General features: G+C 49.0%; 36 protein-coding genes, 3 pseudogenes, 2 CRISPR repeat arrays and 2 riboswitches (1 of these 43 running past the window's edge). Of the genes and pseudogenes, 23 read left to right on the plus strand and 16 right to left on the minus strand.

Features of this window, described 5'->3' with window-relative positions; genetic code table 11:
* Together BZG23_RS12220 and BZG23_RS12225 are read right to left on the minus strand one after the other, a co-directional pair.
* Positions 1–1,923: the 5' portion of a methyl-accepting chemotaxis protein gene (locus tag BZG23_RS12220; RefSeq protein WP_046073150.1), read on the minus strand. 393 nt of this gene lie to the left of the window's left edge; only the first 1,923 of its 2,316 coding nucleotides appear in the window; its start codon is at positions 1,921–1,923; its stop codon lies off the left edge, out of view.
* A 100-nt stretch (positions 1,924–2,023) separates the two neighbouring features.
* On the minus strand, positions 2,024–2,521 hold the full coding sequence (locus tag BZG23_RS12225; RefSeq protein WP_077607108.1) for a GNAT family N-acetyltransferase: 498 nt from the start codon (positions 2,519–2,521) through the stop codon (positions 2,024–2,026).
* A gap of 289 nt (positions 2,522–2,810) precedes the next feature.
* Between BZG23_RS12225 and BZG23_RS12230 the strand changes: the two genes are divergently transcribed.
* Entirely contained in the window at positions 2,811–3,671 is an 861-nt protein-coding gene (locus BZG23_RS12230; RefSeq protein ID WP_046073798.1) for an aldo/keto reductase, read from the plus strand.
* Positions 3,672–3,956: 285 nt separating this feature from the next.
* Here the strand turns inward: BZG23_RS12230 and BZG23_RS12235 are convergent, their stop codons facing one another.
* Entirely contained in the window at positions 3,957–4,454 is a 498-nt protein-coding gene (locus BZG23_RS12235; protein ID WP_046073151.1) for a MarR family winged helix-turn-helix transcriptional regulator, read from the minus strand.
* Positions 4,455–4,867: 413 nt separating this feature from the next.
* Between BZG23_RS12235 and BZG23_RS12240 the strand changes: the two genes are divergently transcribed.
* From BZG23_RS12240 to BZG23_RS12260, 5 genes are all read left to right on the plus strand, one after another.
* Positions 4,868–6,124, plus strand: coding sequence for an imelysin family protein (locus BZG23_RS12240; protein WP_046073152.1), 1,257 nt, complete (start codon positions 4,868–4,870; stop codon positions 6,122–6,124).
* Between the two features lie 60 nt (positions 6,125–6,184).
* Entirely contained in the window at positions 6,185–7,582 is a 1,398-nt protein-coding gene (locus BZG23_RS12245) for a di-heme oxidoreductase family protein (RefSeq protein WP_077607087.1), read from the plus strand.
* Between the two features lie 25 nt (positions 7,583–7,607).
* The gene (locus BZG23_RS12250) at positions 7,608–8,621 is read left to right on the plus strand and encodes an imelysin family protein (RefSeq protein WP_158011382.1); all 1,014 of its coding nucleotides are present in this window, start codon (positions 7,608–7,610) and stop codon (positions 8,619–8,621) included.
* On the plus strand, positions 8,611–9,708 hold the full coding sequence (locus tag BZG23_RS12255; RefSeq protein ID WP_077577753.1) for a DUF1513 domain-containing protein: 1,098 nt from the start codon (positions 8,611–8,613) through the stop codon (positions 9,706–9,708). Before BZG23_RS12250 ends, BZG23_RS12255 begins: the two co-directional genes overlap by 11 nt.
* 150 nt (positions 9,709–9,858) lie before the next feature.
* Positions 9,859–11,631: a L,D-transpeptidase family protein gene (locus tag BZG23_RS12260; RefSeq protein WP_198532161.1), complete on the plus strand. Its 1,773-nt coding sequence runs from the start codon at positions 9,859–9,861 to the stop codon at positions 11,629–11,631.
* Between the two features lie 73 nt (positions 11,632–11,704).
* Here BZG23_RS12260 and BZG23_RS12265 read toward each other — a convergent pair whose 3' ends face one another.
* Positions 11,705–13,453, minus strand: coding sequence for a GNAT family N-acyltransferase (locus tag BZG23_RS12265; protein ID WP_077607089.1), 1,749 nt, complete (start codon positions 13,451–13,453; stop codon positions 11,705–11,707).
* Between the two features lie 210 nt (positions 13,454–13,663).
* Here BZG23_RS12265 and BZG23_RS12270 point away from each other — a divergent pair, with 210 nt between their 5' ends.
* Positions 13,664–14,308 (plus strand): MBL fold metallo-hydrolase, encoded by a 645-nt coding sequence (locus BZG23_RS12270; protein WP_077607090.1) that lies wholly within the window; start codon positions 13,664–13,666, stop codon positions 14,306–14,308.
* A 55-nt stretch (positions 14,309–14,363) separates the two neighbouring features.
* On the opposite strand, the gene BZG23_RS12275 is transcribed toward BZG23_RS12270, so the two are convergent.
* Positions 14,364–15,050: a DUF2982 domain-containing protein gene (locus BZG23_RS12275; RefSeq protein WP_077607091.1), complete on the minus strand. Its 687-nt coding sequence runs from the start codon at positions 15,048–15,050 to the stop codon at positions 14,364–14,366.
* Between the two features lie 263 nt (positions 15,051–15,313).
* Here BZG23_RS12275 and BZG23_RS12280 point away from each other — a divergent pair, with 263 nt between their 5' ends.
* Together BZG23_RS12280 and BZG23_RS12285 are read left to right on the plus strand one after the other, a co-directional pair.
* The gene (locus BZG23_RS12280) at positions 15,314–15,679 is read left to right on the plus strand and encodes a hypothetical protein (protein ID WP_046073159.1); all 366 of its coding nucleotides are present in this window, start codon (positions 15,314–15,316) and stop codon (positions 15,677–15,679) included.
* 292 nt (positions 15,680–15,971) lie between these two features.
* Positions 15,972–16,403 carry a hypothetical protein gene (locus BZG23_RS12285; RefSeq protein WP_077607092.1) on the plus strand — a complete coding sequence of 144 codons (432 nt, stop codon included), beginning with the start codon at positions 15,972–15,974 and terminating at the stop codon, positions 16,401–16,403.
* A gap of 35 nt (positions 16,404–16,438) precedes the next feature.
* Here the strand turns inward: BZG23_RS12285 and BZG23_RS12290 are convergent, their stop codons facing one another.
* On the minus strand, positions 16,439–16,837 hold the full coding sequence (locus tag BZG23_RS12290; protein ID WP_131825382.1) for a hypothetical protein: 399 nt from the start codon (positions 16,835–16,837) through the stop codon (positions 16,439–16,441).
* A 207-nt stretch (positions 16,838–17,044) separates the two neighbouring features.
* Between BZG23_RS12290 and BZG23_RS12295 the strand changes: the two genes are divergently transcribed.
* The gene (locus tag BZG23_RS12295; RefSeq protein ID WP_077577755.1) at positions 17,045–17,665 is read left to right on the plus strand and encodes a thiopurine S-methyltransferase; all 621 of its coding nucleotides are present in this window, start codon (positions 17,045–17,047) and stop codon (positions 17,663–17,665) included.
* A gap of 124 nt (positions 17,666–17,789) precedes the next feature.
* Here the strand turns inward: BZG23_RS12295 and BZG23_RS12300 are convergent, their stop codons facing one another.
* The 6 genes from BZG23_RS12300 to BZG23_RS12325 all read right to left on the minus strand — a co-directional run bounded on the left by BZG23_RS12300 (position 17,790) and on the right by BZG23_RS12325 (position 23,743).
* A complete protein-coding gene (locus BZG23_RS12300; protein WP_198532163.1) occupies positions 17,790–18,689 on the minus strand; it encodes a DMT family transporter in 900 nt (299 codons plus the stop codon).
* A gap of 98 nt (positions 18,690–18,787) precedes the next feature.
* The gene (cdd, locus tag BZG23_RS12305; protein WP_077607094.1) at positions 18,788–19,678 is read right to left on the minus strand and encodes a cytidine deaminase; all 891 of its coding nucleotides are present in this window, start codon (positions 19,676–19,678) and stop codon (positions 18,788–18,790) included.
* Between the two features lie 202 nt (positions 19,679–19,880).
* Positions 19,881–20,615 carry an ABC transporter substrate-binding protein gene (locus BZG23_RS12310; protein WP_077607095.1) on the minus strand — a complete coding sequence of 245 codons (735 nt, stop codon included), beginning with the start codon at positions 20,613–20,615 and terminating at the stop codon, positions 19,881–19,883.
* Between the two features lie 91 nt (positions 20,616–20,706).
* Positions 20,707–21,210 carry a hypothetical protein gene (locus BZG23_RS12315; protein WP_052707982.1) on the minus strand — a complete coding sequence of 168 codons (504 nt, stop codon included), beginning with the start codon at positions 21,208–21,210 and terminating at the stop codon, positions 20,707–20,709.
* 270 nt (positions 21,211–21,480) lie between these two features.
* On the minus strand, positions 21,481–22,902 hold the full coding sequence (sbcB, locus tag BZG23_RS12320) for an exodeoxyribonuclease I (protein WP_077607096.1): 1,422 nt from the start codon (positions 22,900–22,902) through the stop codon (positions 21,481–21,483).
* Between the two features lie 256 nt (positions 22,903–23,158).
* A complete protein-coding gene (locus BZG23_RS12325) occupies positions 23,159–23,743 on the minus strand; it encodes an FMN-dependent NADH-azoreductase (protein WP_077607097.1) in 585 nt (194 codons plus the stop codon).
* Positions 23,744–24,066: 323 nt separating this feature from the next.
* On the opposite strand from BZG23_RS12325, the gene BZG23_RS12330 reads away from it, so the two are divergent.
* On the plus strand, positions 24,067–24,741 hold the full coding sequence (locus BZG23_RS12330; protein WP_231637370.1) for an HAD family hydrolase: 675 nt from the start codon (positions 24,067–24,069) through the stop codon (positions 24,739–24,741).
* 116 nt (positions 24,742–24,857) lie between these two features.
* Here the strand turns inward: BZG23_RS12330 and BZG23_RS12335 are convergent, their stop codons facing one another.
* Entirely contained in the window at positions 24,858–26,276 is a 1,419-nt protein-coding gene (locus BZG23_RS12335) for an alanine/glycine:cation symporter family protein (protein WP_077577760.1), read from the minus strand.
* An 81-nt stretch (positions 26,277–26,357) separates the two neighbouring features.
* Positions 26,358–26,435: riboswitch (glycine riboswitch) on the minus strand.
* A 3-nt stretch (positions 26,436–26,438) separates the two neighbouring features.
* A riboswitch (glycine riboswitch) is annotated at positions 26,439–26,526 on the minus strand.
* Between the two features lie 259 nt (positions 26,527–26,785).
* On the opposite strand from BZG23_RS12335, the gene BZG23_RS12340 reads away from it, so the two are divergent.
* Entirely contained in the window at positions 26,786–27,952 is a 1,167-nt protein-coding gene (locus BZG23_RS12340; protein ID WP_077607098.1) for a J domain-containing protein, read from the plus strand.
* 194 nt (positions 27,953–28,146) lie between these two features.
* The gene (locus BZG23_RS12345; protein WP_158075447.1) at positions 28,147–29,310 is read left to right on the plus strand and encodes an amidase family protein; all 1,164 of its coding nucleotides are present in this window, start codon (positions 28,147–28,149) and stop codon (positions 29,308–29,310) included.
* Positions 29,311–29,645: 335 nt separating this feature from the next.
* Here BZG23_RS12345 and BZG23_RS12350 read toward each other — a convergent pair whose 3' ends face one another.
* Positions 29,646–29,912 (minus strand): TIGR03643 family protein, encoded by a 267-nt coding sequence (locus BZG23_RS12350; protein ID WP_077607099.1) that lies wholly within the window; start codon positions 29,910–29,912, stop codon positions 29,646–29,648.
* A gap of 215 nt (positions 29,913–30,127) precedes the next feature.
* Positions 30,128–30,395: direct repeats of the CRISPR family, unit length 28 nt; unit sequence GTTCACTGCCGCACAGGCAGCTTAGAAA.
* Positions 30,396–30,931: 536 nt separating this feature from the next.
* Here BZG23_RS12350 and BZG23_RS12355 point away from each other — a divergent pair.
* Both BZG23_RS12355 and BZG23_RS12360 read left to right on the plus strand, forming a co-directional pair.
* Positions 30,932–31,240: a helix-turn-helix domain-containing protein gene (locus tag BZG23_RS12355; protein ID WP_077607111.1), complete on the plus strand. Its 309-nt coding sequence runs from the start codon at positions 30,932–30,934 to the stop codon at positions 31,238–31,240.
* Positions 31,224–32,483, plus strand: coding sequence for a type II toxin-antitoxin system HipA family toxin (locus BZG23_RS12360; RefSeq protein ID WP_077607100.1), 1,260 nt, complete (start codon positions 31,224–31,226; stop codon positions 32,481–32,483). Before BZG23_RS12355 ends, BZG23_RS12360 begins: the two co-directional genes overlap by 17 nt.
* Positions 32,484–32,650: 167 nt before the next feature.
* Positions 32,651–33,518: a CRISPR direct-repeat array (repeat unit 28 nt; unit sequence GTTCACTGCCGCATAGGCAGCTTAGAAA).
* A gap of 282 nt (positions 33,519–33,800) precedes the next feature.
* Here the strand turns inward: BZG23_RS12360 and BZG23_RS12365 are convergent.
* Positions 33,801–34,085 (minus strand): helix-turn-helix domain-containing protein, encoded by a 285-nt coding sequence (locus BZG23_RS12365; protein WP_025675165.1) that lies wholly within the window; start codon positions 34,083–34,085, stop codon positions 33,801–33,803.
* Positions 34,078–34,401 carry a type II toxin-antitoxin system RelE/ParE family toxin gene (locus BZG23_RS12370; protein WP_077607101.1) on the minus strand — a complete coding sequence of 108 codons (324 nt, stop codon included), beginning with the start codon at positions 34,399–34,401 and terminating at the stop codon, positions 34,078–34,080. Before BZG23_RS12370 ends, BZG23_RS12365 begins: the two co-directional genes overlap by 8 nt.
* Positions 34,402–34,656: 255 nt before the next feature.
* Between BZG23_RS12370 and cas1f the strand changes: the two genes are divergently transcribed.
* The 8 genes and pseudogenes from cas1f to BZG23_RS16940 form a co-directional block, all read left to right on the plus strand.
* A complete protein-coding gene (gene cas1f, locus BZG23_RS12375) occupies positions 34,657–35,628 on the plus strand; it encodes a type I-F CRISPR-associated endonuclease Cas1f (RefSeq protein WP_077607102.1) in 972 nt (323 codons plus the stop codon).
* Positions 35,625–38,998, plus strand: a pseudogene (gene cas3f, locus BZG23_RS12380) (type I-F CRISPR-associated helicase Cas3f). The gene cas1f and the pseudogene cas3f overlap by 4 nt, the downstream one beginning before the upstream one ends.
* Complete coding sequence (locus BZG23_RS12385) at positions 38,998–40,548, plus strand: type I-F CRISPR-associated protein Csy1 (protein WP_241837217.1); 1,551 nt, start codon at positions 38,998–39,000, stop codon at positions 40,546–40,548. Before cas3f ends, BZG23_RS12385 begins: the two are co-directional and overlap by 1 nt.
* Complete coding sequence (gene csy2 / locus BZG23_RS12390; protein ID WP_077607103.1) at positions 40,545–41,459, plus strand: type I-F CRISPR-associated protein Csy2; 915 nt, start codon at positions 40,545–40,547, stop codon at positions 41,457–41,459. The genes BZG23_RS12385 and csy2 overlap by 4 nt, the downstream gene beginning before the upstream one ends.
* An 11-nt stretch (positions 41,460–41,470) precedes the next feature.
* Positions 41,471–42,514, plus strand: a complete 1,044-nt coding sequence (csy3, locus tag BZG23_RS12395) for a type I-F CRISPR-associated protein Csy3 (protein WP_077607104.1) — start codon at positions 41,471–41,473, stop codon at positions 42,512–42,514.
* 9 nt (positions 42,515–42,523) lie between these two features.
* Positions 42,524–43,162 (plus strand): type I-F CRISPR-associated endoribonuclease Cas6/Csy4, encoded by a 639-nt coding sequence (cas6f, locus tag BZG23_RS12400; RefSeq protein ID WP_077607105.1) that lies wholly within the window; start codon positions 42,524–42,526, stop codon positions 43,160–43,162.
* 1,180 nt (positions 43,163–44,342) lie between these two features.
* A pseudogene (locus BZG23_RS12410) lies at positions 44,343–46,083 on the plus strand (methyl-accepting chemotaxis protein).
* A gap of 99 nt (positions 46,084–46,182) precedes the next feature.
* A pseudogene (locus tag BZG23_RS16940) lies at positions 46,183–46,315 on the plus strand (IS256 family transposase); the annotation flags it as partial.

Below are 46,315 nucleotides of genomic sequence, written 5' to 3' on the forward strand. Positions count from 1 at the left end.
CTCTTCGGCGACCACGCTGAACCCGCGGCCTTGCTCGCCCGCGCGCGCCGCTTCAATCGCCGCATTCAGTGCCAACAAGTTGGTTTGCTCGGCAATGGCTTGAATCACATCCAGTACGGTACCGATTTCTTCGCTCTGTTGCGATAAGCGACCCATGGTCGCTGTTGCAGCATCCATGCTCGATGACAAGGTGCGGATTTGCTCAACCAGGTCGTCACCAATTTTTGAGCCCGTGTTGACGGCTTCTGTGATGTCATCAGACGCGGTGGAGGCTTGGTCTGCATATTGGGCAACGTCCGTGACGGAAGTGGCCATTTCTGTCGCTGCCGAGGCAACTTGATGGGTATGCTTGACCTGGTCGGCGACCCTATCGCGCATAGTGACCACGTCTTGATTAATGTCGTTAGAGGCTTGGCCGAGTAACCCAGAAGCTTGGTGCGCCTCTTGAATCACCTGTTGGAAACTGGCGAACATGTCATTGAGCGAGCGGCCGAGCAGTGCCATTTCGTCTTTACCGCTATCAGGTAAGCGTTGGGTTAAATCTTTATTTTCTGCAATGGTTTTGATCCGTGTAGTGACCGCAATCATTGGTTTGGCAATATTGCCACCGAGAATATAGGCAATTACGATCGCCACGCCAACAAGTACCAACGAGGTAATAACCGTCGCTTTTAAAATAGTGTCTTGCATGGCAGCGACTTGTGATAGCGCCTCTTGCTGACTGATTTGATTGACCAGTGCCCAGCGCTTGCCGAAGACATCAATCGGTGAGTAAGCGGTATAGACGGTTTGGTTGCGATAACTCTGCTCTTTGCCAGTGCCCGTTTCGCCGGCCAGTGCTTGCGCAATGCTTTGGGATGCCATCGGCATTTGGCCCGCTGCGGTATCGGTGAACTCAATGCGGCGAATCAAGTCGGGTTTGACGCCATTGGTGCGCAACAAGTGTAAATACTCAGATTTGTCCTCTTGTAAAGCGCGCGCTTCGGTGCGGAGGACTTTATCAGGCCCCACCATAAACATTTCGCCGCTTTGTCCAAAGCCTGCGGATTGCCATTGGCCTTGACCGCTGATCACGCCACTTAAACGCTGAATCGGCAATTTAAAGATAAGTACACCCTGCGTTTCGCCGTTTTCGACGATAGGGGTGGCGATAAATGAGGCCGGTTCATCGTAGCTGGGAAAGTAAGGGCGATAATCCACAAAACTGATGGTGCCGGCTTTTGCATCAATCGCCTCTAAGAAGGCGTCACCCATGCCGCTGGTAGCGTAGGGGCCAGCAAATAAGCTGGTTCCAAAGTCAATCTCTTTGGCCACTGAATAGACGATACGGCCATTGGCATCGGCTAACACGATGTCTTGGTAGCCAAACGTTTCGGCAAAGCGATGGTAGTTGGGGTGATATTGAGTGTGCACCTTGTCATACGTGGAGCCATCATTGGTTGTCACCAACTTGTCTTTCTCGCCCAAAGGATGGGGGCTGCCGCTGATATAAAATTGCTGCAGTGTCCGCGTGGCAGGGGCAAGCGCTGCGAGGTTGGAGCGTGCATTGGCGTTGGTATCATTGCGCGCTTTGTAAACATCGCCGAAGGTGTCGGTGTAGTAGTCTTGCAGCGCGCGCCGGGCCGCTCTATCGGTGCGGACTTCACGACTGTAGCGTCGATAAGCTTGGCTAAAAGAGGTCACCGCATTTTCGGTCATGGTGGAGTCGGCCATTGAGGTTAATTGCTGGCCGATAAATGAAAAATAACTGGTTAATTCAGAGTGCTTGGCTTCGCGTACGGCTTTAAGCTGGCTAATCGCCTGCTCTCGCATTTCATCGCCAAACAGTGTGGTGGTTCGGTTTGCCAACACCGCGGCGGTGGCGACAATACAAATAACACAGGCGGAGATGATCGCCGCAGAAACCTTGGTGCGAACTTTCATACTACTAAACTCCTGAAACGTCGTTATGACGGCATCAAATCAAGGCACCTTACTGGCGTAAAGTGGAGGTGGGGGCTTATTCGATAGGGAAATAACATGCTCAAACCGTTAGGTCGCACTCTAGCATTGCCACACTGTGGTATTGGCCAAATTTTTCACCGACATCATTTAGCTGTCCAACTTGTTGGAAGCCAAAGCGACGATGCAATGCCAATGACGCTGGGTTGGGTAGCGTGACGAGAGAATAGGCGCGGCGCAGGGCCTTATCGTGCATTCCGTCGAGCAAGGTTTGCATTAATGCCGAGCCAACCCCACGGCCACCGGCATCGGGGGCCGCATAAATGGTGATTTCTGAGGCTATGTGGAAAGCCTGCTTGGGATTGAAAGGCGTATTGTAAGCAAAGCCAAGGATTTGTTGGTCTTGCTCTGCCACCCAGGCTTGATAGCAGGAGGACGGATCAAACTGAGCGAACCATTGTTCACGTTCAGCTAATTGCCATGGGCACAAGTCAAACGTAATGGCAGTGTGTGTAATGTAATAATTATAAATCGTATTGATCGCGTCACAATCACGCAATTCCATGCGTCGAATAAGCATTTTCGCTTCCTTTTCGCTTTTTTTGCGCGACATAAGATAACGAAGTTCACCGCATTCGCCAAGTGTTGGTGATAAATTAAACACTTGTCGTGCATTTAACACCCAAACAGTGCTGTCCTTTGCGCGAAAACAAACGAACGCACTGTTAGGCTAACAAAATGCTCGATAAGGCATTGAGGGTGGCGGGAGATAGGATTAGCATGATAGCTCCACTTCTCGGCATAAAGGATCCGTTTTGTCAGAGTTTAAAGCGACATCTATTTCTCCGGTCGGTCCGTTTTTCTCGCCCATGGTGCAAGGTTACTGGCGACTGGATGATTGGCAAATGACACCGCAGCAGCGTTTAAGCTTTCTTAAGGCGCATATCGATTTGGGGGTGACGACGGTCGACCATGCGGATATTTATGGTGACTACCGCTGTGAAACACTGTTTGGCCAAGCGCTGAAGCTTGATCCCAGCGTGAGGGACGATATCCAAGTGGTGTCGAAGTGCGATATCAAGTTGGTCAGTGAAGCGGCTCCAAACCGCAAAATCAACCATTACGATACCAGTTACCGGCATATTTTGGAGTCGGTAGATAACTCATTGTCTCGTTTGGGCGTGGAAAAACTGGATGTGTTACTGATCCACCGTCCTGACGCGTTGATGGATGCGGATGAAGTGGCTGAAGCATTCACCACGTTGCGTCATCATGGCAAGGTGGCTCACTTTGGCGTGTCTAACTTTACGCCTGCACAGTTCGACCTGCTTCAGTCTCGTTGGGATGAATCCTTGGTCACCAACCAAGTTGAAATCAACCCGCTACGTTTTGATGTGGTCCATGACGGGACCCTGGATCAGTTACAGCGCTTGCGTATTAAACCGATGGCGTGGTCTTGTCTTGCAGGCGGTGAGATGTTTAACGGCGAGTCTGAGCAGGCTGTGCGGGTACGTGATACCTTGCATGCTATTGGCGAAGAGCTCGGTGGTGCGACGATCGATCAGGTTATTTATGCTTGGGTGATGCGTCATCCGTCTCAACCTTTGCCGATCATTGGCTCGGGCAATATTGAACGTGTCAAAGCAGCCAAAGCGGCTTACGACCTCAAACTCACGCGCGAGCAATGGTATCGGATATGGGTAGCGTCAAAAGGACACAATGTACCTTAAATAACAGCGTGTAACTGACTGACTCTCAATCCATAAGGCGGCTATTAGCCGTCTTTTTTTGTGGATTGTCTGGGGACGGAATAGGGGCAATATGGCGCATTGATAACGGATGAGTGGAAACTGCTATACGGTAAATGGTGCGACTGGGTGTCGCATGCAGAGCCAGTGCATGACTGATGGCGACAAAAAGCGAACGTCCTTTGCTTTTAATACGCCACTTTCTTTTAATACGCCGTAGTAGGCAGGTGGACCGGTGGAGACATCCTGTTTACCCGCCGGAGACCATTATTTTTTTGCCTGGAATTGCGAATTATGTGAGGTGAGGGCAGACACTTCTAGCATCGGTGCCGCATCAATATCATCGGCGTTCATCATCGAAGAGATACGTTGTACCGATGACAGCAATAACGATTGCTCCCACTCATCTAAACTTTGAAAGCGTGAAATAAAGTTTTCTTGTAGGGGTTTGGGTGCTTGTTCTAACGCCGCTTCCCCTTGCTCGGTCAAGTGGGCATGCACTTTACGCTTATCAAGCTCACTGCGAACACGCAAAATCAATCCGCGCTTTTCTAGACGATCAAGAATGGTCGTTGCCGTTGCCTGACTCATATTGGTATGGGTCGAGAGCTTACGAATGGTCACTTGGCCCAGCTCTTTAATCGCACGCATTAGGACAAGTTGGGGGCCAGTGATCCCGGATACTTTGTTAAGTTTTCGTGAATGCAGGTCTATTGCGCGGATGATTTGCCGCAGCGCAACCAGTACTTCTTCGTGTTTTTCCATTTACTCACCTCCACCAGAAAAAATCGCCAACGAAACTTACAATACCCGCGGTTGGAGTGCAAAGGCATCGAGAGAAAAATCGACTTTTTATGGTTTTTTTCACTATCAAATAATCAATGTGCTTTCAGTCCATTATAACCCTTAGAGTTCAAATTAAATCTAATTTATTGTTATTTTTAGCTGTTTCAGTGAGCAGGCGCAAAAAGTGCCACATAGTCATCAATTTAAGCCGTCAAGAGGTCGGATCAGCGTTGCAACAAGTTGCATTAAACCATGCTTAGAGTGTGGAGATCACAGCTTTGATAATAGTCTCAATTCTTTGTTGCATTTAGTAACATAATGCTTAGAATCTCTCGCATACAAACGATAATAGTTCTCATAACTGTTCATATCAAAGCGAAGGACAAAGTACTATGGAAATGACCCCTTTTAAGCGTAACCTTATCGCGCTTTCCTTATTTGCCGCACCTCTGGGTGTTAATGCGGCGACGCAAGAAGACGTTGTTGAACATTACGCTGATATCGCGCATGCGGTATTCGCAGACTCCCACGCGACAGCGGTCGCGCTCGATGACGCTATTGAGGCTTTTACTGCCAGCCCCTCTCAAAAAACCTTTCAGGCAGCAAAAAAAGCATGGTTAGACGCGCGAGTCCCTTATCAGCAGTCAGAAGTGTTCCGTTTTGGCAACGCGATTGTTGATGATTGGGAAGGACAGCTGAACGCGTGGCCATTGGATGAAGGTTTGATTGATTATGTGGCAGACGGTTACCAAGCAGAGCTGGGGAATGCCGGTGCGACAGCAAACATTATTGCCAACCAGAGTATTCAAATTGGTGCGACCGATTTAGACGTGGCTGACATTACGCCAAAACTGTTGGCAAGTCTCAATGAGGTAGGTGGGTCAGAAGCCAACGTTGCTTCCGGTTATCATGCGATTGAATTTTTGCTATGGGGGCAAGACTTAAATGGCACTAACCCAGGTGCGGGCGAGCGCCCATACTCTGACTTTGCTTACGGGGAAGACTGCACGAACGGCCACTGCGACCGTCGCCGCGAGTACTTGAAAGCGGCCGCTGATCTTTTGGTGGATGATTTAGCCTGGATGCGCGACCAGTGGGCGGAAGGTAATAAAGATAACTATCGCGCGACGCTATTGGCGGATTCGAGCGAGAACGGTTTACGTAAGATGCTGTTTGGTATGGGGTCACTCTCGTTGGGCGAGTTGGCCGGCGAGCGCATGAAGGTGGCATTGGAAGCCAACTCGACCGAAGACGAACACGATTGTTTCTCTGATAATACCCACAATTCGCATTTTTATAACGAGCAAGGCATTTATAATGTCATGATGGGAACCTATCAGCGTGTTGATGGCAGCAAATTGACCGGGCCATCAGTGCTCGACTTGGTCAAAGACAAAGATACTGACGCGGCAAGCGCGATCAAGACAAGCTTTGACCAAGCGCGTGAGCAAGTCAAAACGCTGGTTGTGTCAGCGGAAGAAGACAATGTGCATTTTGATCAATTGATAGCGGCGGGCAACAATGACGGTAACCAACTCGTCAATGCATCCATTACCGCACTGGTTGACCAAACCAAACACATTGAGAAAGCCGCTCAGATCATCGGCATTGATAATCTCAACCCAGATACCGCGGACCATCAATTTTAATTGTCCGCTAATGATGTTAAGCCCCGTGCCGCGGGGCTTTTTGCTTTGTCAGGATACAACATGAAGTCCAAAGTCATTGTTTACCTCGGTGCAATCGGCATCAGTGCCTTGGTGAGCGCGTCAGCGGTTGCTTTTGAACGCACCTCTGGTGGCCGCACCACGGTGATTAAAGAAGGTGCCAACGCTTTCTCCCAACCTGCCGCTAACCTACCCATGAGCGAGCGCATCGACTTCAGTGTCGGGAACAGCTTTTTTCGTAATCCCTGGGTGAGCTCGCCGGCTTCAACCGATGCGCGTGATGGGCTTGGCCCTTTGTTCAATACCAATGGCTGTCAAAATTGTCATATTAAAGACGGCCGTGGGCATCCGCCTTCTCCTAGCGATACCAACGCCGTGTCTATGTTGGTGCGATTGAGTGTGCCGGCAATGAGCGAAGCAGAGCGGCAGAAATTGATCCAATATGGCAATATTCCCGAGCCAAATTATGGGGGTCAGTTGCAAGACTTTGCACTGCCAGGCGCGAAGCCAGAAGGAAAGGTCGCCATTACCTATTCTGCGGTCCCCGTGACCTTTGCCGATGGTGAGACTGTCACTCTGCGTCAGCCACATTTAACGATCACCGATCTTAATTATGGGCCGATGGCAGAAAATGTTCAGATGTCGGCGCGGATTGCGCCTCCGATGATTGGATTGGGGCTGTTGGAATCCATTCCTGCGGAAGACATTTACGCCCTGGCTGATCCTGATGATGCCAATGGCGATGGGATCTCAGGACGACCAAATCAAGTGTGGGATATCGAAAAACAACGCACTGCGCTTGGCCGGTTTGGTTGGAAAGCAGGGCTACCCACGGTTAACCAACAAAACGCCGCGGCCTTCAATGGCGATGTGGGATTAACCACCTCCATGTTTCCTCATCACAATTGTATGCCGTCACAGTCTGTGTGCGACGAGATGCCCAATGGTGGTGATCCAGAAGTCAGCGACAATATCCTCGGGTTTGTAGAGTTTTACGCCCGTCATTTAGCTGTGCCAGCACGTCGCAATATGCAGGATCCTGCCGTGAAACAGGGGCAAGATACCTTCGTTCAAGCCGGCTGCAATGCGTGTCATGTGGCGTCTTTTACCACTGCAAAGCGTCCAGCGCTTCAGGCGCTCAGCGAGCAACGTATTCACCCCTATACAGACTTGCTTTTGCATGACATGGGAGCGGGGCTAGCGGATCATCGTGGAGAGTTTATCGCCAACGGCAGAGAGTGGCGCACACCGCCTCTATGGGGCATTGGGTATACCAAAGAAGTGAATGCGGATGCCACCTATCTACACGATGGTCGCGCGCGTACCCTCATGGAAGCCATTTTATGGCATGATGGCGAAGCCGCCAGTGCGAAACAGCGTGTGCTGGCGATGCCGAAAGCTGAGCGTGACGCCTTGATCGCGTTTTTACGTTCATTATAACAACAATATGCTGGAGTCTTGTCGCATGCGTTTTCGACTCAATCCTATCGCCGCGCTCTCTCTGAGCGCCACGGTATTACTCGGTGGGTGTTTATCTCAAACCGAGACCGGGCCTAATCACGGCCTATGGCAACTACAAAAGCAGCGAAGTGAGCAGTTCCTTTCTGCGACCACGGATCTGGCTAAGACCACGCAATCGGTCTGTACTCAGGGTACGCCCATTGATGATGCGCGCCAAGCGTGGAAGACGGTGATGGCCAATTGGATGCCGTTACAAGGGGTAGAAAAAGGGTCTGAGGACGCCTTGGCGCAAAGTTGGCGTATTCAGTTTTATCCTGACAAAAAAAATACCACAGGGCGAAAAATTAATGCCTTGCTGGCCAGTGATACACAGTGGACCGCGGAGGCATTGGCCGAGCAAAGTGTGGCCGTGCAAGGCGTCGGCGCGATGGAGTGGTTGCTTTATGATCAGCAAGCTGACTTGAGTCAACCGAAACACTGTGAAGTGGCGATGGCGGTCAGTGCTCGCTTGCAACAAACGGCATTTGCGCTCAATGCGGCTTGGCAGCAAAATCCTTGGCATGGCATGCCGCCTTCGATGGCGGTGTCAGAAAAGCTCGGTGCGTTGACCCATCAGCTGGATTATGTGCTGAAGAAACTGTCTGGCCCTTTGGGTAAACCGGGCTTTCCTAACCCTTATCAAGGTGAAGCGTGGCGCTCACGGCACTCTCTCACATTGTTACGGCAAAGCATCAAAGCGATGCAAACCCAATATCACGCTGAGGGTGGCATTGAACAATCCCTCCGTGAGCGAGGTTATGATGAGGTCGCGGATCGTGTCAGCGAGCATTGGCAGTTGGCATATAACAGCGTGCCACAAGATGGTGAACCCTTATTTGACAGGCTAAATAGCGTCGCAGGGTATCGAGACATGCTCACCGTCTACAACAATCTAGAATATCTCAAATTGGTGCTTGGCGGTCAGGTCGCGCAAGATTTAGGTATTATCGTCGGGTTTAATGCATCAGATGGAGACTAGTTTAAAGCGACGCCGTTTATTAAAAGCGGCACTGATGGGAGCGGCGCTGCCTACAGTGGTGAATGCGTTGAGTGGTTGTCGTGGCAACAGCACGTCAGCGCGTTGTGAGCTACTCGGCTGCGCGCTGAGCAGTGATGGAACGTTCGCGGTTGTCGGCGCTGACCGTATGGGACAGCCCGTCTTCCGTCTTCCTTTACCCGCGCGCGGTCATGGTGTCGCCGCCCAACGTCGAGAGGTTGGGACACTGGGTGTGGCCTTTGCGCGTCGGCCCGGTCATTTTATGCAGGTGTTTGATTATCAACGTGGCGTGACGTTGTCACAGGTAATGGCCAGCGCAGAACGCTACTTTTACGGCCATGGTGTGATTTCTGATGATGGTCAATGGTTATATACCACTGAAGGAAAACGTCAAACCAGCGAGGGCGTGGTCGGTGTTTATCGACTGAGCGAGCACGGCCAGGTGAAAAAAGTGCGTGAGATAAGCGGCTTTGGGATTGGTCCTCATGAAATCGCGCTGGCGGATGCGAACACACTGGTGGTGGGGGTCGGTGGCATGCATACCGATGGCCGCACCGTGCTAAACATTGATTCAATGTCACCGGCGTTGGTGTACATTGACATCGACACGGGTGAGGTGGTTGAGCGTGCTGAATTAGCCAATAAAAAGCTGAGTATTCGTCATTTGATGGTGTCAGATGAGGGCTATGTGGTGACGGGGCAGCAATACCATGGTCAGGATAATGCCCCCTTGGTGGCCATTCACCGTCGTGGTGAGCCGATGAAAATGCTCAATGCTACCCCTGAGCAATGGGCTCGATTTAACAACTATGTGGCGAGTATCGCGACACTCAATGGCTGGGTGGTGGCGACCTCACCCAGAGGCAATTGCTACGGTGTCTGGTCATTAGACACGAAAAAAATGATAGGTTTGCATCCATTAGTGGATGCCTCTGGTGCCAGTCGTGACGGTGATGTGATCAACTTAAGTTCAGGGGGCGGCAAAATGGTGACCCTTGATAGCGCACATCATCCCGATTATCAGATGACGCCAGTACGATGGGATAATCATTGGATAACGCTGGTGTAATGAAAGCATGGTAGCGTGAAAAGCGGTAGTCTGGAGAGGCTGCCGCTTTTTGTTTCATCGCGGGTTGGGGGGCGAGAAAAAATCAGGCGATGATTTTGTCGAGACGGGGGCAAAATTTGCCATAATTAAAGCATGGATGAGGAGGGGCGTATGGTGAGAAGGCACGGTGCCTGGTTGGCTAACCTTCTGATAGGATATTGTTTTTGGGTAAACCCCGTTGTGGCAAATGAGGCGATCGAGGCCGGTGGCATGCGGTTTTTGGCACCATCCACCTCGGCGCATTCGGCCTCAGATCAAGCGGCGTCGGCTGAGCAAACCCTGTCGGCTGACGATCATCGTCAACGCGCCTATCAGTATGCGCGCGACTGGCTGGAGTCGGCCGCCCCTGATGCCACTGTTTTGGCCTATCCCTCAGCGCTGACTCAAGACTATCTCGATAATGGGTTTTCTCTGCTTTGGACCCAGGATGCAGCGCGGGACGAGCTTGCAACGCAAGTTAATGTGATTTCATTAGCCAGCTTCAGTCCGGAATTCGAGTGGCGCGCCTGGCAACTTCGCCAACTCCGCCAGCAGGGTAGCGACACCGCGTATGATATTTTTGCTACCGACACCGCGTATGCCTTGATGAGTTACCTGGATGCGGTGTCCGATAAAGGTACGCGTTGGTTTTTTGGCTCTTTGCATCACACGCCATTGCCCGAGCCCTCCGAGTCTCAACGAGCGTCCTTTTTTCAAGCAGGTTTGGGGCCGGCGTTGCCCGCTTTTCTGCGCAAGCTTCGGCCTCAGCATCCGCAATATACCGCGCTGATTAAGCAGATTGTTCGCTTGCAACGTCAAGCCCGCTCAGTGTGGCCCAGCGTGACCAGCGATGGATTGATTTACCCTGACCAAGCGGTAGCGATCCCCTTGGCGCTCAACTTAGTTGATAACCTGCGGGTGCAGGGATATTGGGGGGACAGTCAACGGTTAGAGGCACTGGATGGTAAAACGGTGCAATATGGTGGCGATCTACTCGATGCCGTTAAACGGTTTCAGTCACAACACGGACTGAGTGTGGATGGCATCATTGGCCCGTCAACGTTGAAATGGCTTAATTTAGATGCGTCGGCGCGGATCCGGCTGCTGGCGCTTAATGCGGAGCGGTTACGGTTATGGCCCCAGCAACAACCGGATCGCATTGTGGTCAACATCCCGGATTATCGTATGCGCCTGTGGTCTAACGATCAGAATGTGTTCGAGAGCAAAGTGGTGGTCGGACGCCAATCTAGACGCACGCCCCTGTTCTCGTCACGACTCGACTCTGTGGTGCTCAATCCAAGCTGGAATGTGCCTCGGAGCATAGTGCAAAAAGATATCCTGCCCAAGCTGGTTGATGGGCACGAATATTTGTCTCAGCATCAATATCGTATTTTGCCCAATTGGCAAAGTGACACCCAGATTGACCCTAGCTCGATTGATTGGCAAAAAGTGTCAGTCGACGGGTTTCCCTACCGGCTTCAGCAGGCACCAGGTCGAGGCAACGCCCTCGGAAAATACAAATTCAACACGCCCAATCGTAATGCAATCTACCTGCATGATACGCCAGCGCAAAGCTTATTCAGCCGGTCACGGCGTGCATTTAGTTCCGGCTGTATCCGTGTCGAGCAAGCGGAGCAACTGGCGGACTTATTATTGGATTTATCGGGTAAGCAGCTGACCGATTACCAGTACTATATTGATAAAACCCAGACCAAGTGGGTACCGCTCAAAAAACGTTTAGCGGTACAGACCATTTACCAGACGGCTTGGGTCACTGATGAAGGGGAATTGGCCTTTCGTGATGACGTGTATGCCTATGATGTCCCTGCAAAACGTAAGATCACCACACAAGAGCCTAGTTATTTAACCCAGCAGCGTCATTCTGTGCAGATGCAAGCGCAATAGTCACCAGGAAGCCGCGTATAACCGCGGCTCTCTCTTCATGTCGGTATAGGCGAGTCACGCCATTGTCGTTAGCTCAACGAGATGTATCAGCGTTAGGCTGGTGGCTCAGGTGAGGGGCAATGTAGCGTTGATAACGTTTGGGTTTTAAGCGCTTAAGATCGACCAAAACAAGACCATCAATACAATCGGCAAAGTCAGGATCCACGCCGAAGTCCAGGAACTGGACACCACCTGGTTCACATAACTCACTATACTGTTTGTACAAGGTGGGGATCCCAACGCCCAAGTGATCGAGTAGCATTTTAAGTTGTTTAAGGTCTTTGGCGTAATCGTTCCCGCAGAAGTGACCCAGAAGCTCACTTTCTTTACTGTCTGCCAGTTCAAAGGGGCGTTTAGAGCGTGCACACTCGCTCTCGCCAGTAAAGTAGGTACGGTAAAAGAAAATGAGCAATTCTTTAGCCGCCTGTGGCATGGCGTTGCTGATGGTGACTGGACCAAACAGATAACGGTATTGTGGCTTCTGCGCGAGCAGAGCGCCAATACCAAGCCATAAATAGTCCAAACTCCGTTTGCCCCAATATTTAGGTTGCACAAAACTACGTCCCAGCTCCAGCCCCTGTGCAAGATACGGCTGCATGCCTTGCTCAAAATCGAATAAGCTCGCGCTATAGATCCCATCAAGCCCTTGGGCGGTGAGCGTCGCTTGGGTGTCACATAAGCGGTAGGCGCCCACGATATCGAGTTCGGCGGGATCCCAAAGGACCAAATGCCAGTAATGCTGATCATATTTATCGAGATCACGTCGCTGACCTGTGCCTTCTCCCACAGCACGAAAAGCGACTTCACGTAATCGTCCAATCTCGCGCATGACAGGGGAGTCTGCTTGATAGTCGAGTAAATAAATCAGTTTACCATCCGGTGTTTGTCCGAGTTGCTGGCCAGCATTGAGGGCTTGTTTAAGCGCTAAACGAGGCTCGGGAGAGGCGATGGCTGTCTCTGTGGGAAACAAGCCAGGCTTGCGTTTGGCAATACGATACAAGTGCTTATGGAATAACTTAACGCGTGTTTTGACGGGCAGGGAGGCAGTAGCACTGTAACTGTGGTGTGGGATTAATTCGCCGACGGTAAAAGCAATGGTATTGTTCTCTTGGCGAAACATTTCCTCGACGAGCAACAGGGTAGAGAGCGGCTTATATACCATGGATGCGCCATAAAAACGGGCTGAATTACGGCCCTGGACGTGAATCGGGAGAATGGGCGCTTTTGATTTGGTTGCCATGCGTAAAAAGCCAGGGTGCCAGGCGCCATCACGGATCCCGGTTGGCGCAACCCGTGACACTTCACCGGCGGGGAAAATGATGATTGCTCCGTCATTTTCCAGCCACTGAGTCATGTTTTGTAGGTTCTGTTTCGGGGTATATCCCCCCATATTGTTGACGGGCAACAAGCAACCGTGGAGCGGTTTAACCTGCATTAATAAATCGTTAGCAATCACTTTGACGTCCGGTCGGACAGAGCGCACCAGTTTTAACAGCGCCAGTCCATCCAGCGAGCCGATAGGGTGATTGGCGATAATCACGACACGTCCTGATTCGGGAATCCGCTCTTTCTCGCGATCACTCACCCGATAGCTAAAGTTAAAGTAGTCGAGCACTTGTTCAACAAACTCAAACCCTTGCAGATGAGGATACCGCTCAGCAAAGGCTTGAAACTCCTGCTCATGAAGTAACCGTTTAAGGGTTCTACTGACGGGACGTTTTAGCCAGTCACGCTGTTCTAGTTGGGGATAATGAGACGATAGAACTTTATCAACATCTAACATAAGCAACCCTGCATGCAAAAATGCGCATCTGATTTATCCAGATATCCTGACGTTAGCCTAGATAGTAAAAGTGACACCTCCTTGGCAGCATAGTTGCAAACTGATGACAGCGTGGCATAGTGAGGCGCATATTGACGATTCAAAACCTGAGGGCGTGTCACGGATTACGTGTTATTGCGTCACTGAACAGACAAAGAGAAGGTTAACTCCATGGCGTTGCATTATGAAATTGTGCCAGTCACGGCATTTCAGCAAAATTGCTCCATTATTTGGTGCGACCAAACGCAACAGGCGGCTGTCGTGGATCCCGGTGGGGATATTGCTAAAATTCGCCAAGTCATTCATTCGCTCGAAGTGACGGTGACGAAAATCCTCCTAACGCATGGCCATTTAGATCATGTTGGCGGCACTGTTGAGCTTGCTAGCGCGTTGAATGTCCCTGTGGTGGGACCGCACAAGGAAGATGCTTTCTGGCTACAAGCGTTGCCGGCACAAGCCCAAATGTTTGGTTTCGCGCACGCTGAGCCGTTTGACCCTGATCAGTGGCTACAACAAGGTGACACCGTATCCGTGGGCAATAGTTCGCTCTCGGTGTTGTTTGCCCCTGGACATACCCCTGGCCACATTGTGTTTGTCGATCTGGAAGGGCGAACCGCTTGGGTAGGAGATGTGCTATTTAACGGTGGTATCGGGCGAACTGATTTTCCCAAAGGGGATCACGCCACCTTGATCAACGCCATCAAACACACCTTGCTGCCGGTTGGGGATGATGTGACCTTTATCCCTGGCCATGGCCCTACATCGACCTTGGGTCACGAGCGGAAAACGAACCCCTTTTTAACGGGAGCGTTCTAACCTACCGTTGAGAACAGCCGGCCTTTTGCTGCTATCTGATGCTAAAGGCGGGTCTTTAATCATCACCGCTGGCAGCGGCCAAATAGCGCCGGGCGACGCCAACAAAGTCCTCGAGGGGTCTATCGAGCAAGTCTTCGCTGACAAACAAATCGTACCCGAGTAACTCTCTGGTATAGCGCATACGGTTTGCCAGCATGGCCATCAATCCTTTGTATAGCACGCCGTTGCTTCCCCGATACGGCGTGTCATCAAACATCATGTCTTCCAGCGGTTTACTGGGTTTATGGTCTCCACGCCGATACGCAGTGATGAGTAACGCGCGTTGCGTCATAATAATGTGGGTCACCATTCGCAAGCTGATACTGTCTAAGAGCACATCGTAACGCTTAATTTTTATTCCAACCCATGGAAGCGGTTCACCTAACCCTTGCCGGTGGAGGTGCGGGATGCCAATGGCTTCAATGTTTCGCCACTTAAGCGCCCAGCCACCACGAAAACTATGGTGCTGTAAGTGCATAAATGACAATGAAAAAGAGAGCTGAACACGTTGAAGCAATTGGTTAACGGCATAAAAAATGGCAATTATGGCCGCCAAGCCCAATAAGCCCTGGCCAAGCGAGAGCGTCGGTTGGACGAGGAAAAAGCAGATCAAAAGAAACGCCACCGCCATGGCGGCTAACATGCTCCAGCGCGCCGCTTCAAATTGAGGAGGATAGATTTTGATCGTCTTTAAAGCATCCATGATCATCCATTCTTCGCAAGAGGTGGCAAAACCGCCCCGTCTTTTTTACAAACTACCCGTTAAATATACGCGCATAGTGTCTGATTAGTTTGCCTAAGAATCACTGGATTGGTAAACATTTATCGCTAAATATCACGATCTTTGCGCCTATTAGGGGGCGGTTACCTACAAAAGTGGCTGGAAATTTGGTATAACACGCGCTTTGTTTTTCACCCGCTGCATTCAGCAAGCCTGAACGTAGTGCGTCGGAGTAGGATGATTGAATGAAAATCTCTCACAAGCGTAAGGTACAACTTAAACTCAACAAGCGTGTTAAGGCATCATCGCCAGCACGTCAGCGTCCGGTTAAATCAAAACCGGTTGCCGCTGCGAAACCAGCAGCAAAACCAGCCGCTAAGGCACCGGTGGCGAGCTCAGCCTCTTCATTGACGCCAAAGCAACAGCAAGTACTCGAGATTGTTCAAGCAAACCCTGACGGCATTAATCCAAAAGGGATTGGCCTTGCGGCTGGTCAAGAAGACACGAAAGCGGCTTCTTGGGCGACAGGTGCATTGAAAAAATTGACTGAAGAAGGCGCCGTTGAGCGTGTTCAAGTCGCCGCCAACAAGGTGATTTACAAAGCTTGTTGATCCCTTTGCGCATCCGCTTACGTGTTTGATGATGGTATTTGATACGTAAGCGGATGTTCACTCGACTCACCAATATTCTTGTCTGATTTTCTCCCCGCATTGTGATGCTAGGGTAAACAAACTTTTCTATTATCAACTATTTGTTTTTATTGTGTTAATAAAGTTTGTCTTTATTGCGCATTCCCTTAGCTAAAGCATGATCAAGCGCAAAATACTGTACGATCTTCCAGACATACGTTTAAAACTGCCTATAGTGGGAGTGTCTATTTCATTTTCTGTCTGGAGGTAAGCCATGGATGTGCTGTCAACCCAGCTGAAAGCGCCCACAGAAGTCGTTTTCGACTACACCCACTTTTTGTGTGAGAGTCAGCAACCAAACTGGACGTTTACCGATATTTTTCGCAGTTTATTACCCATCTTTACGACTGTGCTTGAACATCAAGCCAGTGATGGAGTGTCTCCGCTTTCTGCACAAGAGCAGCTATACCAGCAAGCCACTCGCGTGATGTCGGTGCGTAACACCGATACGGCCAATTTGGTGCAGCTGGCACGTCTTGCGCGTCAACAAGGCATTGAAGAGCTAACGATTTTAATGCCTTATGCCCTTGAATATCGACAAATGGAGGCGATTAGCCAGCAAACCGATGCGCAAATTGAGTACAGCAATGAGAACCGTGAATGGGTTCGTCTAACGCTACCCTCAGGTCTTAATCCTCAATCCTAATCAGCCATCATCCCAACTTATTGATACTGCGTGAATTAGTGACGCTGGATAAAGGCGGGATCGACGCGCGCGATCCCTTGTTTGTTTTGCTCACAGTAATTGAACGGCTTGTCTGTTGGGGTAAAGGCGATAATGGCACATGAGGTGTCAGCCGCTAACGCCGCATCAATAAGCGCTTCATCATCGTACCCTGCTTGGCGATGGACCACTCGTACCTGATTCGCATTAATGCCCCAGAGGCTAAGTTGTGCCGCATTTAAAGCACGAGGAGGATTAATGATCGTGACCCACTTGGGCTGGCGTGCTTGCAGTGCAATCGCGCGTAAGGTCGCTTGCCAGTGTGCGTTTACCTGTGTGGCGGCGGTAAAAGCAGCATGATAGCAAGATGATGGCGTGACACGCGCGGGAGACTGAACCTTAGCTTGATTTGACATATTGGACGTCACGTACATAAAGCACCTGTATATATAATCAATACTGTATGTTTAAACAGTAATGTTTTGTGGCGTCACTCGCAAGTCACTTAGTGGCTAGTTTGTGATCAAGATCGATAATAGCGGCTAACGCGCCTGAGTCTCGACGTTAGTGAGTTTGGGGAAATAACTTGCTAAAATCACCGTTTTCATCACGTTGGAGAGAGCATGGAACAAGCGTTCTGGCATCAGCGCTGGGCTGAAAACCAAATAGGCTTTCATCGCGATACGGTACACCCGATGCTTATCCGCCACTGGTCATCACTGGCCCCACAAAGTGACGAAACGGTTTTGGTGCCCCTTTGCGGAAAGTCGATCGATCTCAACTGGCTAGCTGAAAAACATCAGCATGTGATTGGCGTCGAGCTTAGTGAGATCGCAGTGCGTGCGTTTTTCTCGGAAAACTTATATACCCCTCAGGTTTATCGCGCCCCATCAGGGCATATGCACTATTGTTTTGATGAACTGGAGCTGATCAATGGCGATTTCTTTACCGCGCGCCTGAGTCCTATGCCATTGATTTATGATCGCGCCGCCTTGGTGGCCATGCCGCCTGCTATGCGCGCGCAGTATGTCAGCCATATTCGAACCTTGCTGGCACCTGGAGGGCGTTTGCTGCTGATTACCTTATTTTATCCGCAAACGGATGACACGCCGCCATTTTCCATTGATGCGTCGGTGGTAGAAGAGGCGTTCCAAGGCTTAGACATCAGGTTGCTCGAGACACACACGGAACCCGACGGCGAGCGTGGTGAACAAGTGTGGTTAATCAAAGCAGCGGCGTCGTAGTGGCCGATGTGGGTGAGAATGTGTCAAGGGGCCATGACGGCCCCTTTTCTTTGACGTCGCACGCTCTTTGACGGCGTAAGCAGCCGTCTTAGTGGGCAAGAAAGCGTAGAAACTGACAAACCGACTATGCGAGCTTATTTTTTGCCTGCGTGTATTGGCGTGATTCCCAGTGAGTAATAAAAAAGACCGCTGCAATAATAATACCTGCCCCTAACCACAGTCGGCCGGGTGGAACCCAACTAAACACCAGCCAACCAAAGAGGACGTTAAGAGGGAGTTTAGCGTGATCAAAAGGCTGCACAAAAGAGGCATCGGAAACAGCATATGCCTTGGCAATGGCCCACTGTGCGAGGGCGGTCAGTATGCCGGCGCCAAATAACATCCACCAAGCAGTGGATGTCTGAGGGAGCGTCCAATCAGGCACGGCGAGTAGCAAATTAAAGGGCGTGATCAACAAAAGTAGATATACCACTATGGTGGTGGGAGGGTCATAAGCGGATAAACGTTTCACCATCAGCGAGTAGGTGGCCCAGAAAAACGCCGCACCGACAGGCAATAACGTTGCCCAAGTGAACGCATTTGACCAAGGCTCGAGGATAATCATGGCGCCGCAAAACCCAGCGAGCGTCGCAAGACCGCGTGCGATCCCCACTCGCTCTTGTAAAAACAGCCCAGAGCCTACCGTTGCGAATAGCGGTGAGGTCATTAATAGCGCAATCCCTTGCCAAATGGGCACTGGGTAGGCCAGCGCCCACAGCCACAGTTGAATGCCAATCACGGAGATAAACACCCGCAGACAATGCTGACCAAGGTGTTGGGTTTTGAGTGCTTGACGGATCCCGAGTTGCTTCAACCAGGGGATCATCGCAACCAAGGCGATGGCGTATTGAATGAAGGCAACCGTGGTAGAGGGTAAGCCCATTTTAAAACTAACGTACTGAGACAGGCTGTTAACGAGGGCAAAACACAGGCCTGCGGTCAGCATCCAGGCCGCACCTTGGAGTGGATTATGAATCTGTTTCATTGCCGTGACTATCCGAAAAAAGACGCACGGATAGTAGCGCAAATCCGACCTCAGGGCGACCTGAAATCCCCTGAGGGCCGGACAAATAAGGAGGGCGCTTAGCGGGTTGAATACACTAAGGGAATATCTGGGTCAATGGCATCCAGTGTTGCCTGGGTATCGGCAAGGTGACTGACTGTACTCGTTGCCATTTCGGCCAGCGCAACAGAGCGAATGTCTGTCCAATGGTAGCCCGCCATATTGACCGCAATTAATGCAACCTGAAGAGGCGGAAGACTTGGGTTAAAAGCCGCGTTCTCGGCATACATGCCAGAGAAAAATTCGCCATCATTGGTTTCAACCGCGGCCCCGCTATAGTTACCTGAGTAGGGCGCGTGACTGCGGTTAGCGGCGTCAGCGGCCGCTTTTAGCAATGGAATATCGATATCATCCGTTGATAATTGATTGGACTCGTCAGTCAATAAGCGAGAGTCAATCCCCAAATCGGCAGGACCAAACGGCTCGGGTAGATAGGTGTGCAAATCTTTCGGATTGGATTGTGGCAGCTGGATGATCAAGGACTCAGCGCCATTGAGCTCATTCATGAACTGCCGACAGTGACCACATGGGCTGTAATTGATCGTAATATCGGTGAGGCGTTTTGCCCCTTTTGTCCAAGCATGGCTGATAGCGCATTGCTCGGCATGCACTGTCTGCCCTAGCTGCACCCCGGTGAATTCAATGTTTGCGCCTAAATACAGGGTGCCACTTTCATCACGGACAATAGCACCAACATTAAACTGAGAAATGGGGGTAACCGCATAGGCCGCCGCCAAAGGCAATAAAGCAAGACGCAGTGCGGCGCCGTTAAGGCCACTGGCAGATTCCATCTGCGCCACCTGCTCTGGTGTGAAGGTAGCACCAAAGTTTGCGTCATTTATCCAATCAGAGACGACGCTTTGTAGRGCGTCGGGTAATTGTGTCAGTGCGTCAGTTAGTGCGGTTCGCATAGCATCTCTTCTTTATCGTTAACGGGAGGACAGTGTAGAGAAGCCTTTTCAATAATTGTGTGAGTAATATCACGCATGTTTTGCAAGAGCAGATTTGTTGCTGAAAGTTAGAGTGACATCAATATTTTTATGCCTCTTAATGTGGCCATCATGACGACGTGCGTAGGCAGACACGTCCGCGAGCCGAAAGACGGTTGATGCATTATGGCTGCCAATCGACATAGGGGCGATGTACCTTACGATACTCACGCGCGAGATCGCCCTGGTCACGCAAGCGAGTAATCAGTCGTGTGAGATACGCATCGATTTCTCGGCCCGCTTCGCCCTTAGGAATGATGAAGACATCGTGGAAGTCAGCAAAGTGTGCGCGTTTGATCATGGTTAAACCTAGCTCTTTAAGTGCCATGTCAGCTTCCTCTTGCGCCCAAACGAAACCATCAATTCTCCCCGCGGCCAAGCGCAACAAAGATTGTTTAATACTGTGCGAGCGTTGCACCTTAAAAGGCATATAGTAGGGGACGGCTTCAATGGTATAGCGCGAGGGGGTTGCCCACAGCGCTTTGACCGAGAGCGGGAGCGCTTTATTGGTGTAAAGGACATGCGTGACCTGGCCAAATGACACCTCGCTAAAGTCGAAAGGCAAGGTGGACACTTCCCGCGTCGGACGCACCGCGGGTAAACCAAAGTCGGCTCGCCCTTGTGCGACACTGTTTATCGCGCGATGAATAGGGAACACCTCGATAGTAATCTTGGTGCTAGGGTCTTGCTCATCAAGATAGCGGACGAAATCGACAAACGCGCCGCTACCGTCCAAATTGATCAAGCCAGGTAGTTCGCCAAGGTGTGCGACATAGGTTTGTTCAATGGTGGCTCGGGTAGGGGTGGAGAGGCTGAGCAGCGTGATAAACAACAGAAGCGGTAAATAGCGGCGTGGCATTATCTCTCTCTCAGATTTTAAAGCCGATGGACAAAGCAAAAACGACGACCTAACACGACACGCCCGTGGCGCACCACGGGCATCAAACACGCTAAGCTTGAGTCAATAATGCTGTCATGCCAATAATGACCGCCGCTGCCGTGACCAGGATCGTGAGTGGTTTAGCGATACTAAACGACGACTCTTCAATGGTCGTTGAGTGCGTTAAAGACGGTGGAGGCGTCTGTGATGCAGCGTTTGCTGCTCGTCCTGGACGTTTGGCAAGTGTTTGCTGCGGAAGCGACACACGAAAACCAAATTCACCGACTACCTCAAAGGGAAGGCATTTTTTGCCGTTGCGGTAGGATTTGGCCATTAATGATGTCACCACACTTTGATGCTGGGCAAATGAGCTGTCGGGCAAGGCCACTTGTTTGAATAAGGTGCGGCTAGAGAGTACCTCTCCGGCATAGTAGCAAAGCATCTCGAGTAAACGAGACTCTTCGTAAGAGAGAACCGTCATCGTGTCATCGGCCCAATATAACGTACGGCTTTCTGGTTCAAAATCAACCTCGGGAAAGCGGTAACAGCGCGTATCTACTTTTGTTGTCATCATTGCCCACACTCCAAACAACATCCTTTTTAAAAGTGTGGACTCAAATCACAGAACTGCAACTGGTCAAGCTATCTTTTTTTTGGTAGGACAAAGTGGGCAGTGTGTCAGCATTGCTAGTTAATAACTTAAAAAACATGACGTTAAAAACAAAAGGCGACCAAACCTGTCCACCACCGCTACCTGATAGGTAGACTAAGGTCGGAGTGATGGTCGATCGCCTTACTGACCGGACGGTGTATTCGCGATGCGTCTTTAGCAACCGTGCCAGTGTTAGCCAACCAGTGATTCCACATAGTGGTAAATCGCTTTTAAAACGCGAACTTTATCCTCCTCAGCTTGGTGCTGTTCAGCGAGATGCTGCAGGTTATCCATATAAGCAGGAAGGTGTGTTTCAAAGTAATCACGTCGATGCATAAACCATTTTTGCTGCTCGGCTTCGGTGAGTGTCCACGGGTAATTGCGCGCGCGATAACGGAATAACAGCGGCTTGATGCGCCAGTCATCAACGCTGAGATCCAGGGCTGCAAGATTCTCAGGATCGCGTGCACGGATGATGTCCATCGCACTGCGGTCGCTTTTCGAGAAAAAGCCCGCGTACAGGGCCGTATCCACGTCCTGATCGTTGAAAGGCTTGGCATCGGCAAACACGGCAACGAGCTTTTCGCGTAATTCTGGCGCGGCTTTCAATGCTTTTAGGTGTTGTAAGCACGCTTCGCGATCCACACCGAGTCGGGCAGCATCCTCTGGTCGTAATGTTTTTGCATCGGCGAGAACGGGGCATTTATTGATATGCACCAGTTTAAGTGGTGCCGGTAACTGTCCTTCCGTGAGGTCGTGGTGCGGGGTATACAGGCGCTCGCGTAACGTATCAGCGTCCAATTCAAACAAAGGGGCCGGGTCACGGGCCAGATCCACAGTAATCACGGCATTGGGGTTATCAGGATGCCAAGCAACGGGCACAATCCAGCTGGTGTTGCCTCGCTCGGTGCCGAACATGCCAGAGACATGCACGAGAGGTGTCATATTCACTACATCGATCAGGTGCTTGATTTTGTTTTTATTCCGATGTTTTAACAAATAATCAAATAGCCGTGGCTGTGCTGCCTTGACCTTTTTCGCCAGCTCTATGGTCGCGTGCACATCCGCCATCGCATCGTGTGCGTCGCTATGTTCTATACCATTGGCAACAGAAAGGTTTTCTAGTTTAAAGCTAGGTTTACCGTTGTCATCGTGGGGCCATTCAATACCATCCGGACGCAGTGCGTAGCAGGCGCGCATTACATCGAGCAAATCCCAGCGCGAATTACCGTTTTGCCAACTCCAGCCGTATGGGTCAAAAAAGTTGCGGTACAGCGTGTAGCGCGTGACTTCATCATCAAAGCGCACGTTGTTATACCCGACAATGCAGGTATTGGGTTGCGAGAAGGCTGTATGGATCTGCGCGATGAACTCCGGCTCGGATAAGCCTTTTTTCAGTGCCAGCTGCGGTGTAATCCCGGTGACCAAACAGGCTTCCGGAGCCGGTAAGTAGTCATTGGGTGGTTGGCAGTACAGGACTAAGGGTTCACCGATGACATTAAAGTCACTGTCGGTACGAACGCCAGCAAACTGGCAAGGCCTGTCTTTACCTGGATGGGTGCCGAATGTTTCAAAGTCGTAGAAAAAAAAGCTTGGCTGGTCGGCGTCTGTCACAATCGAATCCAACTTGGTCAATAAGAAAGCAGGCGCAAAATCCTGCGATAAACCAGTATGGTAACACTGGCATCGCGTATCACCAATCCTGAGCTAACCGGCGCAATATTGAAGCGCTGATGCGTATAAAAACAGGCAGTCAGCAGTGAAGATCGATAATGAGAGCCTGCACGCAGGCAGGCTATCGTGATAAGGCAGGTGGAAAGGTCGGTTCGTTCACGTCGCGCGAACACCCAAAAGCATGCGTTATCCGCCGCTAAGACGCTAAGCGTTTCAGTGTTTGCTTGGCCTCATCAATGGCTTGGCTTGCAGTGTCTTCGCCCATTGCCAGCCCCTCGGCGTAAACAAACTCGACGTCGGTGATCCCAATAAAGCCAAGTACGGTCTGCATGTAACCCGTGATATGGTCGGTCGTGCCCCCTTTGTGCATCCCACCGCGTGTGGTGACCACAATGGCACGCTTGCCTTTCAGTAGACCTTCGGGACCATTTTCAGTGTAACGGAAAGTCACCCCCGCACGGGCAACGAGATCAATCCAAGCTTTGAGTTGCACGGGGATAGTGAAGTTGTACATAGGCGCAGCAATCACTAGGGTATCGCTTTGCTGAATTTCTTCAATCAACTGATCTGAGGCTTGCTGCACGTGCTGCTGGGCATCAGTGAGTTCACCTGTACCGCGTAGGCCGCCCACATTGTCCCCAGTGAGAACCGGCAATGGGGTAGAAGCAAGATCGCGCTCAATCAGCGTGTCTGGAGACAGCTCATCCACCACACTGTTAATCACAGCGTTTGAGCTTGAGTAGGGGCCAAGAATACTTGATTTCAGTACCAGCGCTTTCATGCGTCTCTCCTTACAGTTTATGGCGTTTTGCCCATGAGGTTGTTTTGTTGACTCGATGTAGTCTAGAGACTTTCATAATGAACACCAGCGTACAGATTCGTTAAACTTGTTCAAAAATTTTGTTGATGTCGCTGCACGTGGCGTGGTCAGTTGCGCTGCGTGAGCATGGGCGTATGATAGCGGCCGATAGTCGTTCAAAATGTAAAAATAATGTTATAATGCCCGTTGTGTTGGCTAGGGATCCAAGACAAAGAACGGCAAAGCGCCAGATCAAATCACAAGTCGGTCGCTTGTGGGACGCAACGGGGTTTGAGGAAATGCGCGTGAAAAATTTATTTATGTTAGACGTGGATGGCACGCTGGTCGATAGCTGCCAAATGGACCACGAGTGTTTTAGTCAAGCTGTTTATGAAGTCACCGGTTTAACGGTGCCGGATGATTGGGGTGGCTACACCAATGTCACCGATGCGGGGATCATTGAAGAGCTGATTGATAGTCATGATCTTCAGCGCGAAAAGATCATGTTGTTTCGAGAAATTAAGCGCGTGTTTACGCATAAACTGGCCAGCGCAATTGCTAACCACGGATTAAAGCCGTTGCCAGGTGCGGTAGCATTTATTGATGAGATGCGTCATATGCCGACCGTTGCCTTGGCGATAGCAACAGGAGGCTGGGAAGAGACCGCACGGATGAAGCTTAAAGCCGCTGGTTTTAATATTGACGGTATTGTTTTTTCTTCGTGTTCAGATGCGATGAGTCGTAGCGAAGTGATGGCATTGGCTGCGTTCCGTGCCAAACAAGATTACGGTGTCCATTTTGAGCGGCGCATTTATTTTGGTGATGGGGTGTGGGATAAACAAGCCACACAGTCGCTAAACTACGAATTTGTCGCCGTGGGCGATAAAGTCGAGCACGACGTAAGCGTGAGCAATTTTGTCAACCCGCGTGCGATTTTAGGCAAACTGGGTATTGATGAAGCGCAGCGTCAATACGCCTAATCGTTTATGCGTAAACGCGATGCAATGCGTGAACGCGAACAATGAGCAGAAAAGAAAAGCCGACGCGTCGACTTTTTTATCCGCTGTTCAACTTCTTAGCGAGTCGCTAATCACTTTCACTGTGCATCAACAACGGCGTTGTTTTCTTGGCTCGTTACATTGGTTGCGCGAGTCCGGTTGTCTAGTGTGGCAAAGTAAGCTTGGGTTTCCGCAATGACCACCTTGCGCAGCAGCAATAAACCAATCAAGTTAGGAATCGCCATTAAGCCGTTGACGATATCGGCCAGTATCCAAATCGTATTCAATTGAATAAAGGCACCGGATGCAATTAAGCCGATAAAGAATAGCTTATAGATATAAATGGCTTTTTTGCCAAACAGGTACGCGACGCAGCGCTCGCCGTAATAGTGCCAACCTAAAATGGTGGTGAAGGCAAAAAACAATAGGCCAATGTTGACCAGCACCGGACCAACACTGCTTTCCATCCCTACCGCAAACGCATGTGAGGTCATGGCGGCGCCTGCGAGCTCCCCAGACCAAGATTGCGTTAGGATCAAGGTCAGTCCTGTCATGGTACAAATCACCAGCGTATCGATAAAGGTGCCAGTCATTGATACTAAGCCTTGCTCAACACAGGAGTCCGTTTTTGCTGCGGCCGCGGCGATGGGCGCACTCCCGAGGCCTGATTCGTTAGAGAATACCCCACGTGCAATACCCGATTGAATCGCAAGCATCATGCCGGCACCCGCAAAGCCTCCAGTTGCGGCCATGCCGTTGAAAGCAGATTCAAACACCAGGCTGACTGCTTGTGGTAGTTGTGCGGCGTTTGCCACGAGGACCCATAAGCACGCGCTTACATAAAGCACTGCCATAACAGGCACAATTTTGGCGGCGACGGCGGAAATGGATTTGACGCCACCCAAGGTAACTGAGGCGACGAGCACGGTTAACAGAGCTGCGACAACGGCTGTTGGGATATTAAATAGGTGGGTCGCCGCGCTGCTAATCGCGTTCACTTGTGGGAAGGTGCCTATGCCAAAGCATGCCACTCCCAGTCCAAATAAAGCAAAGAGCTTTGCGAGAATGGGTTTACCGGCACCTTTAGAAAGGTACATCATGGGGCCACCAAGCATGTTGCCTTTATGGTCGACCTCACGGTATTTCACCGCGAGTAGACACTCGGCGTACTTAGTCGCCATGCCCAAAAAGGCGGCGAGCCACATCCAAAACAGTGCCCCTGGGCCCCCAAGAGAAATGGCGGTGGCCACGCCGATGATATTTCCGGTACCTATGGTTGCGGATAAGGCTGTACACAGTGCCGCAAACCCTGAAACATCCCCTTGGGTTTTGGCGTTCGACGGCTTAAAGATTTGCTTGAGCGCAAACGGCAGGCGACGGAGTTGGAGTAGCCCTAACCGTACTGTAAAAAAGAGCCCCGTACCGGTGAGTAGCAAAAGAAGCGGTGGCCCCCATATCCAGTCGTCAATGGTGGCTAGAAGTGTTTGTATATCTGGTAGTTGCGAAAAAAATGGCATTCATTCCCCCTTTAAACATCAAAGGAGGAGATAGACCACACTAATATTAACAAAAGTGCTACATATTGGGGTGGGTATCTCCTCTGTCCTTTTGCCTGAGAGTTTCACTTGAAAACAAGCTTGCTCCTTCGGCGCCCGAACTAACGGGTCTCTCCAGAGTCTCCTCCAACAGCAGTCCATACAATTAAGTGCCTGAAAGATTTACTTCTTCGGCGGATGGCGTCAGCCACCTCTCTCCTGCTGTCTTCATCGGAACGTCGTCATGACGGAAAGTATGATAGATCACAGAAATATGAATGCAATGCAAAAATCAGTGAATGGGGAATAATTCTTTCTTAATGGCAAAAAACACAAACTTTTAGTATTTCTTTCTAACAACAGAGATGTCGACGCATGCCTTCGCCGAGTTTGTTAACTTGAAAACAAGATGAAAGGGGTTAATTTTTTCCCACATTGGCCGATAAATTGGCTAATCTGGACAGGCAACGAGTAGGATAACGAGCAGCAGCATGACCACGTGGAACGAACTTTTAGGCGTGAACGCTGGCGACAATGCCGAGCAAATAAAACAGCGCTATAAGCGACTTTCTAGCCGCGTACATCCAGATAAAGGAGGCAGTACGGGGCTAATGCAGCTGGTCAGTGAAGCCTATCAAGCGGTTAAGTCAGGTAAAGGCGAGGGCAGTGCGCTGGGTCAGCCGCTAAGTGGTGCCAGTCAGGCAGCATTGCGTAGCCAAATTGCGCATCTACAAAAAGAACTGGCGGCGCTACAACAAGAAAATCGAACATTGAAGTCTCGCCAAGCCAATACTCAAATCCCCGCACACTTGACAGCCAAAATTGCCAAACTCGAATTTGATAATCGCCAATGGCGCGAGCAATACCAAAAGCTTGAGCGACAGCATCACTCATTGGAATCTCAGTATCACGCGTTACAGCGCGAGCAGGACCAACGTAAAAAAGACCTGGTACAGGTGAACCGTGAGTTAAAAGAAGCGCTATCGCGCGCAGAGCAATTGGAAACTGATCTCACTCGCAAAGCGACACCAGTGACATTAAAGCCAGCCAAACCTGGTTTATCTTGGCGCTGGGTGCTTGTGTCTTGGGCCATGATGGCGCTGCTGATAAGCCCATTGGGCCAATGGCAGCAATGGGTTGACCACTTTTGGGGGCAAGATCAGGACCAGACCGCACAACGTGTACGTATTATCGACCCAGCGCCCTCAGAGTCTCAGCCCACGCAAGCGAATAATGAGCCTCAGCCTCAGGCGGCGCCTGCACCAGCGATACCCGTTGCCCCTATGATTCAGCTTACCCCTGACGCGAATCAGTGGCACATCAATCAATATGCAGAGACCGCACGGCCTTACTTGGCCTTACGCAGTGAGCAGGGGTCATATGTGGTCGCGAATTGTATGGGCGAGTTTTATATCTACCTTAATCAGGGCTATCAGCCGCTTCGTGTGCCACCAAACTTGGATTACGTAGCACAGCGTCAGCACTTTCATGTTTATGCCATTCCTTACGGGCAGGGGGCGTCGGTGGATAGTTGGCAGTTGGCACGTAAGGTACAAATACTCGAACACACCTTCGTTAGTGCTGACTTGGCGCCCAAACTCAGCGCTTTTGAACAATCCTGTCGACAAGTACCAGGTTTAACCGCGGTAAACTTATAAACAGTATCGTGACTAGGCACGCATCTCACACCGCTTTAATCATTGCCTCGCACGGAAATCGATAGCGAGATCGCAGACCGCGAGTGGACACGCTCAAGATATCAGAGCGGAAAACCGTGAAATAGCGTCTGATTTCACGCACATGTATTACACTGATCAATAAGTAATAAGCGTGACTGATGAGGCCTGTGTACATGCTCGATCAAGCGATGTTTGCGCACCCGTTCGATCCACCACGTCAAGACAGCCTAAATGGGGTGTTTCGGCGTTATAAACTGGCAGTGTCCCACTCGGTGTCTGTTGAGGAACATGTCGCTGGTATCGGGATCCCCTCATGGTCTGAGGGACGCACCGCCGCCAGCCAAGACGCTGCGGTTGTCAAAACCATGATGGCCCAGGGCGCCAGCTTGATTGGGCAGCTGCAAATGGATCCTTTAGGCTTCAGTATTACCGGTTTTAATCCGTTTTATGCGGAGCTTCGCAATCCTCACTTTCGCCAATACCGCGTCGGAGGGGCAAACGCAGGTATCGCGGTGGCGGTGGCAAAAAAGCTGGCGGATTTGGGCATTGGTAACGATGCATTTGGCGGCGTACGGATCCCTGCTGCACACTGTGGACTGTTTGGATATCGTCCCACGCCAAGCCTTATCGATACCCAGGGGATCATCTCTGTCGCAGAAACCTTTGATAATGTGGGTGTGTGCAGCGCGGCGCTTGGCCCGCTAAGTCAGTTCCAAGAGCTGGTGGCCAAGCCGTCCTCCGCCGTGACGAATATCCAAGGCGTGGTCATCGCCGAGGCGGTTTTTGCGTTATTCTACAGCGATGAAGCGATGGCGCAGGTTTATCAGCATCTTGAGCATTTAAGCTTACCGCAAGAGTCGACGTTGACCATGAACAAACTGGTGCTGTCGCGGCTTGAAAATGCGCAGGTGTCAATTGCCAGCCAAGAATTTCTGTTGATGTACGGCGCATGGTTGAAACAGGCCAAGCTTGATTTGCCCACCTCAACGCAACAGTATTTAGACCGCTTACAAGCTGTCGACTACAAAGCGCATTATCAGGCGAAGAAAACCCGCAAGCAGTTGAGAGATACCGTTTGTGCCATGTGGCCAAGCGATAAAGTATTACTGATCCCATCCACACCGGGCGCCATTTTACCTCGTGATGCGGATGCATCAGACGGTGATGCGTTTAATTTATCCCAGCGACGACTCATGGCGCTGGCGGATGTATGTGGCTTACCCCAGCTCACTATCCCGTTATTTGAGCATCAAAACACACCTTATGGCGTGACATTATTGGCTCACCCTTTTAAAGATAAGTTATTGATGGAAGTAGCACGCCGTTGGCTCGATTAACCGTATGGATTGCACCTTTATCCGCCCAGCCGTCAAGAATTTTCTATAAAAAACCGTTTTTTGTGTTTAAAGTTCTGATAATAAAGTAAAAATTAAGTTTATCGTTCCGCATTTACTATCAACAGAAACTGTGGATAACCGGTTGGATTAGTCGGTGTTTAACTTGGTAAATTATTGAAAATAAAGATTATAGTACGGACCTGTTGAGCTTGAGATGGGGTAGGTGAGTGTTACAAGAAAGTGACAAATTGGCTGTCACTTTGGTTTAACACCGCGTAGAGACTGTATTCACCCATATTCTGATGCGGTGATGCTGTTACTTATTGTCAATATGGTCACTTTTTGGCGGCTTTAAGCTTGTATTGTGTCTTACAATGGCTACGCATCACGCTCCTGGAACGCAGGGCTGTGTGCTTGGTTTTGCGACCACGTGTACGCGCACGCCATACTTTGAAACTACGCGGTTTTAATTCACGTCGCATTAAAGCAATCACATCATCTTGGCGTAGCCCATAGAGTGCTTCAATCGCCTCAAACGGGGTCCTATCTTCCCACGCCATTTCAATGATCCGGTCTACGTCACCAGGTTCAGTCAGTCGCATAGTCTCCTCCTCGCATTGGACTAATAATTACGTATACGTTGAGCAACGCGGATCAATAAGTGGGGATGCCTAAATCCCTTATGACCCTTATTTTTTGGATATTTAAAAATAAACAATAAATACAGCTAGTTAAGAAAGGCCATTTTAAACAAGGGTAAAAGGCCATTTTTATCCTAACGGCCTGTTGTCACTGACGATTATTAAGTTATTCTATTGTTCACTGCCGCACAGGCAGCTTAGAAAGTCAGGCTCACGCTCCACCCGCTGAGGCTCACGTTCACTGCCGCACAGGCAGCTTAGAAATATAACGCTATGGTCAGCGCGGCGGTACTCAAGTTCACTGCCGCACAGGCAGCTTAGAAAATTCGAGCACCGTTTCTGTTTTGATGTGTTCAGTTCACTGCCGCACAGGCAGCTTAGAAATATCGCAATTTGATGCGCTATCCGCATCACGTGTTCACTGCCGCACAGGCAGCGTAGGTGACACAAGCCCCGGCACGGTGTTGGATATGTACGAATTGCCAACGGGCGCCTGTCACGATCGAGGTTAATCGTTGGCCTTAATGTCGGAGGCGCGCAGTCCGCTTGGGTAATAGATGACTGACATTGCACTGGCGCTTGTCCGACCTACGCACAGGCAGCGTAGGTGACACAAGCCCCAACACTATGTTGGATAGGGGACATTGCCAACGGGCGCCTGTCACGATCGAGGTTAATCGTTGGCGCCGATGTCGGAGGCGCGCAGTCCGCTTGGGTAATAGATGGCTGACATTGCACTGGCGCTTGTCCGACCTACGCATAGGCAGCGTAGGTGACACAAGCGCCGGTACGGTGTTGGATAGATAAAAACTGTCAACGGGCGCCTGGCTCGATTGGCGCTTATATCAAACGATGTAAATGCACCATGCTAGTCTTGATGTTGTGACTTATTAAACAATGAATATGTTGTAATTCCTTAAATGACAACTAATATGTTGTATATAGGCTGTAGTACAACATTAAAGTTGTTTGAGGGTGTGATGGTGTCACTAAAAGATATCGCGCGTGCATTGCAAGCGCGTCGCAAGTCACTTGGACTAGAGCAGTCTGACATGTACATGCGTATTGGCATGAAACAACAGCAGTACCAGCGAGTAGAGGCGGGGAGTGATGTCCGGCTATCGACCTTGCTGCGTGTGCTCGAAGGGCTCGACCTGACATTAACGCTTACGCCCAAAACGTCTCAGACGGTCGATGAGCCGGTACACCTCGATCGTTATAAAGATGATGATAACGACGATCTCGACTTTTGGTTAGGGGCGGAGCACAGCGATGACCAAAACCAGTGAAAAGGTTGAGGGACTAAACATTCAACTGCATGGCGTTGACGTAGCGATTGTCACCCACTACGCGGGTGGGAAGAATATTCTCACGTTCAACCCAGCGTTTATCGCCACCTCTCAGCATGAGCGTTTAACCTTTTCGTTGAGGCAACGTCGCGATCCGCAATACTTACGCACACCACAAATTCGCACTGACAAACTGCCGCCAGTGCTCTCCAACTTGCTCCCTGAAGGCGCATTACGAGATGTCGTGTCAAAGGCATTACAGTGTCACACAAACAATGAATTCGCGATACTGGCATACATGGGTAAAAACCTGCCCGGTGCTATTGTGGCGACGCCAATTAAAGCGGGCGAGTTACCGCGTTGGGCATTGGCGCAAAGGCTTTCAACCGCGCCGCAGCAGATTGATGTTAAGCATGCTGATAGCAAATTCTCATTAGCCGGCGTACAAATGAAGTTTTCTTCATCGCACCGTGATGGGCGATACCATATTGATCACGACGCCAATGAAGACTCATGGATCATAAAAACGCCCTCAACCGTGCATAAAGGGGTGCCTCTCAACGAGTTCACATGTATGACGCTCGCTGCGCAGGCCGGCGCCGTGGTTCCCGAAAGACGTTTGATTAATGTGGCTGAGTTAGAGGGTTTACCCAATATTCAGCTGCCAAACGAGCCTCTTGCGTATGGTATACAACGCTTTGATCGCGGACCCGACGGCCGAATACATGCAGAGGATTTTGCACAGGTATTTGGCTTATATCCTTCAGATAAATATCAAAAAGTGAACTATGAGCAGTTGGGAAAAGTGTTATATCGCGAGAGCGCTAATGGGCGAGAAGACATACAGCAAATGGCACGCAGGCTGCTGATTAATATCTTGCTCGGGAACGGCGATGCGCACTTAAAAAATTGGACGATCTGTTACCCCGATCGCATGTTGCCGCGTCTAGCACCGCTTTATGATGTGGTCTTTACGCAGCCTTATATTGAATATGACAACATTGCGTTGAAAATGGCGAAAAGCAAGCGTTGGTATGATATTGGTTTGAGCCATTTCGAACGCTGGTCGCAAGATGTGGGTGTGCCGTGGCAAATGATCAAACCGCACCTATTGGATACGATCAACCTGGCGCGAAATATGTGGCCAAATCAACTTAAGCAATTACCGATGTTAACGGAGCACAAAGCGATGCTACGTGATCATTGGAAAGCCCTGCACGAGGACTTCACCATCGGTTCATGATCCAGCCAAACCGGGCGCTAAATCGGCGCCTTCTTACCCTTATTTTTTGGCTATTTAAAAATAAACAATAAATACAGATAGTTACGGAATCCCCTTTTTAACAAGGGTAAAAGGCCATTTTTATCCTAACAGCCTGTTGTCACTGACGATTATTAAGTTATTCTATTGTTCACTGCCGCATAGGCAGCTTAGAAAACTCAAGCGGCGCATAGTCCATTGCGCCTGTTGTTCACTGCCGCATAGGCAGCTTAGAAACATCGGCGTGATGGTGGAAAGCGTCTTGATGTGTTCACTGCCGCATAGGCAGCTTAGAAATACGGGCGACTGATGATATTGATGATTATTATGTTCACTGCCGCATAGGCAGCTTAGAAATAGCCCGTTGTTTTTCGGCGTTAGCTCGAGTGGTTCACTGCCGCATAGGCAGCTTAGAAAAAGCCCGAACCTGACCAACACGCACTTGCACGGTTCACTGCCGCATAGGCAGCTTAGAAATGTCACGAATCGCCGCTGCATCACTTTGTAGCGTTCACTGCCGCATAGGCAGCTTAGAAAACAAAATATGGTTGCTCTTATGTTGACCCATAGTTCACTGCCGCATAGGCAGCTTAGAAAAGACTATGGATACCACACTTGAATTCTCTGACGTTCACTGCCGCATAGGCAGCTTAGAAATCAGCAGGTGTTGCCGGTGTTGGCGTATATGCGTTCACTGCCGCATAGGCAGCTTAGAAACATCGCAACCGGAACTCTATAAGATGATAACCGTTCACTGCCGCATAGGCAGCTTAGAAATTGGCGTGGCCATTTCCGGCGTCAATGACTCGGTTCACTGCCGCACAGGCAGCTTAGAAAACACTGGTCTGGATTATGACATACAAAGGTCTGTTCACTGCCGCACAGGTAGCTTAGAAATCATCGCGCTCAGACTTGGCCATGTGCCGTTTGTTCACTGCCGCACAGGCAGCTTAGAAAATAAACATGGAAAGCAGCGAACAAAGCAGAATGTTCACTGCCGCACAGGCAGCGTAGGTGACACAAGCCCCAACACTATGTTGGATAGGGGAATTGCCAACGGACGCCTGTCACGATCGAGGTTAATCGTTGGCGCCGATGTCGGATGACGCGCGGCGTAAATCACACCAAGCTTGTACGATCGAGTTGGCGCTTATGCCGACCTACGCACAGGCAGCTTAGATACTGAAATAGTTGCTTTTTTTGATGCCAGTTCATTGTTGGTGGGTCGTGGCATCGAGGAAGTAGGGAGGGGATGGTTCAATATCGACAAAAGCGTATGACTAGCAATGACCATACACGTCAATTTGACGCATGTTTATAGCCAAAGTTAAGCTTGCAATTGCATGCTTTTGCATAGCTAAGCAGGGTTTTAAGGGTTGGATTACCTTTCCCTTTTTCAAGTCGAGAAATATTGCCTTCTTTCGTCCCCATACGTTCTGCAACCTGCTGTTGAGTTAGCCCGGCCTGCTTACGCATACTGAGTAACATATCGATCAACTCAAACTCAGGCGTCAATTCATCGTATGCTTGTTTCACGTCTGGGTTTTGCAATGCTTTCGCTTTTAGTGCTTGTAGGCTATTCACTTTTCACCTCTTTCATACGCCCTGTTGCCAATGCTAAGTCGTTCTTTGGTGTCTTTTGGCTTTTCTTCACAAATGCATGAAGGACATAGATGTTGGGGCCGTCTAAATAGCAGAATAGACTGCGTCCGATCCCTTCTTTTGCTTTGGCGCGAATTTCAAACAGGCCGTTACCTATTGATTGTGTGTGAGGAGGACCTAAGTTTGCGCCATGTTTTTCTATTAGTTCAAGCAGCTTGAGCATTCGCGCTTGAATCTTAGGAGGCATGTTGAGAATGCTCTCTTCCACGCCTGGGTAAAAAACAATGTTCCAGTTCATCTTTTACTTCTTTTTATCATATATGATAGGTTTTTGTGGGTCAAAATCCACTTATCATACCGAGTAATCTCGAGCAATCTTGGCTGATTAGTGTTATCTGGTTCGCATAACAATCGCACAGACAGCAGAATGCGATCTTCCTTCAAACCCTAAACTGTGCCTTGTTTCACGGGCATGCATTGCTATTTTTGTTACCTTTCTTGCGCTTGTGAGTGATCTGCTTTGTCACTCGGGATAATCACGAAAGGGACACCCATGGACGATCTCTCGCCCTCGGATCTTAAAACCATCCTTTATTCTAAACGCGCCAATATGTACTACCTCGAGCATTGCCGTGTGATGCAAAAAGATGGGCGTGTGTTGTACTTGGCGGAGGCGAAACGCGAAAACCTCTACTTTAATATCCCCATTGCCAATACCACGGTGTTGTTGCTCGGGACTGGCACATCAATCACTCAAGCGGCGATGCGTATGCTCTCGCAAGCGGGCGTGCTGGTTGGCTTCTGCGGAGGTGGCGGTACACCACTGCATATGGCAACTGAGGTTGAGTGGTTTACACCGCAAAGCGAGTATCGACCTACTGAATATCTACAAGGGTGGTTGTCATTTTGGTTTGATGATCAAAAGCGATTGGATGCTGCGCGAACTTTTCAGCTGGCACGCCTGAGTTACTTAAAGCAGGTCTGGCAAGCGAGCCGTGAGCTCAAGCTTGAAGGGTTTGATGTGGCCGAATTGGCCGGCGCACTCGATACCTTTGTGGCGCGAACTGACAAAGCCAGCAAGCCGGCGGATTTATTGCTTACCGAAGCGCAGCTCACCAAAGCGCTCTACAAACACGCGGCGAACCGTACTCAAAAAAACGGTTTTAAACGCCAGCATGAGGCGGACGATCTCGCCAACCGCTTTTTAAATCATGGCAACTACCTAGCTTATGGCTTGGCGGCGAGTTGTTTATGGGTGCTTGGGATCCCGCACGGATTTGCGGTGATGCATGGCAAAACCCGTCGCGGCGCGCTGGTGTTTGATGCCGCGGACTTAATCAAAGATGCCATCGTGCTGCCTTGGGCGTTTATATGCGCCAAAGAAAACGCCACCGAACAAGAGTTTCGCCAGCAAGTTCTGCAAGCCTTTATTGAACACAAAGCGATGGACTTTATGTTCAACACCATCAAAGCCATTGCACTGCAAGATGATTCCGACGATGAGATGACGGAGCCGCAACGATGATGGTGACTTTTATTTCTCAGTGCGAGAAAAAGGCACTGAAGAAAACCCGCCGCGTGCTTGATGCCTTTGCCAACCGAATTGGTGATAACACCTGGCAAACACTGATCACCGAAGATGGCTTAAATACGGTGCGAAAAATGCTGAGCAAAACCGCCAGCCGCAGCACCGCGGTCAGTTGTCATTGGGTTCGTTCTCGCTCACGCAGCCAGTTGCTATGGGTGGTGGGAAATAAAAATAAATTTAATGCAGAGGGATATGTGCCTGTTAATAGTACAGAGAAAGATTTGCTTAACAGTGACTATGAAAGTGACTGGAAATATTTACCACTGATTAAATCACTCGCGAGCATGGCCGCTTTGCTGCACGATTGGGGTAAAGCCTCTTTACTTTTTCAGGAAAAGTTAAATCCAGAAACTAAAACTAAGCATAAAGGTGACCCGCTACGTCATGAGTGGGTATCTTGTCTTCTATTCCATCAATTTGTCGCTAATCCAATACACCAATCTCAAGATGAGGCTTGGTTGGCGACTCTTATCAATCAAGGTGTTGATGAATATTGTATTAAAATCAATGGATTAGAAAGAAAAAAGCACTTTCTGAATTACCGACAGCAGCAGCGTTAATTGCTTGGTTGATTGTTTCTCATCACCGATTACCTTTGCCAAAAGAAGACGCGTTATGTAATAACCAGCGAGAAGTAGGTAACGCTTCTTTAGAGGAATTGTTGGCTAGAATTACCCCTGCATGGGGTTATGAAAACCGCTTTGATGAATACAACTCGCTGCTGCCGAAATGTTTTGAATTTCCGTTAGGTCTGCTCTCTAATTCCTCGATTTGGCTCGCTGAGCTAAAGCGTCGAGCGAAAGACTTATTACATCACCTGCCTTTACTCGAACAGGCAATGAATGATGGCAGTTGGCGAGGGATTCTACACCATGCAAGGTTGTGTCTGATGCTAGGTGACCACTATTACTCTTCACAACCTAATGATCATCAATGGAAGACATCGATAGAGCTGTATGCTAACACCAATCCCGCCACTAAAGCGCGTAAACAAAAGCTGGATGAGCACTTAGTGAATGTTGCTAAAGTCGCGATGAACACAGTGAAGTTACTGCCGTTTTTTGAAACCGAGCCGCTAAAAGCCACCGAGCTCAGCGAGCTGGAACCTAAGGCCAACACGCCTAAAGCATTCCGTTGGCAAGACAAAGCGGTACGCAAAATCAAGGAGTGGCGTGAACATACGGAAGATAAAAGCCAAGGTTATTTTGTGGTGAACATGGCCAGTACTGGTTGTGGTAAAACCATCGCCAACGCCAAAATTATGCAGGCGTTATCTGAAGAGGGTGAAAGCTTGCGATTTATCTTGGCACTTGGCCTTCGCACACTCACTTTGCAAACCGGCGACGAATACAAAGAAAGACTCAAACTGCAAGAGAACGATTTAGCAGTGCTGATTGGCTCTAAAGCCATTTCGGAGTTGCATCAATCGGGCAAGAAAGTTGAAAAAGACGACATTGAACCTGAACAAGCGGATGCTGGCTCTGAGTCTTTGGAAAGTCTTCAAGATGAAAACGATGTTCTAGATTGGCGAGGTGTGCTACCTGAAGAAGAGCTCACGACCGTTTTAACCAAAGAAAAAGATCGAAAGCTTCTGTATGCCCCAGTACTGGTATGCACCATCGATCACATTATGGCCGCAACCGAAACCAAACGCGGTGGCCGTTATATTTTGCCTTGTTTACGTTTAATGTCATCCGACTTGGTGATTGATGAAATTGACGATTTCACCGGCGATGATCTGATTGCGATTGGCCGATTAGTACATTTGGCAGGCATGCTGGGGCGCAAAGTGATGATTTCCTCTGCCACCATACCGCCGGATTTAGCCCTTGGTTTATACAATGCCTATCGTCAAGGATGGAAAGTCTTTGCTGCCAGCCGTGATCGAGTCAGCACTGTTAATTGTGTTTATGTCGATGAATTTAGCGCTGATGTTCAGATGGTGGGCTGTGATGATGCTGATTTGGCTGTCTATGAGGCATTCCAACAACGCTTTGTTGCTAAACGTGTGGATAAGCTAAAACGGCAGGCTGCGAGGAGAAAAGCCGATATTATTCCATGTACTGAACAAAATGATCAACCGCTGGAGGAACAGTATTTCGAGATAGTCAAGCAAGCGGTTTTGGCTAAACACCGGCATAACAACACGTTAGAACCAGAAAGCCAAACAAGGGTGTCGTTCGGTGTGGTTCGGGTTGCCAATATTCAACCTTGCGTCGAATTAACCCAATATCTACTTAGCTGTGAGTGGCCTGCCGATACCGAAGTGCGCTGCATGGCTTATCACAGCCAGCAGGTGATGTTGCTGCGCCATGCGCAAGAAAAGCATTTGGATGAAGTACTCAAACGTAAAGAGAAACCGGAAGAATTACCCATTGCGTTTGCTCATCCCGTTATTCGTGATCATCTAACGACTTGCCAAGCGAAAAACCTGATTTTTATTTTGGTTGCCACCCCAGTTGAAGAAGTAGGGCGTGATCATGACTTTGATTGGACGGTGATTGAACCCTCATCTTTTCGTTCGATTATTCAAATGGCAGGCCGAGTACGTAGACATCGTGATGGTGAGATTCAGGAGCCCAATATTGGTTTGTTGCAATACAACGTCAAAGGCTTCAAGGGAGGCACTGAGCGAGTATTTAATCATCCCGGCTATGAAACAGACAGTGCCACTCAACTTGCCACTCATGATTTATCTGAGTTAGTGGATAAAAAGTCGCTGTTGCATGCGGTCAATGCCGCTGTCCGTATTCAAAAGCGAGCAGTGCTCGAACCGCGCAACAACTTAGCGGATTTAGAGCACTTTGCCACAGCGAAAACCCTTGGCATCGATCAAATTGGCAAACCACAGCAAGCCAATAACAGTCGTCAGGATAGATACAACCGTAATCGTCGGAGTAGATCGCCGCAGTCATGTTGGTATGAGCATCTGCACGGTCATATTCACGGCTACTGGTGGCTGACCGCACTGCCGCAACACTTCAAACGCTTTCGTAAAAGTGAACCGACAGTTCAAATCTACTTAGTTAAAAAAGAGCGCAGCATCGAGTTTTGTTTGCGTGAAGAACCGGGCGGCTTACACCCGATTGAACGCACCTTGAATATTGAACACCTGCCACTGACACCAAAGCAACAACAAAAACTTTGGCTACAGCGTGATTACAGTGAGTTAGTCCGTTTATACAGCCCAAGTCCTGAGCAGGAGTTTGCCACGTCAGTGCGCTATGGCGAAATCAGTTTTATCTACCGTGAAAGTAACCAGCAATACAGCTACAACGACCAACTAGGATTGGTTAAGGTCAAATAATGGAAAAAGAAAAGTGTGAAGTAAAACAAAGTCTAGACAGGTTGATAAAAAATAGACCGGATTTAGCCTTTAAAAAAACTGACAATAAAGGTAAAGAAAAACCTGACTATTTTAAGGTCCTGGATGCGGTGTTGAGGCTTAGCCCGCAGAGTTATTTGCCTAAGTCGATTCCTGAGTGTGATGCCTGTTTGTTGATGATTAGTTCTATTAATGAAGGAGCGACAACATTCAAATACGAGAATACTTTTAAATTTATGTGTGAGATTAGTCATCCAAAACTGGATGAGCTGTGGAGCTTACTTGATGTTTCTAGTGAGGAGGCAGTAGTTTTAATTGAGCTTTCAGAAAGGTTTTTCGCTGAAAGGTTAGAAGCATATTTCTTATTTAAAGATGGTATGGCTCATGATGAAATAGCTAATTTTGAAACCGAGTCTGTAGCCGATGTAATCAAAAAGATCGCAGAAGGCAGCAAGCATGGCACTGTGATTAGTCATCCTTCTAAAATGAGTCATCCTTCTTGTAAGTATCCGAGAGTTTATTCTACGGATTTTAAAAAATCTCAAGACGGTTATCTTCGAAGTGGTAATGCAGAGGCATTATTTGATCTACACATCAATGCTACTCAATTAAAGGTTTACAAGTTCCTTTCTTTGAAAATAAATGGCATTTCTATTCTAGAGCACCTAAAGAGTCCTAATTTGACATTGCTTTCTGAAACATTCGGACTTAGTGAGTTGTTTTTTGAAAATATTTTAAATATTTTTTCTGATTGTATTTATTCGCAATCTTTAAAAACTGACCGGTTTGTAAAGCAGGTTTATTTTCCTATAGATTATGAACAGTATCATCAGCTCTCTCTTTTAACTCCTGCGGGTTTAGTTTTTAATATGAAAGCCAAAATCGATTGGTTAACCAGTCGTTCACCTCAAGCGTATTCTGGGAAGAAAGCAAGACAGAGCAATGATTATCATGAATTGGGTTACAAAACGCTCTCTGATCTTACTGTAACAAAGCATGGCGGTGATCATCCCAAGAACATTTCTGGCTTAAACAACAAACATCAAACTTACTATTTATTATCTTCCAAACCGCCGGAGTTAACTCATCACAATATCCGGCTGCCGAGAACGGATTTTTTCAAAGAGACCTTTAGCGCTTGGCAAGCCAAAGAGGTGCTTGAATCTTTGCATCGACTCTTTCTCACCGACTACAACAACATCAACCTCCGTGATGGGCGCGACTACCGCATTCAGCAATACGTTGATTTGGTGATAGAAAAAATGTGGCAAGTGCGCCTATTTTTTGAAGAGTATTCCGGTGAATTATCGAGTGCGTTGCCTTTGGAGCAAAAAACCTGGCTCTATCCACAGTTTGCTGAGCAGCGTCAGCAAGAGGATGAGTGGCTTGATAAGATCATTCGCCACATTGCCCGTGGCTTAATCAACCATTACAGCCACAGCAAAGTAATCGCTAATCCCCTCACATTGTCAGACCAAGAGCTGCTGGCGATAGAAAAGGTGGTTGCCAGTAATAAGGAGAACTTGCGATGAACGTATTGATTTTACCGCATTTAAAAATTCACAACGCCAATGCACTTTCAAGCCCCTTTACTATCGGCTTTCCGGCTATGACGGCATGGTTAGGCTTTGTGCATGCCTTAGAGCGTAAACTGAACCAAGTAGGTTTATCCGAGCTCATGTTGCATAGTGCTGCGGTGGTGAGCCACCACTGTGATGTACAGACTCATAAAGGCGAGGGTGACTATGTCTATTCGATTATCGGTACGGGAAACCCTTTAGAGCCCAAGGCGGAGAAAGATAAACCTGATGGTTATGCTGTTAGACCATCATTTATCGAAGAAGCACGCTGTCATTTAGATGTGTCCCTTGTCATTGAGTGGAGTGGCAATGAGGAGCAAGTTCAGCAGCCAGACTTTACCCAGCAATTGCAAGCAGTGATCGCGACGATGAAAGTGGCAGGAGGTGACGCTCTTTCCTTTGGGAAGCCCTCAGTTAAATCTTTGATTACGGAAGATGATACAGCCCAAGCCCTACGCCAATTAATGCCCGGTTATGTGCTGATTGAACGCCGAGATTTAATGATAGACGCCATGCAGCAAGGCAATGATGCCATAGATGCGCTGCTCGATTACCTCACCGTACATCACCATTGTGAACAGCTTGAAGATCAAAGTGTTGTTTGGCATAGCCAGCGTAAGACGAGTGGTTGGATTGTGCCCGTTGCCACCGGATTTCAGGGCATATCGCAATTAGGAGAGGCAAAGAATCAGCGCGATCCATCAGTGCCGCATCGCTTTGCCGAAAGTGTGGTCACACTGGGCGAATTTGTCATGGTGCACAAAATCGAACATCTCGATGACATCCTTTGGCAATACCACCCCGATTTAGGAAAAGATCTTTACCTTTGTCAGCCAGTTAACGCTATCAACGAACATCAATAAGGAACAATCTCATGGCTAAAAATAACGATACCGCCTCAGTTCTCGCATTTGAAAAAAAACTTGTCCCATCGGATGGTTACCTCTTTGGATGCCAGTGGGAAACCAAAGAGCAAGCAACACCATTATCCCCGCAAGAAAAATCGGTACGTGGCACGATTTCTAATCGCTTTAATAAGAAAGATGCGGGCGATTTCACAAAAGATCCAGCTAAACTCGATGCAAAAGTTGAAAGTCCAAATTTGCAGCGAGTGGATGCCTGTGCGTTGGGGCAGGATCACGATACTTTGAAGCTACATTTTACACTCAAAGTATTAGGGGGGCTTGCCCAACCTTCGGCATGTAACAATACGCTGTTCAAACATAGTTATGGTGCTGCGGTTTCGCAGTACATTGCCAAATATGGCTGTTTTGAGTTGGCGAAACGCTATGCCACCAACCTTGCCAATGCACGTTTTCTATGGCGAAACCGAGTTGGTGCAGAAGACATTGAAGTACAAATTAAGGCGATTAACAAAGGAGCGGAGCAAACTTGGACTTTTGATGCGAAACAATTTAGTACACGTCATTTTGATCATAATGCTCAGGATATTGATAGCTTGGCAGAACGTATTGCTATAGCTTTAGCCAGTGAGTCTGAACATTTGATGCTGCAAATTGACTGCTATGCCAAAGTCGGTAAAGCGCAAGAAGTGTACCCCAGTGAAGAGTTAGTACTCGATAAAGGCAACAGCACAACCAAGAAACATAAAATCCTGTATGCAGTTAATCAGCATGCTGCGATGCACTCACAAAAAATTGGTAACGCCCTGCGAACAATTGATACCTGGTATCCAGATTACGCATCTGAGGAGCAAAGTGCAGGAGCCATTGCCATTGAACCTTATGGTGCCGTCACCAACTTAGGTAAAGCATTCCGTACCCCGAAAGACAAGCAGGATTTTTATACCTTCTTCGATAAGTGGGCACGCGGTGAAAGCTTATCTCGTGAAGAAGATGAACACTATGTCATGGCAGTATTAGTGCGTGGTGGAGTTTTTGGCAAAAGTGAAAAATAGGTGGTACTGATGAACTACTACCAAGAGATCACTTTATTACCAGATGCCGACATCTCAGTAGGCTTTCTGTGGCAAAAAGTCTTTCAACAAGTCCATATAGCTCTGGTGGATCACAAAGTGGCGAGTAACCAATCGCTCATTGCCGTGGGCTTTCCTGATTATCGTCAAGCGAAGTTTCCACTCGGCAGTAAACTGCGCCTGTTTGCTAAAGAACAAGCGACACTTGAAAAGCTGGATATCCACCGCTGGTTAACTCGGCTTGAAGACTATGTACATATTAAAGGGGCAAAACCCGTACCAAACGATGTGACTTACGTAAGTTTTGTGCGCAAGCAGGTGAAATCACCTGAACGGATAGAGCGAGATATGCAACAAAAAGCGGCACTCTGGGCTGAAAAATCTGGTCAATCGCTTTCGGAATGCCTAGCCGAGCTCGAACAAAGCAAGCCAACAGAATCATGCCTTTTGCCGTTTATCTACCTACATAGCCAGCAAACTAAGCAGCGTTCACCCGGCAAAAACAGCAAGTTCCCGCTGTTTATTCAGATGCAGCAGCAAAGTACATCACAAGATGGGAGCTTTGATTGCTATGGTTTGAGTAGCAAAGCGAATGGGCAATCAGCATTGGCTACCGTTCCGCATTTTTAAATTGAACGAAAAAGGGTATTTTTACCCTTTATTTTTGCTCTTTAAAAATAAACAGAAAATACAGTCAGTTACAGCAGGTGCTTTTTAACAAGGGTAAAAGACGATTTTTATCCTAACAGCCTGTTGTACCTGACGATTGTTACGTTATTCTATAGTTCACTGCCGCACAGGCAGCTTAGAAATCCACATCAGCTCGCGAGACGTGAAATACTCAGTTCACTGCCGCACAGGCAGCTTAGAAATGCTGCCCCCGCAGGAAAAAGGCGAAAGCCCAGTTCACTGCCGCACAGGCAGCTTAGAAAGCGCTATTCTGGGCGATGCTCGCCGCGACATGGTTCACCGCCGCACAGGCAGCGTAGGTGACACAAGCCCCAGCACTATGTTGGATAGGGGACATTGCCAACGGGCGCCTGTCACGATCGAGGTTAATCGTTGGCGCCGATGTCGGAGGCGCGCAGTCCGCTTGGGTAATAGATGGCTGACATTTAACTGGCGCTTGTCCGACCTACGCACAGGCAGCTTAGAAAACAGGATGCGGAAAGCGTCACCCTAAAAACGAGTTCACTGCCGCACAGGCAGCGTAGGTGACACAAGCCCCAGCACTATGTTGGATAGGGGACATTGCTAACGGGCGCCTGTCACGATCGAGGTTAATCGTTGGCGCCGATGTCGGAGGCGCGTAGTCCGCTTGGATAATAGATGGCTGACATTGCACTGGCGCTTGTCTGACCTACGCACAGGCAGCTTAGAAAGAGTCCGAGTTATCGGCGTTATCCGAATCTGAGTTCACTGCCGCATAGGCAGCGACGGTGACACAAGCCCCAGCACTATGTTGGAGAAGGGCACATTGCCAACGGGCGCAGTCGGCTTGGCTAATAGATGGTTGACATCATACTGGCGCTTGTCGACCTACGTGAACGTTAACGTCGGTGGTGCCATTGGCGATGCTGCCTGTCTGGCTTTTTCATTGAAATGACTAGTTTAATGTATCTCTGAGCCACTTAACTTTATGGCCCTACATTAATCGTTGCGTTTATTTTTATCGAGTAATCAAAAACTAATTGATATCGAGACTTTTCCTGTCCAGCTTTTTTTAATTGATGGCGAGAATCTATTCTACGATCAAACGGTAGTGGCATTTTGGTCGATGTTGTCTGTTGTTGAGTGGCAGGAGTTGGATATGAACATCAATAACACCATGAAGTTAGTGTTCTTTATTATTGGGGCAGGGATTGTCGTTAGTTTTATAACTATTATTCAACTCAACGGCCTGATGAATAAAGTCGATGAAATGGCTCAGGTGCGATATGAATCGTACCAAACGGCCGATGAATTAAGGCAGAGCTCTGATGATTTAACCCGTTTGGGTAGAACGTATGTGGTGACGGGAGATGAAAAGTACGAAAAGATGTACATGGATATCCTCGCTATTCGCAACGGAGAGAAACCTCGCCCTGAAGATTATCACACCATTTATTGGGATTTAGTCTTAGATTATGGGCAAAAGCCAAAACCTGATGGAGAGAAGATCGCGTTAAACCAGCGTATGCAGGCGCTTGGCTTTACGGAGAAAGAGTTTGATCTTCTTAAAAAAGCTCAGGCTAACTCTGATGGTTTGGTGAATATGGAAGTGAAAGCCATGAATGCGGTCAAAGGGCTTTATCCGGACAGTAGCGGTAATTATACCGTTCGTGGCGAGCCAGATAGGCAAATGGCGATCGACTTGTTACACAGCCCGCAATATCACCAAGAAAAAGCAAAGATCATGAAGCCTATCGAGCGTTTTTTTGTGGCATTGGAAACACGAACCAATGCGCAATTTAATCAGGCGGCGGCTAGCGTGAAAAAAAACCGTTCTCATTGGCAATATTTCGTTGGCCGTTGTGGTTGTGATTGCTGTACTGGGTTATGTGGTCACCAAGCGTAATGTTGTTAACCCCATTGATAGAATGGCATCTACCCTTAAAAGCGTTGATGACAACTCAGATCTAACGTTGCGTGTTGATGATAGCAAAAATAATGAAATTGGCACGATTGGTAGCACGGTAAATAAAGTTATCACTAGCTATTCGTCGACCATTGAAAAAATCAATACTGTTAACCATATGATTTCCCAGATCACAGATAGCTTGGTGAACATCACGGATAAAAACGCTAAGGTGTCGAGCCAGCAGAATCAGGAATTGGAAATGGCTGCGACCGCGATGGAAGAAATGACCTCTGCATTATCAACGGTCGCGGAAAATACGTCGATGGCGGAAAAATATGCGGGCAATACCGAGCAAGAAACTGGTTCGAGTAAAGAGGTGTTTGACAAAACAATGCTAGAATTCGGTAGCTTGGAAACGGAGTTCAAGAAAACCTCGGAAGTCATTCAAGAATTAGCTGATGAGTCGACCAATGTTGGTAATGTTTTGGACGTGATTAAAGACATCGCTGAGCAAACAAACTTGTTGGCCCTGAATGCGGCTATCGAGGCGGCACGTGCAGGTGACCAAGGCCGCGGCTTTGCGGTGGTGGCGGATGAAGTTAGATCACTCGCACAGCGCACGCAAAAGTCGGCTGGCGAAATAGAGGAAATGATCGGTGGTCTGCAAGGTAAAGCCGAGCAGTCGACACAAACTATTCGTATTAATGCTGAAAAGATCTCATCCACGCGTGAGAATATGACCACGGCGAATGACGCCTTGGGGACAATCAAAGAGTCGGCAATAGAAATACATCGCCTCAATACCTCGATTGCCTCAGCGACCGAAGAGCAGCTGTCTGTCAGTGACGAAATTTCTGGCAACTTATCGAATATAAAGAACTTGTCGAGTGATATGAATGAGGCAATTGAGCAATTAGGCCCGATTGTCTCTAACTTGAAAGAGAATGTTGACTCGCTCAGTGGCGCTATTCGACATATTCGCACGGAATAGCCGCACTTTGGGCTGCTTGCCTGGGTCAGGCAAGCAGCGGTAGTGTTCAAAAGTCTGTGTCACTCCTATAGTTAACCCTCAACAGGGAGTGATACATCAATGTCCGACAAATACGAAATTGATATTCAAGCTTTTGCTAAGGCACTGCAATCTGGACAAGACCTCAACGGGAAAGATGGACTGCTAACGCCGTTGATTAAACAGATCACCGAAGCTGCTTTGGCTGCTGAGA

The organism is Salinivibrio sp. ML290, from assembly GCF_001995695.1.
Taxonomy (GTDB): domain Bacteria; phylum Pseudomonadota; class Gammaproteobacteria; order Enterobacterales; family Vibrionaceae; genus Salinivibrio; species Salinivibrio siamensis.

Bases quoted from the DNA above. Each gene is read 5' to 3' on its own strand.
- BZG23_RS12295 (WP_077577755.1), top strand. From the start codon at position 17,045: ATGGAACAAGCGTTCTGGCATCAGCGCTGGGCTGAAAACCAAATAGGC.
- BZG23_RS12315 (WP_052707982.1), bottom strand. From the start codon at position 21,210: ATGATGACAACAAAAGTAGATACGCGCTGTTACCGCTTTCCCGAGGTT.
- BZG23_RS12235 (WP_046073151.1), bottom strand. From the start codon at position 4,454: ATGGAAAAACACGAAGAAGTACTGGTTGCGCTGCGGCAAATCATCCGC.
- BZG23_RS12290 (WP_131825382.1), bottom strand. From the start codon at position 16,837: ATGTCAAATCAAGCTAAGGTTCAGTCTCCCGCGCGTGTCACGCCATCA.
- BZG23_RS12230 (WP_046073798.1), top strand. From the start codon at position 2,811: ATGGTGCAAGGTTACTGGCGACTGGATGATTGGCAAATGACACCGCAG.
- cas6f (WP_077607105.1), top strand. From the start codon at position 42,524: ATGAACTACTACCAAGAGATCACTTTATTACCAGATGCCGACATCTCA.
- cas1f (WP_077607102.1), top strand. From the start codon at position 34,657: ATGGACGATCTCTCGCCCTCGGATCTTAAAACCATCCTTTATTCTAAA.
- BZG23_RS12310 (WP_077607095.1), bottom strand. From the start codon at position 20,615: ATGCCACGCCGCTATTTACCGCTTCTGTTGTTTATCACGCTGCTCAGC.
- csy2 (WP_077607103.1), top strand. From the start codon at position 40,545: ATGAACGTATTGATTTTACCGCATTTAAAAATTCACAACGCCAATGCA.
- csy3 (WP_077607104.1), top strand. From the start codon at position 41,471: ATGGCTAAAAATAACGATACCGCCTCAGTTCTCGCATTTGAAAAAAAA.
- BZG23_RS12340 (WP_077607098.1), top strand. From the start codon at position 26,786: ATGACCACGTGGAACGAACTTTTAGGCGTGAACGCTGGCGACAATGCC.
- BZG23_RS12260 (WP_198532161.1), top strand. From the start codon at position 9,859: ATGGTGAGAAGGCACGGTGCCTGGTTGGCTAACCTTCTGATAGGATAT.
- BZG23_RS12350 (WP_077607099.1), bottom strand. From the start codon at position 29,912: ATGCGACTGACTGAACCTGGTGACGTAGACCGGATCATTGAAATGGCG.
- BZG23_RS12360 (WP_077607100.1), top strand. From the start codon at position 31,224: ATGACCAAAACCAGTGAAAAGGTTGAGGGACTAAACATTCAACTGCAT.
- BZG23_RS12355 (WP_077607111.1), top strand. From the start codon at position 30,932: ATGGTGTCACTAAAAGATATCGCGCGTGCATTGCAAGCGCGTCGCAAG.
- BZG23_RS12275 (WP_077607091.1), bottom strand. From the start codon at position 15,050: ATGGATGCTTTAAAGACGATCAAAATCTATCCTCCTCAATTTGAAGCG.
- BZG23_RS12225 (WP_077607108.1), bottom strand. From the start codon at position 2,521: ATGCTTATTCGACGCATGGAATTGCGTGATTGTGACGCGATCAATACG.
- BZG23_RS12240 (WP_046073152.1), top strand. From the start codon at position 4,868: ATGGAAATGACCCCTTTTAAGCGTAACCTTATCGCGCTTTCCTTATTT.
- BZG23_RS12270 (WP_077607090.1), top strand. From the start codon at position 13,664: ATGGCGTTGCATTATGAAATTGTGCCAGTCACGGCATTTCAGCAAAAT.
- BZG23_RS12300 (WP_198532163.1), bottom strand. From the start codon at position 18,689: ATGAAACAGATTCATAATCCACTCCAAGGTGCGGCCTGGATGCTGACC.
- BZG23_RS12345 (WP_158075447.1), top strand. From the start codon at position 28,147: ATGCTCGATCAAGCGATGTTTGCGCACCCGTTCGATCCACCACGTCAA.
- BZG23_RS12250 (WP_158011382.1), top strand. From the start codon at position 7,608: ATGCGTTTTCGACTCAATCCTATCGCCGCGCTCTCTCTGAGCGCCACG.
- BZG23_RS12325 (WP_077607097.1), bottom strand. From the start codon at position 23,743: ATGAAAGCGCTGGTACTGAAATCAAGTATTCTTGGCCCCTACTCAAGC.
- BZG23_RS12280 (WP_046073159.1), top strand. From the start codon at position 15,314: ATGAAAATCTCTCACAAGCGTAAGGTACAACTTAAACTCAACAAGCGT.
- BZG23_RS12385 (WP_241837217.1), top strand. From the start codon at position 38,998: ATGGAAAAAGAAAAGTGTGAAGTAAAACAAAGTCTAGACAGGTTGATA.
- BZG23_RS12255 (WP_077577753.1), top strand. From the start codon at position 8,611: ATGGAGACTAGTTTAAAGCGACGCCGTTTATTAAAAGCGGCACTGATG.
- BZG23_RS12370 (WP_077607101.1), bottom strand. From the start codon at position 34,401: ATGAACTGGAACATTGTTTTTTACCCAGGCGTGGAAGAGAGCATTCTC.
- BZG23_RS12265 (WP_077607089.1), bottom strand. From the start codon at position 13,453: ATGTTAGATGTTGATAAAGTTCTATCGTCTCATTATCCCCAACTAGAA.
- BZG23_RS12285 (WP_077607092.1), top strand. From the start codon at position 15,972: ATGGATGTGCTGTCAACCCAGCTGAAAGCGCCCACAGAAGTCGTTTTC.
- BZG23_RS12335 (WP_077577760.1), bottom strand. From the start codon at position 26,276: ATGCCATTTTTTTCGCAACTACCAGATATACAAACACTTCTAGCCACC.
- BZG23_RS12245 (WP_077607087.1), top strand. From the start codon at position 6,185: ATGAAGTCCAAAGTCATTGTTTACCTCGGTGCAATCGGCATCAGTGCC.